This is a genomic window from Caldovatus aquaticus (assembly GCF_019458025.1).
Taxonomy (GTDB): domain Bacteria; phylum Pseudomonadota; class Alphaproteobacteria; order Acetobacterales; family Acetobacteraceae; genus Caldovatus; species Caldovatus aquaticus.
Genome location: NZ_JAHZUY010000002.1, coordinates 53,836 through 108,010, shown reverse-complemented (window position 1 = coordinate 108,010; position 54,175 = coordinate 53,836). Strand labels below are relative to the sequence as shown.

General features: G+C 75.3%; 52 protein-coding genes, 2 tRNA genes and 2 riboswitches (1 of these 56 cut by a window edge). Of the genes, 29 read left to right on the top strand and 25 right to left on the bottom strand.

Annotated elements, in window-relative coordinates; translation table 11 throughout:
• The 7 genes from secY to K1J50_RS01430 form a co-directional block, all read left to right on the top strand.
• Positions 1 to 389: the 3' end of a preprotein translocase subunit SecY gene (gene secY / locus K1J50_RS01460; RefSeq protein ID WP_220115650.1), read on the top strand. 982 nt of this gene lie to the left of the window's left edge; 389 of the gene's 1,371 nt are visible here — the last part of the coding sequence; its start codon lies off the left edge, out of view; its stop codon occupies positions 387 to 389.
• Positions 386 to 1,066: an adenylate kinase gene (locus K1J50_RS01455; RefSeq protein WP_220115649.1), complete on the top strand. Its 681-nt coding sequence runs from the start codon at positions 386 to 388 to the stop codon at positions 1,064 to 1,066. The genes secY and K1J50_RS01455 overlap by 4 nt, the downstream gene beginning before the upstream one ends.
• A 145-nt stretch (positions 1,067 to 1,211) precedes the next feature.
• Positions 1,212 to 1,589: a 30S ribosomal protein S13 gene (gene rpsM / locus K1J50_RS01450; protein ID WP_220115648.1), complete on the top strand. Its 378-nt coding sequence runs from the start codon at positions 1,212 to 1,214 to the stop codon at positions 1,587 to 1,589.
• Between the two features lies 1 nt (position 1,590).
• Positions 1,591 to 2,001 (top strand): 30S ribosomal protein S11, encoded by a 411-nt coding sequence (rpsK, locus tag K1J50_RS01445; protein ID WP_220115647.1) that lies wholly within the window; start codon positions 1,591 to 1,593, stop codon positions 1,999 to 2,001.
• A 40-nt stretch (positions 2,002 to 2,041) separates the two neighbouring features.
• Complete coding sequence (locus K1J50_RS01440; RefSeq protein WP_220115646.1) at positions 2,042 to 3,058, top strand: DNA-directed RNA polymerase subunit alpha; 1,017 nt, start codon at positions 2,042 to 2,044, stop codon at positions 3,056 to 3,058.
• A 32-nt stretch (positions 3,059 to 3,090) separates the two neighbouring features.
• On the top strand, positions 3,091 to 3,528 hold the full coding sequence (gene rplQ / locus K1J50_RS01435; protein WP_220115645.1) for a 50S ribosomal protein L17: 438 nt from the start codon (positions 3,091 to 3,093) through the stop codon (positions 3,526 to 3,528).
• A gap of 194 nt (positions 3,529 to 3,722) precedes the next feature.
• A tRNA-Ser gene (locus K1J50_RS01430) sits at positions 3,723 to 3,814 on the top strand.
• Between the two features lie 564 nt (positions 3,815 to 4,378).
• Here the strand turns inward: K1J50_RS01430 and K1J50_RS01425 are convergent.
• Positions 4,379 to 6,070: a DUF6311 domain-containing protein gene (locus K1J50_RS01425; protein ID WP_220115644.1), complete on the bottom strand. Its 1,692-nt coding sequence runs from the start codon at positions 6,068 to 6,070 to the stop codon at positions 4,379 to 4,381.
• 451 nt (positions 6,071 to 6,521) lie between these two features.
• Between K1J50_RS01425 and K1J50_RS01420 the strand changes: the two genes are divergently transcribed.
• Positions 6,522 to 7,319 (top strand): SDR family NAD(P)-dependent oxidoreductase, encoded by a 798-nt coding sequence (locus K1J50_RS01420; protein WP_220115643.1) that lies wholly within the window; start codon positions 6,522 to 6,524, stop codon positions 7,317 to 7,319.
• A gap of 18 nt (positions 7,320 to 7,337) precedes the next feature.
• Here the strand turns inward: K1J50_RS01420 and K1J50_RS01415 are convergent, their stop codons facing one another.
• Both K1J50_RS01415 and K1J50_RS01410 read right to left on the bottom strand, forming a co-directional pair.
• The gene (locus K1J50_RS01415; RefSeq protein WP_220115642.1) at positions 7,338 to 8,063 is read right to left on the bottom strand and encodes an ABC transporter substrate-binding protein; all 726 of its coding nucleotides are present in this window, start codon (positions 8,061 to 8,063) and stop codon (positions 7,338 to 7,340) included.
• A gap of 242 nt (positions 8,064 to 8,305) precedes the next feature.
• Entirely contained in the window at positions 8,306 to 9,715 is a 1,410-nt protein-coding gene (locus K1J50_RS01410) for an amidase (RefSeq protein WP_220115641.1), read from the bottom strand.
• 238 nt (positions 9,716 to 9,953) lie between these two features.
• Between K1J50_RS01410 and rplU the strand changes: the two genes are divergently transcribed.
• From rplU to K1J50_RS01390, 4 genes are all read left to right on the top strand, one after another.
• Positions 9,954 to 10,292: a 50S ribosomal protein L21 gene (rplU, locus tag K1J50_RS01405; RefSeq protein ID WP_220115640.1), complete on the top strand. Its 339-nt coding sequence runs from the start codon at positions 9,954 to 9,956 to the stop codon at positions 10,290 to 10,292.
• A 19-nt stretch (positions 10,293 to 10,311) separates the two neighbouring features.
• Complete coding sequence (gene rpmA, locus K1J50_RS01400) at positions 10,312 to 10,590, top strand: 50S ribosomal protein L27 (protein WP_220115639.1); 279 nt, start codon at positions 10,312 to 10,314, stop codon at positions 10,588 to 10,590.
• 76 nt (positions 10,591 to 10,666) lie between these two features.
• Complete coding sequence (gene obgE, locus K1J50_RS01395; RefSeq protein ID WP_220115638.1) at positions 10,667 to 11,695, top strand: GTPase ObgE; 1,029 nt, start codon at positions 10,667 to 10,669, stop codon at positions 11,693 to 11,695.
• 235 nt (positions 11,696 to 11,930) lie between these two features.
• Positions 11,931 to 12,692: an SDR family NAD(P)-dependent oxidoreductase gene (locus K1J50_RS01390; protein ID WP_220115637.1), complete on the top strand. Its 762-nt coding sequence runs from the start codon at positions 11,931 to 11,933 to the stop codon at positions 12,690 to 12,692.
• Between the two features lie 16 nt (positions 12,693 to 12,708).
• Here the strand turns inward: K1J50_RS01390 and K1J50_RS01385 are convergent, their stop codons facing one another.
• Positions 12,709 to 13,593: an LLM class F420-dependent oxidoreductase gene (locus tag K1J50_RS01385; RefSeq protein ID WP_220115636.1), complete on the bottom strand. Its 885-nt coding sequence runs from the start codon at positions 13,591 to 13,593 to the stop codon at positions 12,709 to 12,711.
• A gap of 78 nt (positions 13,594 to 13,671) precedes the next feature.
• Positions 13,672 to 14,328, bottom strand: coding sequence for a glutathione S-transferase family protein (locus K1J50_RS01380; protein WP_220115635.1), 657 nt, complete (start codon positions 14,326 to 14,328; stop codon positions 13,672 to 13,674).
• A gap of 185 nt (positions 14,329 to 14,513) precedes the next feature.
• On the opposite strand from K1J50_RS01380, the gene K1J50_RS01375 reads away from it, so the two are divergent.
• Both K1J50_RS01375 and K1J50_RS01370 read left to right on the top strand, forming a co-directional pair.
• Positions 14,514 to 15,806, top strand: coding sequence for an MFS transporter (locus K1J50_RS01375; RefSeq protein ID WP_255574803.1), 1,293 nt, complete (start codon positions 14,514 to 14,516; stop codon positions 15,804 to 15,806).
• Positions 15,807 to 16,019: 213 nt separating this feature from the next.
• Complete coding sequence (locus tag K1J50_RS01370) at positions 16,020 to 17,252, top strand: MFS transporter (protein WP_220115633.1); 1,233 nt, start codon at positions 16,020 to 16,022, stop codon at positions 17,250 to 17,252.
• 24 nt (positions 17,253 to 17,276) lie between these two features.
• Here the strand turns inward: K1J50_RS01370 and K1J50_RS01365 are convergent, their stop codons facing one another.
• From K1J50_RS01365 to K1J50_RS01345, 5 genes are all read right to left on the bottom strand, one after another.
• The gene (locus tag K1J50_RS01365; RefSeq protein ID WP_220115632.1) at positions 17,277 to 17,603 is read right to left on the bottom strand and encodes a hypothetical protein; all 327 of its coding nucleotides are present in this window, start codon (positions 17,601 to 17,603) and stop codon (positions 17,277 to 17,279) included.
• Positions 17,604 to 17,775: 172 nt separating this feature from the next.
• Entirely contained in the window at positions 17,776 to 18,528 is a 753-nt protein-coding gene (locus K1J50_RS01360; protein WP_220115631.1) for an SDR family NAD(P)-dependent oxidoreductase, read from the bottom strand.
• 104 nt (positions 18,529 to 18,632) lie between these two features.
• Positions 18,633 to 19,385: a hypothetical protein gene (locus K1J50_RS01355; protein WP_220115630.1), complete on the bottom strand. Its 753-nt coding sequence runs from the start codon at positions 19,383 to 19,385 to the stop codon at positions 18,633 to 18,635.
• Between the two features lie 84 nt (positions 19,386 to 19,469).
• Positions 19,470 to 20,054, bottom strand: coding sequence for a DUF924 family protein (locus tag K1J50_RS01350; RefSeq protein WP_369413496.1), 585 nt, complete (start codon positions 20,052 to 20,054; stop codon positions 19,470 to 19,472).
• Entirely contained in the window at positions 20,051 to 22,957 is a 2,907-nt protein-coding gene (locus K1J50_RS01345) for an FAD-binding and (Fe-S)-binding domain-containing protein (RefSeq protein WP_220115629.1), read from the bottom strand. The genes K1J50_RS01350 and K1J50_RS01345 overlap by 4 nt, the downstream gene beginning before the upstream one ends.
• 89 nt (positions 22,958 to 23,046) lie before the next feature.
• Between K1J50_RS01345 and K1J50_RS01340 the strand changes: the two genes are divergently transcribed.
• The 3 genes from K1J50_RS01340 (at position 23,047) to K1J50_RS01330 (ending at position 25,694) form a co-directional block, all read left to right on the top strand.
• Positions 23,047 to 24,231 (top strand): pyridoxal-phosphate-dependent aminotransferase family protein, encoded by a 1,185-nt coding sequence (locus K1J50_RS01340; RefSeq protein ID WP_220115628.1) that lies wholly within the window; start codon positions 23,047 to 23,049, stop codon positions 24,229 to 24,231.
• 109 nt (positions 24,232 to 24,340) lie between these two features.
• Positions 24,341 to 25,042: a glutathione S-transferase family protein gene (locus K1J50_RS01335; RefSeq protein ID WP_220115627.1), complete on the top strand. Its 702-nt coding sequence runs from the start codon at positions 24,341 to 24,343 to the stop codon at positions 25,040 to 25,042.
• Positions 25,043 to 25,052: 10 nt separating this feature from the next.
• Positions 25,053 to 25,694, top strand: a complete 642-nt coding sequence (locus K1J50_RS01330; RefSeq protein ID WP_220115626.1) for a VOC family protein — start codon at positions 25,053 to 25,055, stop codon at positions 25,692 to 25,694.
• A gap of 115 nt (positions 25,695 to 25,809) precedes the next feature.
• Here K1J50_RS01330 and K1J50_RS01325 read toward each other — a convergent pair whose 3' ends face one another.
• Entirely contained in the window at positions 25,810 to 26,484 is a 675-nt protein-coding gene (locus tag K1J50_RS01325) for a class I SAM-dependent methyltransferase (RefSeq protein ID WP_220115625.1), read from the bottom strand.
• Positions 26,485 to 26,609: 125 nt separating this feature from the next.
• On the opposite strand from K1J50_RS01325, the gene K1J50_RS01320 reads away from it, so the two are divergent.
• Positions 26,610 to 28,046, top strand: a complete 1,437-nt coding sequence (locus K1J50_RS01320) for a PleD family two-component system response regulator (RefSeq protein WP_220115624.1) — start codon at positions 26,610 to 26,612, stop codon at positions 28,044 to 28,046.
• Here K1J50_RS01320 and rpmG read toward each other — a convergent pair.
• The 9 genes from rpmG to ruvX form a co-directional block, all read right to left on the bottom strand.
• The gene (rpmG, locus tag K1J50_RS01315; RefSeq protein WP_220115623.1) at positions 28,039 to 28,206 is read right to left on the bottom strand and encodes a 50S ribosomal protein L33; all 168 of its coding nucleotides are present in this window, start codon (positions 28,204 to 28,206) and stop codon (positions 28,039 to 28,041) included. The two genes, K1J50_RS01320 and rpmG, sit on opposite strands and share 8 nt — an antisense overlap.
• Positions 28,207 to 28,313: 107 nt before the next feature.
• Positions 28,314 to 29,867, bottom strand: coding sequence for a S41 family peptidase (locus K1J50_RS01310; protein WP_220115622.1), 1,554 nt, complete (start codon positions 29,865 to 29,867; stop codon positions 28,314 to 28,316).
• Between the two features lie 116 nt (positions 29,868 to 29,983).
• Positions 29,984 to 32,356, bottom strand: coding sequence for a ribonuclease R (rnr, locus tag K1J50_RS01305; protein ID WP_220115621.1), 2,373 nt, complete (start codon positions 32,354 to 32,356; stop codon positions 29,984 to 29,986).
• 1 nt (position 32,357) lies between these two features.
• Positions 32,358 to 35,177 (bottom strand): type I DNA topoisomerase, encoded by a 2,820-nt coding sequence (topA, locus tag K1J50_RS01300; RefSeq protein ID WP_220115620.1) that lies wholly within the window; start codon positions 35,175 to 35,177, stop codon positions 32,358 to 32,360.
• Positions 35,178 to 35,187: 10 nt separating this feature from the next.
• Entirely contained in the window at positions 35,188 to 36,378 is a 1,191-nt protein-coding gene (dprA, locus tag K1J50_RS01295) for a DNA-processing protein DprA (protein WP_220115619.1), read from the bottom strand.
• 3 nt (positions 36,379 to 36,381) lie between these two features.
• The gene (plsY, locus tag K1J50_RS01290; protein WP_220115618.1) at positions 36,382 to 36,972 is read right to left on the bottom strand and encodes a glycerol-3-phosphate 1-O-acyltransferase PlsY; all 591 of its coding nucleotides are present in this window, start codon (positions 36,970 to 36,972) and stop codon (positions 36,382 to 36,384) included.
• Complete coding sequence (gene pyrC / locus K1J50_RS01285) at positions 36,969 to 38,246, bottom strand: dihydroorotase (RefSeq protein WP_220115617.1); 1,278 nt, start codon at positions 38,244 to 38,246, stop codon at positions 36,969 to 36,971. Before pyrC ends, plsY begins: the two co-directional genes overlap by 4 nt.
• A gap of 12 nt (positions 38,247 to 38,258) precedes the next feature.
• Positions 38,259 to 39,200: an aspartate carbamoyltransferase catalytic subunit gene (locus tag K1J50_RS01280; RefSeq protein ID WP_220115616.1), complete on the bottom strand. Its 942-nt coding sequence runs from the start codon at positions 39,198 to 39,200 to the stop codon at positions 38,259 to 38,261.
• On the bottom strand, positions 39,197 to 39,703 hold the full coding sequence (gene ruvX, locus K1J50_RS01275) for a Holliday junction resolvase RuvX (protein ID WP_220115615.1): 507 nt from the start codon (positions 39,701 to 39,703) through the stop codon (positions 39,197 to 39,199). The genes K1J50_RS01280 and ruvX overlap by 4 nt, the downstream gene beginning before the upstream one ends.
• 60 nt (positions 39,704 to 39,763) lie before the next feature.
• Here ruvX and gatC point away from each other — a divergent pair, with 60 nt between their 5' ends.
• From gatC to K1J50_RS01255, 4 genes are all read left to right on the top strand, one after another.
• A complete protein-coding gene (gatC, locus tag K1J50_RS01270) occupies positions 39,764 to 40,063 on the top strand; it encodes an Asp-tRNA(Asn)/Glu-tRNA(Gln) amidotransferase subunit GatC (RefSeq protein ID WP_220115614.1) in 300 nt (99 codons plus the stop codon).
• An 8-nt stretch (positions 40,064 to 40,071) separates the two neighbouring features.
• The gene (gatA, locus tag K1J50_RS01265) at positions 40,072 to 41,559 is read left to right on the top strand and encodes an Asp-tRNA(Asn)/Glu-tRNA(Gln) amidotransferase subunit GatA (protein ID WP_220115736.1); all 1,488 of its coding nucleotides are present in this window, start codon (positions 40,072 to 40,074) and stop codon (positions 41,557 to 41,559) included.
• Positions 41,556 to 43,016, top strand: a complete 1,461-nt coding sequence (gatB, locus tag K1J50_RS01260) for an Asp-tRNA(Asn)/Glu-tRNA(Gln) amidotransferase subunit GatB (RefSeq protein ID WP_220115613.1) — start codon at positions 41,556 to 41,558, stop codon at positions 43,014 to 43,016. Before gatA ends, gatB begins: the two co-directional genes overlap by 4 nt.
• 178 nt (positions 43,017 to 43,194) lie before the next feature.
• Entirely contained in the window at positions 43,195 to 43,503 is a 309-nt protein-coding gene (locus tag K1J50_RS01255; RefSeq protein ID WP_220115612.1) for a glycine zipper domain-containing protein, read from the top strand.
• A gap of 49 nt (positions 43,504 to 43,552) precedes the next feature.
• On the opposite strand, the gene K1J50_RS01250 is transcribed toward K1J50_RS01255, so the two are convergent.
• Entirely contained in the window at positions 43,553 to 43,786 is a 234-nt protein-coding gene (locus K1J50_RS01250; protein WP_220115611.1) for a hypothetical protein, read from the bottom strand.
• 228 nt (positions 43,787 to 44,014) lie between these two features.
• Here K1J50_RS01250 and K1J50_RS01245 point away from each other — a divergent pair, with 228 nt between their 5' ends.
• Both K1J50_RS01245 and K1J50_RS01240 read left to right on the top strand, forming a co-directional pair.
• Positions 44,015 to 44,653 carry a glutathione S-transferase family protein gene (locus K1J50_RS01245; RefSeq protein WP_255574799.1) on the top strand — a complete coding sequence of 213 codons (639 nt, stop codon included), beginning with the start codon at positions 44,015 to 44,017 and terminating at the stop codon, positions 44,651 to 44,653.
• An 82-nt stretch (positions 44,654 to 44,735) separates the two neighbouring features.
• Positions 44,736 to 44,829: transfer RNA gene (locus tag K1J50_RS01240), tRNA-Ser, on the top strand.
• Positions 44,830 to 44,871: 42 nt separating this feature from the next.
• Here the strand turns inward: K1J50_RS01240 and rnhA are convergent.
• The 3 genes from rnhA to ispH are packed head-to-tail and all read right to left on the bottom strand — an operon-like array spanning position 44,872 to position 47,409.
• Positions 44,872 to 45,420 carry a ribonuclease HI gene (rnhA, locus tag K1J50_RS01235; protein WP_220115610.1) on the bottom strand — a complete coding sequence of 183 codons (549 nt, stop codon included), beginning with the start codon at positions 45,418 to 45,420 and terminating at the stop codon, positions 44,872 to 44,874.
• A complete protein-coding gene (locus K1J50_RS01230; RefSeq protein WP_220115609.1) occupies positions 45,410 to 46,390 on the bottom strand; it encodes a homoserine kinase in 981 nt (326 codons plus the stop codon). Before K1J50_RS01230 ends, rnhA begins: the two co-directional genes overlap by 11 nt.
• Positions 46,390 to 47,409 (bottom strand): 4-hydroxy-3-methylbut-2-enyl diphosphate reductase, encoded by a 1,020-nt coding sequence (gene ispH, locus K1J50_RS01225; RefSeq protein ID WP_220115608.1) that lies wholly within the window; start codon positions 47,407 to 47,409, stop codon positions 46,390 to 46,392. Before ispH ends, K1J50_RS01230 begins: the two co-directional genes overlap by 1 nt.
• A 111-nt stretch (positions 47,410 to 47,520) precedes the next feature.
• Between ispH and K1J50_RS01220 the strand changes: the two genes are divergently transcribed.
• Positions 47,521 to 48,090, top strand: a complete 570-nt coding sequence (locus K1J50_RS01220) for a hypothetical protein (RefSeq protein ID WP_220115607.1) — start codon at positions 47,521 to 47,523, stop codon at positions 48,088 to 48,090.
• Positions 48,091 to 48,110: 20 nt separating this feature from the next.
• On the opposite strand, the gene K1J50_RS01215 is transcribed toward K1J50_RS01220, so the two are convergent.
• A complete protein-coding gene (locus K1J50_RS01215) occupies positions 48,111 to 48,833 on the bottom strand; it encodes an SDR family oxidoreductase (RefSeq protein WP_220115606.1) in 723 nt (240 codons plus the stop codon).
• 157 nt (positions 48,834 to 48,990) lie between these two features.
• Positions 48,991 to 49,096: riboswitch (glycine riboswitch) on the top strand.
• A gap of 3 nt (positions 49,097 to 49,099) precedes the next feature.
• Positions 49,100 to 49,198: riboswitch (glycine riboswitch) on the top strand.
• Between the two features lie 48 nt (positions 49,199 to 49,246).
• Between K1J50_RS01215 and gcvT the strand changes: the two genes are divergently transcribed.
• The 4 genes from gcvT to K1J50_RS01195 are packed head-to-tail and all read left to right on the top strand — an operon-like array spanning position 49,247 to position 54,148.
• Positions 49,247 to 50,362, top strand: a complete 1,116-nt coding sequence (gene gcvT, locus K1J50_RS01210) for a glycine cleavage system aminomethyltransferase GcvT (protein WP_220115605.1) — start codon at positions 49,247 to 49,249, stop codon at positions 50,360 to 50,362.
• 11 nt (positions 50,363 to 50,373) lie between these two features.
• Positions 50,374 to 50,751 carry a glycine cleavage system protein GcvH gene (gene gcvH, locus K1J50_RS01205; protein WP_220115604.1) on the top strand — a complete coding sequence of 126 codons (378 nt, stop codon included), beginning with the start codon at positions 50,374 to 50,376 and terminating at the stop codon, positions 50,749 to 50,751.
• Entirely contained in the window at positions 50,748 to 53,669 is a 2,922-nt protein-coding gene (gcvP, locus tag K1J50_RS01200) for an aminomethyl-transferring glycine dehydrogenase (RefSeq protein ID WP_220115603.1), read from the top strand. Before gcvH ends, gcvP begins: the two co-directional genes overlap by 4 nt.
• The gene (locus tag K1J50_RS01195; protein ID WP_220115602.1) at positions 53,666 to 54,148 is read left to right on the top strand and encodes a GNAT family N-acetyltransferase; all 483 of its coding nucleotides are present in this window, start codon (positions 53,666 to 53,668) and stop codon (positions 54,146 to 54,148) included. The genes gcvP and K1J50_RS01195 overlap by 4 nt, the downstream gene beginning before the upstream one ends.
• The last annotated feature ends 27 nt before the right edge of the window (positions 54,149 to 54,175 follow it).

The window sequence follows — 54,175 nt, the reverse complement described above, 5'->3', positions numbered from 1 at the left end:
CGGGGCTGATCGTCTTCTTCGCCTTCTTCTACACGGCGGTGGTGTTCAATCCGGTGGAGACGGCGGACAACCTCAAGAAGTACGGCGGCTTCATCCCGGGCATCCGCCCCGGGCAGAACACGGCCGAGTACCTGGACCGGGTGCTCACCCGGCTGACGGCGGTGGGCGCCCTCTACCTGGTCCTGGTCTGCCTGCTGCCGGAGATCCTGATCAGCAACTACGGCGTGCCCTTCTATTTCGGCGGCACCTCGCTGCTGATCATCGTCTCGGTCACCATGGACACGGTGGCGCAGATCCAGTCCCACCTGTTCGCCCACCAGTACGAGGGCCTGATCCGCAAGGCGCGGCTCGGCGGGCGCGGGACGCAGCCGGGAGCACGCGGGCGATGAACCTCATCCTTCTGGGCCCTCCGGGGGCGGGCAAGGGCACCCAGGCGAAACGGCTGGCGGAGAAGTACGGCCTCGCCCAGATCTCCACCGGCGACATGCTGCGCGCCGAGGTGAATTCGGGCTCCGCGATCGGGCGCGAGGCGAAGGCGATCATGGAGCGGGGCGAGCTGGTCCCCGACGCCATCATCACCGCCATGCTCGCCCAGCGCGTCTCGCAGCCGGATTGCGCCCGGGGCTTCATCCTGGACGGCTTCCCCCGCACCGTGCCGCAGGCCGAGGCGCTGGACCGGATGCTGCGCGAGAAGGGCCTCGCGCTCGATCATGTGATCGAGCTGCGGGTGGACGACGCCGCGCTGGTCGAGCGCATCTCCGGCCGCTTCACCTGCGCGCGCTGCGGCGAGGGCTATCACGACCGCTTCAAGCGGCCCCGCACGCCGGGCGTCTGCGACGTCTGCGGCGGGACGGAGTTCACCCGCCGCGCCGACGACAAGGCCGAGACGGTCAAGGCCCGGCTCGAGGCCTATCATCGCCAGACCGCGCCCCTGCTGCCCTACTACGCGGCCCAGGGGAAGCTCCGCGTGGTGGACGGGATGGCGCCGATGGACGAGGTGGCGCGCCAGATCGAGGCGATCCTGGCCGGCGCCGGGCCGGAGGCGCCGCCCCCCACGCAGACTTGACGAGGCGGGGGCCAGGCGGTATGTCCCCGGCCTCCGCGGCCGGGGCGCGTTCCGGCCGCCCATTCCCATTGCCTGAAACCTTGCGGACACCCCTCGCCGGCGGCGGCCGGCGCGAGAAGGAGCGACGGGCTCCAGGAGAGACGACGTGGCGCGCATCGCCGGCGTGAACATCCCCACCAACAAGCGGGTGGTGATCAGCCTCCGCTACATCTACGGGATCGGCCCGAAGAACGCGAAGGACATCTGCGAGAAGCTCGGGATCCCCGAGGACCGGCGGGTGAACCAGCTCACCGACGAGGAGGTCCTCCGCATCCGCGAGCTGATCGACCGCGAGTACCGCGTCGAGGGCGACCTGCGGCGCGAGGTGGCGATGAACATCAAGCGCCTGATGGACCTCGGCTGCTACCGCGGCCTGCGGCACCGGCGGAACCTCCCGGTGCGCGGCCAGCGCACCCACACCAACGCGCGCACGCGCAAGGGCAAGGCGGTGCCGATCGCCGGCAAGAAGAAGGTGACGAAGTAAGATGGCGCGTGAGCCCCGCGCCGGCGCCCGCGGCGCCGGCCCCGTCCGCAGGAAGGAGCGCAAGAACATCGCCACCGGCGTGGCGCACGTCCTCGCGACCTTCAACAACACCATCGTCACCATCACCGACGCGCAGGGCAACGCCATCGCCTGGTCCTCGGCCGGCAGCCAGGGCTTCAAGGGCAGCCGGAAGTCCACGCCCTACGCCGCGCAGGTCGCGGCCGAGGATGCCGGCCGCAAGGCGCGCGAGCACGGCATGGAGACGCTGGAGATCCTGGTCAGCGGCCCCGGCTCCGGCCGCGAGAGCGCGCTGCGCGCCCTGCAGGCCGTGGGCTTCAACATCACCGCCATTCGCGATGTGACCCCCATTCCGCACAACGGCTGCCGCCCGCGCAAGCGCCGCCGCGTCTGAGCGCGTGCCGCGCGGCGCGGGGGCAGAGGAGAGACGGACCGTGATCGAGAAGAATTGGCGCTCGCTGATCCGCCCCGAGAAGCTCGAGGTCGAGCCGGGCGCGGACCCGAGCCGCTTCGCCACCATCGTCGCCGAGCCGCTGGAGCGCGGCTTCGGCATGACGCTCGGCAACGCGCTGCGCCGCGTGCTGCTCTCCTCGCTGCAGGGGGCGGCGGTCACGGCGGTGCGCATTGACGGCGCGCTGCACGAGTTCAGCTCGCTCCCGGGCGTGCGCGAGGACGTGACCGACATCGTCCTCAACATCAAGCAGCTCGCCATCCGCTACCAGGGCGAGGGGCCGAAGCGCCTGCAGCTCACCGCGACCGGGCCCGGCGAGGTGACGGCGGGGCAGATCCAGACCACCGGCGACATCGAGATCGCCAACCCCGAGCTGGTGCTCTGCACCCTCGACGAGGGCGCCAAGCTCTCGATGGAGCTGACGGTCGCGACCGGCAAGGGCTACGTCCCGGCGGCGCAGAACCGGCCGGAGGACGCGCCGATCGGCCTGATCCCGGTGGATGCGATCTACTCGCCGGTGCGCCGCGTCGCCTACCGCGTGGAGCCGACCCGCGTCGGCCAGGTGACGGACTACGACAAGCTGGTGCTGACGGTCGAGACCAACGGCACCGTCACGCCCGAGGACGCGGTCGGCCTCGCCGCCCGCATCCTGCAGGACCAGCTCCAGCTCTTCATCACCTTCGAGGAGCCGCGCGAGCGCAAGGTGGAGGAGGTCCGCGAGGAGCTCCCCTTCAACCGCAACCTGCTGCGCAAGGTGGACGAGCTCGAGCTCTCCGTCCGTTCGGCGAACTGCCTGAAGAACGACAACATCGTCTATATCGGCGACCTGGTGCAGAAGACCGAGCAGGAGATGCTCCGCACGCCGAACTTCGGCCGCAAGTCGCTGAACGAGATCAAGGAGGTCCTCGCCTCCATGGGCCTGTCGCTCGGCATGACCGTGCCGGGCTGGCCGCCGGAGAACATCGAGGAGCTTGCGAAGAAGCTCGAAGAGCCGTTCTGAGCACGGCGAAGGTCTAGGGATCGGATAATATCATGCGCCACGGCGTCTCCGGCCGGAAGCTCGGCAGGCCGACGGATCATCGGCTCGCCATGCTCCGCAACCTCGCGACCTCGCTCCTCAGGCACGAGCAGATCACCACGACCCTGCCGCGCGCCAAGGAGCTCAGGCCCTATGTCGAGCGCATCATCACGCTCGGCAAGCGTGGCGGGCTGCACGCGCGCCGCCAGGCCTATGCCAAGCTGATGGACGAGGCGGTGGTCGCGAAGCTGTTCGGCGAGCTGGCGGAGCGCTACCGCACCCGCCCCGGCGGCTACTGCCGCGTGCTGCGGGCGGGCATCCGCCAGGGCGATTCCGCGACCATGGCGGTGATCGAGCTGGTGGACCGCAATCCCGCGGCGAAGGGGCTGGGCAGCGGCCCGAAGCGCGAGGCGGAGGACACCGGGCAGGCGGACGCCGCCGCTGCCGCCTGAGACCGGGCGGGCCGCGGCGGCGACGGCGCCGCGGTGCCGCGCGTCGGGTGGCAGGGCCGGGGAGGGCCGGTCTGCCGGCGCCTGGCAGTGGGAAGAGCGCGCCACCGTGCCGAGAGGGCGCGGGGCGCCGGAACGGCGGCGGCGCGCGGTTGCACCGCGAGGCGCCGGTATCTAATAGGACGGTCCCGGTTCGCGGAGAGGTGCCGGAGCGGTCGAACGGGGCGGTCTCGAAAACCGTTGTGCGGGGTGACCCGCACCGTGGGTTCGAATCCCACCCTCTCCGCCAGTTCCGCGCCGTGGCACCCCGAGGACCATGCCGGTCGTCGCCCTCGCCGGCCGCGACTGCGCCACCGTTTGCCCCACCCGGGTCGGAGAAGACGGCCAGGCCCGCGCCCGGTCCGCAGGATCTCCCGCCGGATGCCCGAGATGGCGCCCGCGGGGGATGACGATCGCCGCCGGCGCCAGGGACGCGGTGCTCGTCGAGGTGGCGCGCCCGCGGGAGGATGCCCCCGCCCTCCTGCAGCCGGCCCACCGCCACGGCGTGCCGGAGGTCGCGGCAGCGGAACGGCGTGAGGGCCGTGGCGCGGCCGATGGGCCGTCGCGGGTCCCGCCCCCCTGTCTCGCAGCGGTCCGCCGGACGGCCGGCGCGGGCGGCCGCGCGCAGGCATCGCGCGACGGTGGTCATGCCCCCTCCGGCCAGCGGGGCCGCCGCGTGGAAGGGCGATGGGCGCCCCGGGCCGGCGGAAGGCCGCAAAGCCGCAAGGGCACGGCCGCGGCGCATCCGGCCGTGCCCGGCGGCGCTCGCGTGTCCTCCCCGGCTGCCCCCGCGGAGCCAGCCCGGCAGGCCGGATCACGGCGCGTGCCAGCCCGGCGCGAAGACCGACACGCCGTCCACGATCGCGAGCAGGTCCCGCGTCGGATCGGCCCGCGCCGCGACCAGCGTCCACGTCGCAGCGTCGCGCAGGACGTAGAGCGTCCCGCCTTCCCATCGCCCCGCCGCCAGATCGCCCAGGACACGGGCGTTGAGGGCCGCGACCGCATCGGGATCCACCCGCGCGAGATAGACGGCGTCGGTCGGCAGCCCGTGTCGCGCCGCGAAGCGCGCGATCTCCTCCCAGTGCGGGCCGAAATTGCCGGCCGGCACCGCGCGCACCCGGAGGTAGCGCCGGGCCGCCTCCTCCCAGAACGGGTCCGCCAGCCGCTCCGCCGTGGCCGGCGGCGCCGCGGCGACCAGCGCACGGACCCGCGCCATGCCCGCCTCGATGTCGGCGATCTGCAGCGCGAGGACGGCGGCGAGGAGCAGGCGCGCCGACCGCCGGGGCAGCCGCCCGGCCACCAGCGCGATCGCCGCGAAGATCGCCGCATAGGCCAGCGGCCAGAAGAAGCGCTCCGACGCGCGCAGCAGGTCGGCCAGCGGGCGCGCCGGCTCCGGCAGCTCGAACAGCACGACCACGTGGCCCGCGACGGCCACGCGATGGGACACGGCGAAGGCGAGCATGGCGGCCAGCGCCGCGACCAGCACCGCATGGCGCCGCAGCGCCGCCCGTGGCCGGCCGCGGCCGAGCAGCCCCGCCGCGACCGCCAGCAGCAGCAGCGTCCCGGCCCCGAGATAGGACCCGCCATGCTCCCAGTGCCGGAGGCCGGGCAGCGCCGGCAGCAGCCGGCCCCACTCGACCGCGTCGAAGGGGGCGGTCAGGTCGAGCTGGGTCTCGGCATAGCCGGGCCCCACGGGCACGAGCCGGCCGGCGATGGTGAAGAAGCCCGCGGCCCAGAGCGCCGCCGCGGCGACCGCAGGCACCACCGCCGCCTGCACCGCGAGCCGCCCGGCGCCGATCCCGCCCTCGCCGCGCGCGCGCAGCAGCCGCGCCAGCCAGTCCGCCGCCCAGAGCCCGGCGCCCATCGCCAGGATGTACGCATTGAGCATCGCCACGGTGCCGAGGCAGGCGGCCCAGTGCAGCGTCTGGCGCCGCGGCGGATCGCGGAGGCAGAGCCAGAGCGCCCAGAGCAGCGCCCACTGCGCCGCCAGCGCGAAGTGCCCGCCCATCCGGTTCAGCAGCATCGGCTGCCAGGCGAAGAGCACCGCGCCGAGCGCCCGCGCCACCGGGTCGGCGACCGCGAGCCCCAGCAGCCGCCAGGCGAAGCCGGCCTGGAGAGCCGCGCTCAGCGCCAGCCAGGGGCCCCAGTACTGCGGGATGTCGAGCAGCGGCCGCAGCGCCTTGGCGGCGAAGGCGAGCAGCGGCAGCGCGTCGGCGTAGAAGAGCGCGCTCGACAGCTCGAGGCCGTAGCCGGGATTGAGGCCGGGCGGCCAGGACCAGGGCGAGGCGGCGAAATAGGTCCAGGCGAGCAGGTAGGAAACCGGATCGGGCCCCAGCGTCCCGTGCAGCAGCCAGCCGAGGTCGCGGATGTCCAGGACGCGCGGGCCGAGCGTGGCGATCGCCGCCAGCGCTCCCCCGGCGACCGCGAGCAGGGCCGCGATGCGGCGGGTCGCCGCCGCGGCCTGCCCGGCCTCCCTGTCGGGGGCGCGGCCCTGGGCCCTCAGCACGGACGCGTCCCGAGCCGCCCGGACGTGACGGCCGGACATGCCGCAGGCACGGCACGGATCGTCGCGGATGGCGGTCCCGGCCGGCGCGCCGGTCGCGCCTTGCCGGCGCCCGCCTCGGGCCGGCCAGGGCCCTCGCGCCGCGTGTTCGCCGCCTGTCGCATCCGGAAGGAACCCTGCTGCCCCTCGCCCCCTGTCGCGCAGCGGCCGCCGCGGTTCGCCTGCCGCCGAGGACCCCCGCCGGGCCGGCCGCTGCCGGATTCCGCCGCGGCGCGCCGGTCGCGCCCGCCCCTGCCGATCCGCAACCTACGGCGGACCGGCCTGCGTGCACAGGGAGGCCCCGCGCCGCCATCCCTCGCGACGCGCCGGGCGCGGGGGCGATTCGCCTCCCGGCTGCGACTCGCGTCGGGTCCGCGCTAAGGTCGCCCCCGCGGAGCAGCGGGAGGGACCCGGCATGGACTTCAGCGGCAAGGTGGCGGTGGTGACGGGCGGCGCCAACGGGATCGGGCGCGCCGTCGCGCTCGGCTTCGCCCGCGGCGGGGCGAAGGTGGTGGTCGTGGACCGCGACGCCGAGGCGGGCGCCGCGCTCGCCGCCGAGATCGGCAGGGGCCGGGCGATCTTCTGCGCCGCGGACGTGACCCGCGCGGCCGACGTGCAGGGCTACGTGCAGGCGGCGCTCGACGCCTTCGGCGCGATCGACTGCTTCCACAACAACGCCGGCATCGAGGGCCGCATCGCGCCGACCGCCGAGTACGACGAGGCGGTCTTCGACGCGGTGATGGCGGTCAACGTCAAGGGCGTGTTCCTCGGCCTCCGCCACGTGCTGCCGGTGATGATCCGCCAGGGGCGGGGGGCGGTGGTGAACACCGCCTCGATCGCCGGGCTGGTCGGCACCGCGGGGATGCCGGCCTATGTCGCCTCCAAGCATGCGGTGATCGGGCTGACCAAGGTGGCGGCGGGCGAGGTCGGGCCGCTCGGCATCCGCGTCAATGCGGTCTGCCCGGGGCCGATCGCGACGCGCATGGTGCAGGACATCGCCCGCCAGGTCTCGCCGAACAACCCGGAGAGCGTGGAGGAGCGCTACGCCGCCGCGATCCCGCTCCGGCGCTACGGCACGCCGGAGGAGGTGGCGAACGTCGTGCTGTTCCTCTGCTCCGACCTCGCGAGCAACGTCACCGGGGCGCAGTACGTCGTGGACGGCGGGCGGACGTCGGCGCCGGCGCTCGGCGTGTCGCAGGGAATGGGGCGGTAGCGGCGGCGCGCCGCCGCCTCAGGCCGGCGGCGCCACCGACAGGCCGCGCACCTTGTGGCGCGCGATCAGGCGCGCGACCAGGCCCGAGGCCTTCGCCTCCTCGACGAAGGCGCGCAGGAACGCGGCCCCGGCCGCATTCGCGCGCGCCGTGCCGATCGCCTGCTGCACGGCGGTGAACCTGCCCTCCAGGAGGCGCGAGCCCGGCAGCTTCTCCGCGTCGGCGAGCAGGCGCGGGCGCAGCCCGGCCAGCACCTCGAGCCCCTCGGCGACGAAGCGCTCGAAGGCGGCGTCGAGGGTCTCCGTGCGCACCAGCGTCGCATGGCGGATGTTGCGCGCGAGCCAGAGGTCGTAGGCCGAGCGCGCGGTGACCGCGATCCGCACCCCGGGGCGGTCCACCTGCGCGATCGAGGCGATCGGCGAGCCGGCAGGCACCAGGTAGGTCGCCTCGATCTCGCAGTAGGCGGGGCTGAAGGCGATCTTCTCGGCGCGCTGCGGCTCGGCGCCGATCAGCCCGACGTCCCAGGCGCCGGTCCCCACCGCGTCCGCGAGCTCGCCCGGCCGCGGGTAGGGCACGTAGCGCACCGGCACGCCGAGCCGCTCGGCGAGCGCGCGCGCCATGTCGGGCGCCACCCCCTCCGGCTCGCCCGCGGGGCTGCGGCCGGTGACGAGCAGGAAGTTGCTGAGGTTGATGCCGGCGCGCAGGACGCCGGTCGGGGCAAGCTCGCGGAGGATCTCGGGGGACATGCGTCGCGGCTCCGTTGCGGTGCGGGGAAGGCCGTCTCCGGAGCCGGTCGCGGACGGCCGGGGACGGCCGGGGGCGCGAATCGGCTCCGCCGACAGTAGGCGGCAGCCGTCGCCGCGCGCCAAGCCGGGCGGCACCGCCGCTAGGGCCGCTTTCGCTCGGCTGTGCCCGCGGCGGCGACCCTGGCGCGTCGTCCCCGGAGCCGGTCACGCCCCCGGCTGTCCCCGGCCGCCCGCGAACGGCTCTAGGCGGCGAGCGGCGGCACGCGCTCGTGCCAGTCGGTCGCGTTCTGGTACGCCCAGCCGATGCGCAGCGCCATCGCCTCCTCCCCGCCGCGGCAGACGATCTGCAGCGAGGTCGGCAGGCCCCCGGCGGTGAAGCCGTTGGGCAGGGCGAGGGCGCAGAGGTCGAGCAGGTTCACCCAGCGCGTCAGCACCGCCGGCGTCGTCTCCTGGTCCACCTCGGAGAGCCGGAGCGGCGGCGTGAGCGTGGTCGGCGTCAGCACCGCGTCCACGCCCTCCATCGCGGCGGCGAACCCGGCCTTCAGCCGCTCGCGCTCGGCCAGGGCGGCGAGGTAGTCGCGCGCGGAGAGGGCGGCGCCGGCGCGGATGCGCGGGCGCACCGCCTCGTCCATCGGCTGGGCGGGGTCGTCGGCGATGTCGCCGAGCAGCGCATAGGCCTCGGCGGACATGATCCGGCCGTTGAGCGCGCCGAGTTCGCGGAAGCCGCGCGGCAGGTCGAGCGCGACGATCTCCGCGCCGAGGCCGCCGAGCACCTCGAGGGAGCGGTCGTAGGCGGCGAGCACCTCCGGGTGGACGTCGCGGCGCTCGGCCTCCGGCATCCGGGCGAGGCGCAGCCCCGCGACGCCACGCCGCAGCGCGGGCATCGGCTCGGCGTCGCGCAGCCCGAGGGTCTTCGGATCGCGCGGGTCCGCCCCCTGCAGCACCGCGAGCAGGAGCGCCGCATCCTCGACGCTGCGGGTCATCGGCCCCGGCGTGTCGAGGGTGGGGCTGAGCGGCAGCACGCCATGGGTGCTGATGCGCCCGATCGTGGTCTTGAGCCCGGTGATGCCGCACCAGGCGGCGGGCAGCCGCACCGAGCCGCCGGTGTCGGTGCCGATCGCGCAGGGCACGAGGTGCGCCGCCACCGCCACGCCCGAGCCGCTGCTCGACCCCCCCGGCGTGCGCGCCTCCGCGGCGTCCCAGGGGTTGCGCGGCGTGCCGAGGTGCTGGTTGGTGCCGAAGCCGCCGAAGGCGAACTCCACCGTGTGGGTCTTGCCGAGGAGGATCATCCCGGCGCCGATCAGGCGGCGCGCCAGCGTGGCCGTCCGCCGCGCCACGCGGTTCCGCCAGACCGCGCTGCCGCCGGTCGCGACCTGGCCCTCGATCTCCACGAGATCCTTGAGCGCGACCGGGATGCCGTGCAGCGGCCCGACCGCGTGGCCGGCGCGGATCGCCTTGTCCGCCGCCTCGGCGGCGAGGCGGGCCTCCGCGGCGTGCACCGCGACGAAGGCGCCGAGCCGCGGCTCCAGCCGCGCGATGCGCGCGAGGCAGTCCTCGACCAGCTCGACCGGCGACAGCCGCCGGGCGGCGATCTCGCGGGCGATGACGTGGACCGGAAGCCCGGCCGGCGAGGGCGGTGCTGTCCCGCTCATCCCATGGTCCTCCGCGGAGTGGCGGAGGGAGGCTGGACCGCCGCCGCCGGCCGTGCAAGGCGATCGCGGACGGGTGCCGCTGCCGGCCCGGCGCCCCGCCCGGGGGACGCGGGCGCCGCCCGCCGCGTTGACGCCCGGGCGGCCAGCCGCTATAGCCCCGCTCTCTCCGGCGGCCCGCCTGGCGGGGCGTCGGCTGTCGCATGCATCCCCGGCACGGCCGGACCGACGCAGGACCCCCATGACCTACGCAGTGATCCGCACCGGCGGGAAGCAGTACCGCGTCGCGCCCGACGCGATTCTCACCGTCGAGAAGCTCGAGGCCGAACCCGGCGCCACCGTCACCTTCCACGAGGTGCTGATGGTCGGCGGCGAGGGCGGGCTCGCCATCGGCAACCCGACCGTGCCCGGCGCCACCGTCACCGCGACCGTGGTCGAGCAGAACCGCGGCGGCAAGATCATCGTGTTCAAGAAGAAGCGCCGCAAGAACTACCGGCGCAAGAAGGGCCACCGCCAGCACCAGACCGTGCTGCGCATCGCCGCCATCAACGGCGGCGCCGCGGCGCCGGCGGCGGCCTGAGACCCGGAGGGCAGCAGAGATGGCACACAAGAAGGCCGGCGGCTCGTCGCGCAACGGGCGCGATTCTGCGGGCAAGCGGCTCGGCGTGAAGCGCTCCGACGGGCAGTTCGTGCTGGCCGGCAACATCATCGTCACGCAGCGCGGCACCCGGGTGCGTCCCGGGCGCAACGTCCTGGTCGGGCGGACCCATTCGCTGCACGCGGCGATCGACGGCCATGTGCGCTTCGAGCGCAAGGCCGAAGGGCGCGTGTACGTCAGCGTGTACCCGCCGGCCGCCACCCCCGCGGCCGCCGAGTAGCGCCGCCAGGCAATACCGGGCCGATCCGACGGGGGCCGCGAGGCCCCCGTCGTCGTTCCAGGCGATCCTTCCTGCCATGAAGTTTCTCGACGAGGCCAAGGTCTGGGTGAAGGCGGGCGACGGCGGCGACGGCGTCGTCGCCTTCCGCCGCGAGAAGTTCCTCGAATTCGGCGGCCCCGACGGCGGCGACGGCGGCAAGGGCGGGGATGTGGTCGTCGAGGCGGTCGAGGGCCTCAACACGCTGATCGACTACCGCTACACGCAGCATTTCCGGGCCCGCAAGGGCGGCAACGGCGCGGGCTCCAACCGCACCGGCGCCGATGCCCCGGACGTGGTGCTCCGGGTTCCGGTCGGGACCCAGGTCCTGGCCGAGGACAAGCGGACGCTGATCGCCGACCTCACCGCCCCGGGCCAGCGCGTGGTGGTCGCGCGCGGCGGCGCCGGCGGCTTCGGCAACGCGCACTACAAGAGCGCGACCAACCGCGCCCCGCGCCGCGCCGACAAGGGCCAGCCCGGCGAGGAGCGCTGGATCTGGCTGCGGCTCAAGCTGATCGCGGACGCCGGGCTGGTCGGGCTGCCCAACGCGGGGAAGAGCACCTTCCTCGCCGCGGTCAGCGCGGCACGGCCGAAGATCGCCGACTACCCCTTCACCACGCTGCATCCGCAGCTCGGCGTCGTGCGCCTGGGCGCGACGGAGGAGTTCGTGCTCGCCGACATCCCCGGGCTGATCGAGGGCGCGCACGAGGGCGCGGGCCTCGGCGACCGCTTCCTCGGCCACATCGAGCGCTGCGCCGTGCTGCTGCACCTGGTGGACGGCACGCAGCCCGACGTCGCCAGGGCCTATCGCACCGTGCGCGCCGAGCTCGCCGGCTACGGCCACGGGCTCGCGGAGAAGCCGGAGATCGTCGCGCTGAACAAGGTGGACGCGATGACGCCGCAGGCGCGGGCGAGCCGGCGCAGGGCGCTGGAGCGCGCCGCCGGGCGGCCGGTGATGCTGGTCTCGGGCGCGACCGGGGAGGGCGTGCCGGAGGTGCTGCGCGCGCTGGCCGAGGCGGTGGCCGCAGAGCGCCGGCGGAGGAGCGCCGCAGCGCAGCCGGCGGCCTAGCGCCGTCTCCGATCGGTCGTGCCCGCCGCGACGGCTCCGGCTCGTCGCTTGTCGCGCCGATTCACGCTTCCGGCGGTTTCCGGCGGTCCGCGATCCGCTCCGCGGCCCCCCGCTCCGCCGGCGTGCCGCTCGGCCGGCCGGGCCTGCGCCCGACCGGCGCTCCCCGACGCCCGCCGTTGCGCGGGCGGGAGAGCTGTCCGATCCTGCCGCCGGGCGAAACCGGGAGGACGAGGCGATGCGGTTCCAGGACCGGGCAGTGCTGGTCACCGGCGGCGGCAGCGGGATCGGCCAGCAGGTGTGCCACGCGGCGGCAAGGGAGGGCGCGCGCGTCGCCGTCGGCGACCTCGACCTCGCGCGCGCGCAGGCCACCGCGGAGGAGATCCGCCGCAACGGGGGCGAGGCGCACGCGATCGAGGTGGACGTGGCCGACCCCGCTTCCGCGGCGCGGTTCGTCGAGGCGGCGGAGGCGGCGCTCGGCCGGCTCGACGTGCTGGTGAACTCCGCCGGCATCCGCGAGATCGTCAGCGTGCTCGACCTGCCCTTCGAGGAATGGCAGCGGGTGATCGGCGTCAACCTCACCGGCACCTTCCTGACCAGCCAGGCCTTCGCGCGCCGGCTGGTGGCGCAGGGCAGGCCGGGGCAGATCGTCAACCTCGCCTCCACCCTCGGGCTGATGGCGGCGCCGAAGCGCGCGGCCTACACCGCCTCCAAGCACGGCGTCGTCGGGCTGACGCGGCAGATGGCGCTCGAGCTCGGCGACAAGGGCATCCGCGTCAACGCGGTGGCGCCCGGGGTGGTGCGCACGCCGCTGACGGAGCGCTACTTCCAGGACCCCGCCTACGCGCAGATGATCCGCGACATCCACGCGCTCGGCCGCTGGGCGGAGCCGGACGAGATCGCCCGCGCGATCCTGTTCCTCGCCTCCGAGGAGAACGGCTTCATCACCGGCGCCGTCCTCACCGTGGACGGCGGCTGGACGGCCGGCAAGCGGATGTGACGCGCGGCCGGCCGGGTCAGGGGGGCGCGAAGTGGCGGATGACCCGCTCGCCGAAGCGCGGCAGGCTCTCCTCCAGATCCGGCAGGAAGGCGCCGACCGGCAGCGCGATCCGGCCGATGCCGCGCCGCCGCCGCTCCTCGACCGCCGCCAGCGGGTCCTTGCCGGAGCCGGGGAGGGCGTCGGGGCAGCCGGTGATCATCTCGACCGCGCGCGGGTCGCGTCCCGCCGCCTCCGCCGCGCGGCGCGCGGCCTCGAGCAGCGGCATCACGTCCACCTGAGCGCCGATCGAGGGGAAGAAGCCGTCGCCGAGGCGCCCGGCGCGCCGCGCCGCCGCCTCGGTATGGCCGCCGACGATGATCGGGATTCTGCCCGCGACCGGCTTCGGGTTGCAGCTCACGCCCTCGAACCGGACGAACTCGCCGGCGAAGCGCGCGCCGTCCTCGCGCCAGAGGGCGCGCATCGCGGCGACATACTCGTCGGCGCGCCTGCCGCGGCGCTCGAACGGCACGCCGAGCGCGGCGAACTCCTCGCGCAGCCAGCCGACGCCGATGCCGAGCTCGAAGCGCCCGCCGCTCAGCCGGTCGAGCGTCGCGGCCTGCTTCGCCAGCACCAGCGGATGGCGCTGCGGCAGGATGAGGACGGCGGTCATGAGGCGCAGGCGCGTCGTCGCCGCCGCCACATAGGCGAGCCAGATCAGCGGGTCCGGATAGGCGGTGGCGCGGCCGCCCGGCAGCCGGCGGCTCGCCGCGTAGGGATAGGGGCTCTGGTAGTCGTCGGGGATGACGACGTGATCCACGGCGAACAGCGAGTCGAACCCGGCCGCCTCCGCGAGGCGGGCGAGCCGCACCGCGCCGGCGGGGTCCGGGAAGGTGTTGTTGCCGAAATGCAGCGCGAATTTCACGGCGGCCTCCTTCTCCTGCGCGATGCCGGGGCGCCGAGGGAGCGCGCCGCCGCCGTCCCGGCCGTGCGGCGCCGCCGCTCAGGCGGGCTCGCGCTCCCGCTCCGCCATCATGCGCTTGAAGGCCGGCCGCGCATGGCACGCCGCAAGCCACGCGCGCACCGCCGGCGCGGCCTCGAACAGCTCCGGCGCGGGAAGCGCGTAGCGGAGCACCTCGGCGAGGTTCAGGTCCGCGACGGTGAAGCGTCCGCCGACGAGGAAGTCCTTGCCGGCCAGTTCCCGGTCGAGCACGGCCAGAGGCGCCCGCAGGGCCTCGACCGCCGCCCGGGCCGCCGCCGGATCGCGCTCGGCCGGCGGCTTCGCGGCGCGGTGCATCAGCACCTGGAGCGCGTGCGGCTCGACCTCCGTCGCCGCCCACAGCGCCCACATGGTCATGCGCCCGTCCTCGGCGAGGTCGGCGGGGCCGAGCGCGCCGCCATACTTCCTCGCGAGGTAGAGGTTGATCGCCAGCGATTCCCACAGCACCAGCCCGTCGTCATCCACGGCGGGGATGCGGCCGTTCGGATTGATCCTCAGGAATTCGGGGGAGCGGGTGTGCAGCGGCGCGCCGGGCGCGTCCGGATCGGCCAGGCGATAGGCCTGGATCACCGGCACCAGACGGAAGGGGAGGCCGATCTCGTAGGCCAGCCAGATGGCGCGCGACGCGCGCGAGCGATAGCAGCCGTAGATCGTCAGCATGGGGCGGGCCTCCTCCGCGCCGACCATCGGCGGGCGGCACGCGCGCCGTCAAGCGCCGCCTGCGGGCCGTCCGGACGCCTTCCCCGCGCGCGGGGCCGCCCCGTGCCGGCAGTCGGCCCCGGGAATCGCGGCCGCAGGCCGCCCGCCGGGGAATGCCGGACGAGGGCGCGGAGGGGCCGCGCCGGGTGAGCACGATCCGCCGCACCTCCCTCCTCGCGCCTTTCGGGCAGCGCAGCTTCCGGTTCCAGTGGCCGGCCGATCTGGCCACCTCCTGGGCCTTCGAGATGGAGACCCTGATCCTCGGCTGGTACGTGCTCGCCGAGACCGGCTCGGTCGTCTGGCTGACCGTCTTCGCCGCGCTGCAGTCCTTCGGCACGCTGATCTCGCCGCTGTACGGCGTGATGGGCGACCGGGCAGGCCACCGCACCGTGCTCTGCGCCATGCGCGCGGCCTACGCGCTGCTCGCCGCGGTCCTCGCCCTGCTCGCCTTCACCGGCCTGCTCGGGCCGGTGCCGGTGATCCTCGTCGCGGCGCTCTCCGGCCTGGTCCGTCCGTCCGACATCGGGATGCGCAACGCCCTGATCGGCGCCACCATGCCTCCGGGCCTCCTGATGGGCGCGATGAGCATCGCGCGCACCAGCGCCGACGCGGCGCGCGTCGCCGGCGCGCTGACCGGCGCCGGGCTGGGCGGTCTGCTCGGCATGGCCCACGCCTGCCTGGCGCTGACGGGCCTATATCTGCTGAGCCTCGCGCTCACGCTCCGCATCGGCGAGCCGCGGGGCGCCGGGGAGGCGGCGCGGGCGGCCGGCGCCGCCTCGGCCTGGCGCGATCTCGGCGAGGGGATCGTCCACGCCTGGACCACGCCGCCCCTGCTGGCGGCGCTCTGCCTCGCCTTCCTCGCCAACCTCGCGGCCTATCCGCTCTCCGGCGGGCTGCTGCCCCATGTCGCGCGGGACGTGTACGGGATCGACCGCGCCGGCCTCGGCTACCTGGCGGCGAGCTTCGCCGGCGGGGCGCTCGCCGGCTCGCTTGCGCTCGGCGTGTGGGGCGTGCGGCTGCGGCCGGGGCGGACGATGGTGGTGGCGTGCCTGCTCTGGTTCGCGCTGCTCCTCGTCTTCTCGCGCCAGGAGAGCGCGGCCGCAGGGATGGTCCTGCTCGCCCTCGCGGGCTTCGTGCAGAGCTTCTGCATGGTGCCGATGGCGGTCCTCCTGCTGCGGGTGTCGCGGGAGGCGTTCCGCGGGCGGGTGATGGGGCTGCGCATGCTGGCGGTGTACGGGCTGCCGATCGGGCTGCTGGCGGCGGGGCCGGCGGTCGAGCGGGCGGGGTTCGCGGCCGCGGCGTCGCTGTACGCCGGCCTCGGCCTGCTGCTCGCGCTGGCGGTCGCGCTGCGCTGGCGGGCGCATCTCTGGCCGGCGGGCGCGCCGGCGAACAGGCTCGCCGCGGCCGAGGCGCCCGGGGCCGGCGGCGCGCGGCGATAGGCTGCCGATGCTGGGCGGTGCGACAGCGGGAGTCCCGCGGCCCTTGGCGGTCCCGGAGGCGCGGAAGGAGATGGCGGTGCGCGATCCCGAACCCACCCATGTCCCGACCCGCGCCGGCGTGCCGGCCGCGGCCCCGCGGCGCAACCGGCGCCGGTGCCGTGCGCCGTCGCCGGGCGGCGCCGGCGCGCCGCGGCGCGCGCCCGGGATCGTCCCGTGACGACGGCGCGGAGGACACCGCCGGACCGGCGCCGGCGCCTGGCGATGGCGCTTGCCGCGGTGGTCGCGCTGAACCTGCCGCTCGGCACGGTCTATGCGTTCAGCGTGTTCGTCCGCCCGCTCGAGGCGGCGCTCGCGGCACGCCGCGCCGAGCTGTCCTTCGTCTTCGGCCTCTCGATCGTCGCCTTCACGGCCGGCATGAATCTGGCACCGGCGCTCTATCGCCTGGCGCGGCTCTGGCTGCTGGTCGCCGGCTGCGGGGCGGTGTCCGCGCTGGGAATGGCGCTCGCGGCCGGCGCGGCGAGCGTCGCGCAGCTCGCGCTGGGCTATGGCGTGCTGTTCGGGCTCGGCGGCGGCGCCGCCTACGTCCTGCTGCTGCAGGGCGTGAACCTGATGCTGGGCGGCGGGCGCCGCCAGGGACTTGTGAACGGCTTCATCGTCAGCCTGTTCCCGGCCGGCGCGATGATCGGCGCGCCGCTGTTCGGCTGGGCGCTGGGCGCGTGGGGGCTGCGCGCGACGCTGGGCGCCCTCGCGGCGACGCTCGCCGCGGCCGGCCTCCTCGCGGCGCTGCTTGCCGCCGCCGCGGGCATGACGGTGACCGCCCCGCCGGCGCCCGCCGGCGGCGGCGCGGCGGCCGGGCAGGCCGCGGGCGGGGGCCGGATCTTCCGGCGGCTCTGGGCCGTGTTCTTCCTCGCCGCCGCGGCGGGCCTCACCGTGCTCGGCCAGGCCGCCGCGATGGTGGAGGCCTACGGGGGAAGCAAGGCGCTGGCCCTGTTCGCCGCGACGGCGATCACCGGCGGCATCGCGGCGGCGCGGATCGGCGGCGGCTGGTTCGCCGACCGCTTCTCCGCGCCGCGGGTGATGGCCGGCGCGCACGCGCTGGCGCTGGCCGGGGACGCGCTGCTGCTCGCCTTTCCCGGGCCGGCGGCCGCGGTGGCGGCCCTCGCCATGATCGGCATGGGCTACGGCCTCGTCAGCGGCAGCACGGCGGCCGCCGTCGCGGTGTACTGGGGCGCCGCGCAGTACGGCCGCATCGCCGGGCGCATCTACATCGCCTGGTGCGCCGCGGCGGTGACGCTCCCGGTGGTGGCCGGACGCCTGTTCGACCTGACCGGAGGCTATGCCGGGGCGATCGCGATCGCGGCGGCGGGGAACGGGCTCGGCCTCGCCCTCGCCTCCCGCCTGCCGCGGCGCGGCTCGGCCGGGCCGCTCGCGGGCGGCAGCGCCTGAGCGGGGCCGCGGCGGCGGGGCGGATCAGGAGAAGGGCCGCGCGGTCTCGCTCGCCGTCTCGAGGATGTCGCGCGTGCGCGTCACCCGCGCGCCCCAGACGCGGTCGAACTCGGCGATCAGCGCCTTGAGCGCCGGCGAGGCGAGGACCGCCTCCGCGTCCGCGGCGTCGGGGAACTCGTAGAAGGCGAAGTGGACGGAGGGATCGGTGCGGCTCCAGGCCCGCCAGGCGCGCCGGGCGCCGAAGGCCGCGGCGGCATCCGGCAGATGCTCCGTCTCGTACCACTGGTCGAAGCGCGGGCGGTCGGCGGGATCGGCCACCACCGCGCGCACCGTGAAATAGGTCGTCGCCATCGCGTCCTCCTCCCTGCGGTCCGCCCACGGCCGGCGCCGATGGCGCGGACGGCCGCTGCGGCGCAGCCTAATGCCGGCCGCGGCGCGCCGGAACCGTCGCGGCAGGCCCGGCCGGGCGAAAGCGGGTCCGGCCCAGTCGCGCACGGAGCGGCCGGGGCGCCCCGGCGCCGCCTCAGGTCAGGAAGAGGCCGCCGTTCACATGGATCGTCTGGCCGGTGACGTAGCCGCCCTCCGGGCCGACCAGCATGCGCACCACGGCGGCGATCTCCTCCACCGTCCCGCGGCGGCGAAGCGGCACCGCGGCCTCGCCGAGCGTGCTCGGTTGCGCCCCGGCGGAGGCGCCGCGCACCGTCTCGACGGTGCCGGGCGCGACGCAGTTGCAGCGGATGCCGTGCGGCGCGAGCTCCACCGCGAGCGCGCGCATCAGCCCCTCGAGACCCGCCTTGGAGGCCGAGACGTGGCAGCGGTTCGGCGTGCCGATATGCGTCGAGACGCCCGACAGCCCCACGATGGCGCCGCCGCCGCGGCGGATCATGTGCGGCACGACGGCCCGCGCCAGGATGAACGCGCCGTCGAGCGCCACCGACATGATCTCCCGCCACTCGGCGAGCGACATGGCGAGGAACGGTGTCTGCCGCCGCAGCCCGGCGTTGGACACGGCGATGTCGATGCCGCCCAGCTCAGCCGCCGCGCGCTCGACCATCCGCGCCACCGCGTCCGGGTCCGAGACGTCGGCGAGGTGGGCGACGGCCCGGCCGCCCATGGCCGCGATCTCGCCCGCGACCGCCTCGACGGCGGCGCGGTCGGAGCGCCCGTTGACGACCACGGCGGCGCCGTCGCGCGCCAATTGCAGCGCGATCGCGCGGCCGATGTTCTTCCCCGCGCCGGTGACCAGCGCGACCTTTCCCTCCAGAGCCCCTGCCATCGCCGACTCCCCTCGATGCGCGCCGATGATGCCTCTCCCGCCGCCGTCCGGCGAGGGGCGGCGGACGCGGCGCCGCCGCGGCCGGCGCGCCGGCCGGCCCGCGCTCAGGGAGCGAAGGGGTCGCGCGCGCCGAGGGTGCTGAACGGTCCCTGCGGGCTGAGCTCGGCGCGGGTCCCGGCGATCGAGTGCGCGGCGAGGCCGGTGCGCGGGCTGGGCAGGAGGAAACAGCGCCCGAGCCAGCCGCCGAGGTGCACGGTCTGGTTGATCGGGTCGTTGCGCACCTGCAGGCAGGCGATCGGCGCCTTGCTGCGCGTCCACGCCGCCGCCACGCCTTCGACCGCGGTCACCGCCGGGGCGGAGATGGCGACCGCCGGCACGCCGCGCCGCGCCGCGACGATCTGCGCGATGCCGCCGCCCAGCGAGTGGCCGGTGAGGAGGATGCGGTCGTTCGGTCCGGCGGTGGCGCTTGCGATGTCGAGCAGCTCCTCGGCGCTGGCGCACTGCTGGGACAGCAGCGCTTGCCCGGCGGCGGAGAGCAGGGACGCGAGGAGGCCCGGCCCGCCGAGCGGGCCGAGCGCGGGGCCCACCGATCCGGCCAGCGTCCCGACCAGCGAGCCGCCGAAGCCGACATCGGCGAGGACGTCCGCCGCATCTCCCTTGTCGAGCTGCGTCCCGGCGAAGGCCACGACGTGCAGCAGGCCCTTTCCGGTGGGCTTGCGGTAGATCGCCCCCTGGAAGCCCGACCATCGCCGCGTGTCGTTGAAGCGCGTGAAACCGGCGACGGTGGAGACGGAAGCATCGTAAACGGCTTCGCAGAGCGCGGCGAAGTCGAGGAAGGTCGGCGACGGTGGCGGCATGGCGGAACCGGTCCCGGGCGGGAACGGTCCCGAGGGTGCCATCGCTTGGCGCGGATGTCACGAGGCGCGATGCAACCCGCCCGCTCAGAACCCGGCGCCGGGCCGCGCCAGGTAGGCCCGTCCCGCCGCGGTGCTCGCGCGCCCCAGGACGGCGTTGCGGTGGGGGAAGCGGCCGAACCGCCGGATGACGTGCCAGTGGCGCCAGGCATACGCGATCGTTCCGGCGGGGCCGCGATGCGCGGGGTCGTCGCGCAGCCCCTCGAACAGCGCGACCGAGAGGTCCTGGTCGGCCATGTCCTCCGCATGCTCGAAGGGGAGGTAGAGGAAGACGTGCTCGGTGGCGGTCAGGCGTGGGTCGTGGCGATCGCGCAGCACGGCGGCGCGGGCGATCGCGCGCGCCTCGGGGTCGCAGGCGAAGGCCTGCGGGGTGCCGCGGTGGAGGTTGCGCGGGAACTGGTCGAGCAGGAGGCAGAGGGCGAGCGCGCCCTCGGGCGTCGCCGCCCAGGGGTCGAGGGCGCCGACGGCGGCGGGGGCGACCAGCGCGCCGAAGCGCGCGCGGATCGCGGCATCGAGAGCGGGGTCGGGCCGGAACCAGTGCTCGCGGAAGGTCGCGCGGTCGCCCTCGAACCAGAAGGCGAGGATGGCGTCGGGGGCGGGGGCGCCGCTCACGCCAGGGCGCGCTCCAGCACGCGGGCGGAATGCAGCGCCTCGCGCCCCGCGAGGTCGCGGATCTGGTGCCGGCAGGAGGTGCCGTCGGCGACGATCAGGTGCCCGGGCGGCGCGGCGCGCACGGCGGGCAGCAGCGCGAGCTCGGCCATCGCCCTGGAGACGGCAAGGGTCTCGGCCTGGTAGCCGAAGGCGCCCGCCATGCCGCAGCAGGAGGAGGCGATCGGCGTCACCTTGAGACCGGGGACGCGCTGCAGCGCCGCGACCGCGGCGGGGAAGGCGCCGAAGCTCTTCTGGTGGCAGTGGCCGTGTATGTGCGCGGCCGGCGCGACCGGCTTCAGGGCCAGCGCCGGGTTCTCGCGCGCGAGCCATTCGGAGAGCAGGAAGGCGCGCGCGGCGAGCCGCTCCGTCTCCGCGCCGGGGAGCAGGGCGGGGAACTCGTCGCGCAGGGTGAGCAGGCAGGAGGGTTCGAGGCCGATCACCGGCGCGTCGGAGGCGGCGAGCGCCGCGACCATGCGCCGCGCCTCGGCGCGCGCCTGCTCGACGAGGCCGGCGGCGAGGAAGGTGCGGCCGCAGCACAGCGGGCGCGCGCCGCGCGGCGGCCGCGCCACGGCGACGCGCCGGCCCGCGGCGCCGAGCACGCGCAGCGCGGCGCGCAGGTTCTCCGGCTCGAAGTAGCGGTTGAAGGTGTCGGCGAACAGCAGCAGGTCCGGCGCGTGGACCTGCGCCTCGTCGTCGTGGAAGGCGTCGCGGCGGAAGCGGGGCAGGCGGCGTCCGCGCGCGAGGCCGAGCCAGCGCTCGGTGAGCGCCGGGAGGCCGGGGATGGCGTCGCGCGCATTGGCGAGGAAGGGGGCGACGCTGGCGAACGGCGCCCAGCGCGGCAGGGTGGCGATCAGGCGGTCCCGCGCGCCGATCCCGCGGCTGCGGGCGCGCGCCGCCAGCGCCTCGATCTTCATCCTCGCCATGTCCACGCCGGTCGGGCATTCGCGCCGGCAGCCCTTGCAGGAGACGCAGAGCGCCAGCGCCTCGTGGACCGCGTCGGAGGCGAGGGCTCCCGGCCCGAGCTGGCCGGTCAGGGCGAGGCGCAGCGTGTTGGCGCGGCCGCGCGTGACGTGCCGCTCGTCGCGCGTCGCGCGGTAGGAGGGGCACATCACGCCGGCGTCGAATTTCCGGCAGGTGCCGTTGTTGTTGCACATCTCCACCGCGCCGAGCAGCCCGCCCTGCGGCCCCGGCCAGGCCGACCAGTCGAGCGCGGGCGTCACGGCGGGGTCGGCGCGGTAGTGGGGCGGGTAGCGGAACAGGCTGCGGTCGTCCATGCGCGGGGCGCGGACGACCCGTCCCGGGTTGAGCAGGCCGCGCGGGTCGAAGGCGTCCTTCACCTCCTCGAAGGCGCGCACGATGCGGGGGCCGAACATCGGCTCGTGGAACTCGGAGCGCACGATGCCGTCGCCGTGCTCGCCGGAATGGCTGCCCTTGTATTCGCGCACCAGGGCGAAGCACTCCTCGGCGATCGCGCGCATGCGCGCGACGTCGGCGGGGTCCTTCATGTTCAGCACCGGCCGCACGTGCAGGCAGCCGACCGAGGCGTGGGCGTACCAGGTGCCCTTGACGCCGTGGCGGGCGAAGACCTCGTTCAGCCGCTCGGTGTAGTCGGCGAGGTCCGCGAGCGCGACCGCGCAGTCCTCGATGAAGGAGACCGGCTTCCCGTCGCCCTTCATGGACATCATGATGTTGAGCCCGGCCTCGCGCACCTCGGCGATCGCGGCCTGGAAGGCGGGATCGGTCGCGCGCACCACCGCGCCGGGATGGCCGAGATCGGCCATCATCTCCTCGAGCCGGCCGAGCGCGGCGGCGAGCGGCGCGTCCTCGTGCCCGTGGAACTCGACGATCAGCAGGCTGTCCGGCTCGCCGATCAGCATCCGCTCGATCGTCGCGCGGTAGATCGGGATCGAGCGGCCGAGCTCGATCATGGTGCGGTCCACCAGCTCCACCGCCTCCGGGTCGAGCGTGACGAGGTGCTGCGCCGCCTCCATCGCCGCGCGGAAGGTCGGGAACTGGCAGATGCCGAGGACCTTGCGCGGCTTGATCGGCCACAGCTTCAGCTCCAGCGCGCAGGAGAAGGCGAGCGTCCCCTCGCTCCCCACCAGCAGCCGCGCCAGGTTGGCGCGGCCGGCGGCGCGCGCCTCGGGCGTCAGCGCATCGATGTTGTAGCCGCCGACGCGGCGGAGCAGCTTCGGGAAGCGGGCCGCGATCTCCTCCGCCTCCCGCGCCCCGAGCGCGCGCAGGCGCTGGATCAGGTCGGCGACGCCGGCGGGAACCTCGGCGCCGAGATTGTCGGGCAGCTCGGCGAAGCGGAAGCGCGTGCCGTCGGCGAGCAGGGCGTCGATGGCGGTGACGTTGTCCGCCATCAGCCCGTAGCGGATGGACTTCGCCCCGCAGGAATTGTTCCCGGCCATGCCGCCGATGGTGCAGCGCGCCCAGGTGGAGGGGTCCACCGGGAAGAACAGCCCGTGCGGCTTCAGCGCCTCGTTCAGCGCGCCGAGGGTGATGCCGGGCTGCACCGTCGCGCGGCGCGCCGCGGGGTCCACCGCGAGGACGCCGCGCAGGTGCTTGCTGCAGTCCACCACCAGGGCGCGGTTGACGGTCTGGCCGCACTGGCTGGTGCCGCCGCCGCGCGGCAGGAGGGGGACGCCCTCCTCGCGGCAGATCGCCATCGCCGCCTCGACGTCCTCCAGCCGCCGCGGCACCAGCACCCCGACCGGCTCGACCTGGTAGATGCTGGCGTCGGTCGCGTAGCGCCCGCGGTCGCCGGGCGAGAACAGGACCTCGCCCGCGGTCTCGCGCCGCAGGCGCTCGGCAAGGCGGGCATCGCCGATGCGGGAGGCGGGGATGGCGAAGGCGTTCATGCCGCGGCTCTCGTCGCTCCGGTGCGCCGCACCCCTTGGCAGTCGGCGCGGCGCTGCGGCATACCGCCGGGCGACGAGGAGCGCCACCCATGACCTACTACCGATCGAAGCCCACCCCCGGCCGGCACTTCCTGCAGATCCCGGGCCCGACCAACGTGCCCGACCGCGTGCTGCGGGCGATCGACAACCCGACCATGGACCACCGCGGTCCCGACTTCGGGAAGATGGCCAAGGCGCTGCTCGAGAAGCTCCGCCTCGTCTTCCAGACGAAGGGGCCGGTGGTGATCTACCCCGCCTCCGGCACCGGCGCCTGGGAGGCGGCGCTGACCAACACCCTCTCCCCCGGCGACCGGGTGCTGATGTGCGAGACCGGCTGGTTCGCCACGCTGTGGAAGGAGATGGCCGAGCGGCTCGGCCTCGTCCCCGAGTTCATCGGCACCGACTGGCGCCGCGGCGCCGACGTCGCCGCGATCGAGGCGCGCCTGCGCGAGGACAAGGGCCACCTGATCAAGGCCGTCTGCGTGGTCCACAACGAGACCTCGACCGGCTGCACCTCGCGCATCGACGAGGTGCGCCGCGCCATGGACGCGGCGCGCCACCCGGCGCTGCTGATGGTGGACACCATCTCCTCGCTCGCCTCCATCGACTACCGCCACGACGAGTGGGGCGTGGACGTCACCGTGGCCGGCAGCCAGAAGGGGCTGATGCTGCCGCCCGGCCTCTCCTTCAACGCGATCAGCGAGAAGGCGCTGAAGGCGAGCGAGACCGCGCGGCTGCCGCGCAGCTTCTGGGACTGGAAGGCGATGCTCGCGGCCAACGCCACCGGCTACTTCCCCTACACGCCGGCCACCAACCTGCTCTACGGCCTGAACGAGGCGGTGGACATGCTGCTCGAGGAGGGGCTCGCCAACGTCTTCGCCCGCCACGACCGCCACGCCGAGGCGACGCGCCGCGCGGTGCGCGCCTGGGGGCTCGAGATCCAGTGCGCCGAGCCGCGGCACTACTCCTCCTCCCTCACCGCGGTCCGGCTGCCGGAGGGGCATTCGGCGGACGCGCTGCGCGCGGTGATCCTCGAGCGGTTCAACATGTCGCTCGGCAACGGCCTCGGCCAGCTGCGCGACCGCGTGTTCCGCATCGGCCATCTCGGCGATCTCGGCGACCTCCAGCTCGTCGGCACGCTGGGCGGGGTGGAGATGGGGCTGCGCCTCGCCGGCGTGCCGCACCGGCCGGGCGGGGTGCAGGCGGCGATGGAGTATCTCGCCGGCAACGCCTGATCCGCCGGCGGCCGCCGCGCCGCGGCGGGGCGGCGCGGCGACCCGGCCCCGCCGGGGTTGCCGCTGCCCTCGCCGCGGGACAAGGTGTCGCGGACGGCTGGAGGACACCATGGCGATCCAAGTATGGACCTGGCCCACCCCGAACGGCCACAAGGTCCACATCATGCTGGAAGAGCTCGGCCTTCCCTATGAGGTGATCCCGGTCAACATCGGCGCCGGCGAGCAGTTCCGTCCGGAATTCCTCGCCATCACCCCGAACCACCGCATCCCCGCCATCGTGGACCCGGCAGGACCGGAGGGACGCCCGTTCTCCCTGTTCGAATCGGGCGCGATCCTGGTCTACCTCGCCGAGAAGACCGGCAGCCCGCTGCTGCCGAAGGCGCCCGAGGCCCGCTACCGCTGCCTGCAGTGGCTGATGTTCCAGATGGGCGGCGTCGGGCCGATGTTCGGCCAGTACAACCACTTCGCCAACTACGCGAAGGAGAGGATCCCCTACGCGATCGAGCGCTACCGCAACGAGGTCGCGCGGCTGCACCGCGTCCTCGACAAGCGCCTCTCCGAGAGCGAGTACCTCGCCGGCCCGGACTACTCGATCGCCGACATCGCCACCTTCCCCTGGGTGCGCAATCCGCAGCGGCGCGGCATAGACCTCGCCCAGTACCCGGCGGTGAAGCGCTGGCACGATGCGATCGCCGCGCGCCCGGCGGTGCAGCGCGGCGTCCAGGTCCTCGCCGACCGCCAGCGCCAGGGGCCGATCAGCGACGCCGAGCGCGAGGTGCTGTTCGGCGGGATCCAGTTCGCGCCGCGCTAGGACACATCCCATGGCCGAGATTGATCACATCGTCGTCGGCGCCCGCACCCTCGAGGAGGGCGCCGCCTGGGTCGAGCAGCATCTCGGCGTCCGGCCCGAACCGGGCGGCGCGCACGAGGGGGTGGGCACGCACAACATGCTGCTGGGCATGGGGCCGGAGTGCTACCTGGAGGTGATCGCGCCCGATCCCGGCCAGCCGCCGCCGGCGCATCCGCGCCCCTTCGACCTCGACGATCCCTCCGTGCGCACCCGCCTCGAGTCCGGCCCGGCGCTGCTCGCCTATGTCGCGCGCACCACGGCGCTGGATGCGGTGGTGGCCCGGCTCGGCCCCTCCCGCATCGGCGAGATCCGCGCCATGCGCCGCGGCGACCTCTCCTGGCGCATCGCCTTCCCGCCGCAGCGCCAGGATCTCGACAACCTGATCCCGCCGCTGATCCAGTGGGACGGCCCGCGCGCCAGCGAGCGGCTGCGCGATTCGGGCTGCCGCCTGCTCGCCGTCGAGGCCGAGCATCCGGAGGCCGACGCCCTGCGCGCCGCGCTCGCCGCGCTGGGCCTCGAGGAGGCGGTGCGGGTGCGCCGCAGCCCGCATGCCCGGCTGCTGGTCCACATCCGGCGGCCCGACGGCCAGGAGGTGACGCTCAGTTCCGGCTGAACGCAGGCGGGCGCGCCACCGCCACCGGCGGCTGCCCCGCCGCCCCGTCGCGAATCCGGCGGGTTTCCGCCAGCGCATGCTACCATGTATTCAGAATTCCGCAGGAGTGTTCAACCTAGGATCTGCGAGAGACAGGCGCATGCGGCGGGAGAGAGGGGGGGGAGGAGGCGCGGATCGGCCGGTAGCGCCAGACGCTGGCCGGCGGGAAGTTCAGGGGCGTCCACGCCTCGCGCCGGGCGGTGAGGCCAAGCCGGCGATAGGGCAGGGGCGAGGTGATGCAGTAGGTGTAGAGGAGGAAGCCCCGGCCCGGCGCCACCGCCTCCACCGCCTCGACGAAGCGGCGCTGCTGGGCGAGCGGCAGCATGACCAGCGGGATGCCGCAGATCACCGTGCCGACCTTGCCGTGCCAGCACCGCGGCAGCGTCTCCGCCAGCGCGAAGGCGTCGCCGCACAGCACCTGGGCCCCGCTCGGCAGCACCGCGCGCAGGTGCTCGGCCATCTCCCGCACGATCTCGACCACCACGAGGCGGTCGGGGGGGACGCCGGCGGCGAGCAGGGCGCGCGAGACCACGCCGGTGCCGGCGCCGAGCTCGACCACCACCTCGTCCTCCGCCCGCGCGACCAGGGCGGCGATCTTGCGGCACAAACTCGGCGAGGAGGGGATGACCGAGCCCATCTGCAGCGGGTTGGCCAGCCAGCGGCGGAAGAACAGCAGGGCGTTGGCGTGCCGGCGGCCGCGCCGTTCCGCATCCTTTTCCCCGCCTCCCCCGCGCAGAGCCACTCCGGACATGCCCATCTCCTTGACCAAACCGTGACGGATTCGGGGAGCGGCGCCCTCCCAACTCTAGGCTGCGGGGGGCTCCGGCGCCAAACGACCTCCCCCCCGTGCCCGATCCCTGCCGGGGCCCGGCCCGAATGACCGCCCGCATCCTGGTCGTGGACGACATCCCCGCCAACCGGCGGCTGCTGGAGGCCAAGCTCAGCGCGGAATACTACGAGGTCGCGCAGGCCGGCGGCGGGCCCGAGGCGCTGGTCCTGGCCGAGAGCTGGTCGCCCGACGTCATCCTGCTGGACGTGATGATGCCGGGGATGGACGGCTTCGAGGTCTGCCGCCGGCTCAAGGCCCTGCCCGCCACCGCGCACATCCCGGTGGTCATGGTCACCGCCCTGACCGAGCCGGAGGCGCGCGTGCGCGGCCTCGAGGCGGGGGCGGACGACTTCCTCTCCAAGCCGGTGGACGACGCGACGCTGTTCGCCCGGCTGCGCACGCTCCTGCGGATGAAGCAGGTGCTGGACGCCTGGCGCCAGCGCGTGGAGACGGCGCGCGCCCTCGGCCTTGAGCCGCCCGCGGCGCCGGATGTCTCGCCCTCTGCCGCCCGCGTGCTGCTGGTCGAGGAGGATGCGGAGGAGGCGGCGGCGCTCGCCGCGACGCTGGCCGCCGGCGGGCTGACCGTGGAGCAGGCCCGCGGCGCGGCGGACGCCTGGCCGCGCCTGGTCGCGGCCGGGCCGTCCGGTCCCGAGGGCGGCACCGGCTACGACCTGGTGGTCCTCGGGCTGCGCAGCGCCGGGCCGGACGGCCTGCGTCTCGTCTCGCGCATCCGCGCCCATGCCGGGACGCGCGAGGTGCCGGTGCTGCTGGTCGCCGGGCCGGAGCAGCGCGAGCTGGTGCTGCGCGGCTTCGACCTCGGCGCCAACGACCACGTGCTGCGCCCGGTGGATCCGCACGAGCTGGGCGCCCGGGCGCGCAACCAGATCCGCCGCCACCGCTACCAGCAGCGGCTGCGGGCCGACCTCGACCGCTCGATCGAGATGGCAGTGACCGACCCGCTCACCGGGCTGCGCAACCGGCTCTACCTGTACGGCTACCTGCGGACGGCGCTGCGGACCCAGCCGGCCGCGGTGCTGCTGGCGGACGTGGACCACTTCAAGGCGGTGAACGACACCCACGGCCACGCGGCCGGGGATGTCGCGCTGCGCGCGGTGGCCGAGCGGCTGCGCGCCCACATCCGGGCCGCCGATGTCGTGGCGCGCTGGGGTGGCGAGGAGTTCGTGGTCGCCATGGCGGGGGCCACGGCGGAGGACGCGATGGCGGCGGCGGAGCGCCTGCGCGCCGCGGTGGCGGCCAGTCCGCTCGCGGCGGATGCCGGCGGCGCCCCGATCGGCACCACCATCAGCATCGGCGTCGCCCTCGCGCCACGCGGCGGCGCGGTGGATCCCCTGATCAGGGCGGCGGACGCTGCGCTCTACCGTGCCAAGCGTGCGGGCCGCAACCGCGTGGAGTTCGCCACGCCGGAGGACTGGGACGCCGCCGCGGCGGCGGCCGACAGCCGGACGGGCCTCGGGGTTACTTGATCTTCGCCTCGCGGAAGATGACGTGCTTGCGGACGACCGGATCGTACTTCCGCAGCTCGAGCTTCGCGGTCGTGTTCTTGGTGTTCTTCTTGGTCACGTAGAAATAGCCGGTGTCGGCGCTGCTGACGAGCCGGATCAGGATGGTGTTCGACTTGGCCATGGCGGAACTCCGTCTGCCGCGGTTCGCCCGCCGGGCGCGCGGCGCGCGCGGCGGACAGTAGCCCCCCCGCCCCCGGCGTCAAGCGCCGCGCGCCGCGCCCGCGCCGGTCACGGCGCGCCCGCCGCCGCCACCGCGCGCCACGCCCGCGGGTGATCGAGGAGCAGCCGGGCAACGGCGCGGTCGGCCTCGCGCCCCTCCGCAGGCGGGCAGGCGTTGCGCAGCGCCGCGACCTCCTCGGCCGGAACCGGCACGCGCGCCCGCGCATGCCGCGCCAGCACCGCGGCCATCGGTGCCGCGCCGTCGGGGGCCATCAGGCGCGCCAGCGCGCGCTCCGTCGCTTCCGCCCCGAGGCTGGTGCAGACCCCGGGCATCACGCCGAGGCCCTGGATCGGCCAGCCGCGCGGCGCGATCAGGCGCGACCAGCTCAGCAGCAGCTCCCCGCCGTCCGGCAGCGGCACGAGGAGCTGCACCAGCCCCTTGCCCATGGTCGTGCTGCCCACCACCGCGGCGCGCCCGTGGTCCGCGAGCGCGGCCGCCACCACCTCCGAGGCGGAGGCCGAGCGGCCGTCCACCAGCACCACGACCGGGCGCCCGGCCGCGAGTTCCTGCCCGTGGGCGAGGTAGATCCGCCGCGCCTCCGGGTGCCGTCCGTCGGTGCGCAGGATCGTGCCGCCGGCGAGGAACAGGTCCGCCACCGCCACCGCCTGGGTGAGCAGCCCGCCCCGGTTGCCGCGCAGGTCGAGCACGACGCCCCGCGGCGGGTTGCGCGCGTGCGGCCCGAAGGCATCGGCGAGCGCCGTCGCGAGCCGCTCGGCGGTGGCGTGCAGGAAGCCCGAGAGGCGGAGCCAGAGGATGTCGTCGCGCCGTTCGACGAAGACCGTCTCCGGCGGCACGGGGCTGCGCACCAGCAGCACCTCGCGCCGCCGGTTGCCGCGCGCGACCAGCAGCGTCACCAGGCTGTTCTCCGGCCCTTCGAGCCGCGCCGCCGCGTCCCCGAGGTCGCCGCCGGAAACCGGCTCGCCCTCGATCGCGAGCAGGCGGTCGCCGGCGCGGAGCCCGGCGCGCGCCGCCGGCCCGCCGGGCGCAACCGCCGCAATCCGCACCGTCCCGTCGCGTCCGGCAGCCAGGCGCAGTCCGAGTCCGGCATGGCCGATCCGCCGCTCCCGCGCCGCCTGCGCCTCGGCCGCGGTGACGTAGCGGCTGTAGGGATCGAGGTAGTTGAACAGCTCCTCGAACATCGCCCGCAGCACGCCCTCGGCGCCGGCGTGGCGGAGGGCGGGCGAGGCGGCCCACGCGGCCTCGAGCAGCGGAACCGCCGTGGCGACGAGGGCGGCCGCGGTCGTCGCCGGCGGCGCCGCGGCGGGCGGATGGAGGACGGCAGGCGGGAGGCGCTGCGCGGCGAGCGGCGGGCCGGCGCGCGCGGCCGCCGGCAGCAGGCGGAACGCGCCGTCGCCCAGCTCGACCAGCAGCGCGGGTTCGAGCGCGCTCAGGCCACGCAGGCTCCAGAGGCCGAGATCGGACGGCGCCACCGGCTCGAGGTGCCGTTCCAGCACCGCCTCGAAGGCGGCGGCGAGGACGGCCTCGATGGCGGAGCGGGGGAATTCCTGCGCGCGGGCGGGCGTGCCGGCGGGCGGCGCGGCGAGCACGGCCAGGGCCAGCACCAGTGCGAGAAGGACGGAGCCGGCGCCGCCGCGCCGCCGGTCGTGCGGGGGAGCGGACGCGCCGCACGCGCCGCGGCCGTCCGGCGCGGCGGCGGCGTGTCCGCCGGTGCCCCGGATCAGCCGTGGCGCCGGCTGCGCTCCCGCCGGCCGCCGCCCCGGCGCCGCGCCGCGGTCGCGTCGGCGCGCGGCTCGCCCTGCAGCAGGTGGAACACCATGCCCCCGGTGCGCGGCGTCGCTTCCGCCAGCAGCACCTCCACCGGCTGCGCCAGGGCGAAGGTCAGACCGGTCCTGCGCCCGGTCAGCACATGCCGGGACTCGTCGTGGAACCATCGGTCGTCCGGAAGGGAGGCGAGGGGGACGAATCCGCTCGCGCCGTTCTCCTCCACCGTGACGAAGAGGCCGAACCGTGTCACCCCCGAAATCCGCGCGGCGAACGTCGCGCCGACGCGATCCGCCATGTAGGCGGCGAGGTAACGGTCCACCGCGTCCCGCTCCGCGGCGGCGGCGCGGCGCTCGGTCTGGGAGATGTGCTCGGCGGTCTCGGGGAAGCGCGCGGCCTCGGTCTCCTCGAGCCCGCCGGCGCCGAGGCGCAGGCCGCGGATCAGGGCGCGATGCACCAGGAGGTCGGCGTAGCGCCGGATCGGGCTGGTGAAGTGGGCGTAGCGCGGCAGGGCGAGCCCGAAATGGCCGATGTTGTCGGGACTGTAGGCCGCCTGGGACTGGCCGCGCAGGATCGTCTCGTGGACCAGCCGCTCCTCCGGGCGGCCCCGGACCTTCTGCAGGATGGCGGAGAAGTCGCGCGGGTGGATGCGGCCGGAGGCCGGCAGCGAGAAGCCGAAGCCGCCGAGGAAGAGCCGCAGGCCCTCCAGCTTCTCGTCCGAGGGGCGGTCGTGGACGCGGTACATGCAGGGCTGGCGCAGCCGTTCCAGCTCCTCCGCGGCGCAGACATTGGCCGCGATCATGAACTCCTCGATCAGCCGGTGGGAATCGAGGCGCGGGCGGGGGACGACCGCCAGCACCTTGCCGCGCGGATCGAGCACCACCTTGCGCTCCGGCACGTCGAGCTCGAGCGTGCCGCGCCGCTCGCGCGCCGCGAGCAGGGCGCGGAAGGCGCCGTAGAGGTGGCGCAGCGTCCCGCCGGGCAGGCCGAGGTCGTCGCCCGCATCGGCGGCGCGCTGCACCTGCTCGTAGGTCAGCCGGGCGGCGGAGCGCATGAGGCCGCGGCCGAAGCGGTGGGCCGTCTTCCGCCCCTCGGCGTCGAAGCGCATCTCGGCGAACAGGCAGCCGCGGTCCTCGCCGGGGCGGAGGCTGCACCATCCGTTGGACAGCGCCTCGGGCAGCATCGGCACGACGCGGTCGGGGAAATAGACCGAGTTGCCGCGCGCCCAGGCCTCGCGGTCGAGGTGGCTGCCGGGGCGGACGTAGTGCGCGACGTCGGCGATCGCGACCAGGAGGCGCCAGCCGCCGTCGCGGTCGGGCTCCGCCCAGACGGCGTCGTCGAAGTCGCGCGCGTCCTCGCCGTCTATGGTCACCAGCGGGACGTGCCGCAGATCCTCGCGTCCGCGCGCCGAGACGCCGCGCGCCTTCTCCGCCTCGCGCAGCGCCTCGGCGGGGAAGAGGTCGGGGATGCCGTGGGCGTGGATGCAGATCAGCGAGACCGAGCGCGGCTCGTGCACCGCCCCCAGCACCTCCACGACCCGCGCCGGACGGGGGCCGAAGCCGTGGCCGGGAAGCGGCTCGGCGAGGACGATGTCGCCGGGCGTCGCGCCGCCCTCCTCGCCGCGCGGGACGATCCATTCGGCCTTCTGGCGGCGGTCGGTCGGGACGATCCGCCCCTCCTCGAACACGCCGAGCAGGCGCGCCGGCGCGGCGCCGCCGATGCGCTTGAAGGTGCGGCCCTCGTACCGGTCGCCGCCGAGCCGGCGCAGCCGCGCGAGCACGCGCTCGCCGGGCGCGAGCGCGGGCTGGCCGGGGCGTTCGGGGCGCAGGAACACGACCGGCGGGCGGCCCGGTCCCTGCCATCCGACCGGGCGGGCGAGCGGCTCGCCGTCCGCATCGGTGCCGAAGACCTCGACCACGGCCATCTCCGGGAGGCGGGCCGCCCGGCCTCCGCCTGCCGGGCGGTCCGCTGCGGGGCGGCCGGCGCCGGCGCGCCGGCCGGCGTCCGCGACGGCCTCCGGCACCGCGACACCGCGCCGGCCGGCCGGGGCCACGGCCCCCTCCCGCTCCAGCGCGCGGACCAGGTCGCGCAGCGCGGCGCGCTGGTGCGGGCCGAGGCCGAAGGCGCGCGCGATCTCGCCGGGCCTGACCGGGCGCCCCTGGGCGGCGAGGAAGCGCCGGAGCTCCTCCTTCGTCGGCAGGGCGGCCGCCGCGCGCGGCGTCCGGCGGCGCGCCGGGGCGCCGGCGCGTCCCCTCCCGGCACCCGGCGCGGGGGCGGCGCTCCCCGCGCCCCGCTCCTTGCCGGAAGGCGGGCCGCGGCGCCGGGACATCTCAGGGCGCCGCCTTCGTCGCCGCGCGCGCCTTCCTGGCGGCGGGCTTCGCGGCGGCCTTCTTCGCCGTTCCCGCCGCGCCCCGGCGCGCCGTCGCGCCCGCCGCCGCCTGGCGTTTTGCCGGCTTGGCGGCCGGCGGGGCGGAGGGGGCGGGGGCGGCGGCACCCTTGCGCGCGCCGGCGGCCGTCGCCGCCTTCCGCCGCGCGGCCGCCGGTGCGGGCGCCGCCTCGCCGTTGCCGCCCGCGGCGGCAGCACGGGCCGCGCCGCCCCGCGCTCCGGCGCGCGCGGCCGCGCCCTTCGGCTTCAGCTCCTTGCCCTTCTCGGCGAGCAGCGCGACGGCCTGCTCGAGCGTCACCGCGTCGAAGTCCACGCCGCGCGGCAGGGAGGCCACCATCCGCCCGTGCTGGACGAAGGGGCCGAAGCGGCCGCGCCGGACCTCGACCGGCTGGCCGTCCCGCGGATGGGGACCGAGCGCGCGGCCGCGCGGCTTCGCCTCGGCGAGCAGCGCCACGGCGCGGTTGAGGCCGATCGTGAGCACGTCGTCGTCCGCGTCGAGCGACTTGTAGGTGTGGCCCATCTTCACGTAGGGGCCGAAGCGCCCGATGCCGGCCTGGATCTCCTCGCGCGTGTCCGGATGGACGCCCACCACCCGGGGGAGGGAGAGCAGCCCCAGCGCCCGCTCCAGGGTCAGCGAGTCCGGGTCCATCCCGCGCGGCAGGCTGGCGCGGCGGGGCTTCACCTTCCTGCCCTTCGCGTCCTCGGTCTCCTCGCCGAGCTGGACGTAGAGGCCGTAGGGGCCGCGGCGCAGCGTCACCTTCTGCCCGCTGGCCGGGTCCACGCCGAGCTCGCGCTGGCCCTCGGCGAGGGCGGCGCCGCCCGCCTCGCCCTCGGCGCCGGGGACCGCGAGCGGACGGGTGTAGCGGCACTCCGGATAGTTCGAGCAGCCGATGAAGGCGCCGCTCCGCCCGAGCCGGAGGCCGAGGCGGCCGCTGCCGCAGGCCGGGCAGAGCCGCGGGTCGGTGCCGTCCTCGCGCGCCGGGAAGAAGTGCGGGCCGAGCTCCTCGTCCAGCGCCTCGATCACGTCGCTGATCTTGAGGTCGCGGGTGGCGTCCACCGCGCGCGAGAACTCCTCCCAGAAGGCGCGCATCACCTCCTTCCAGTGGGCGCGGCCGCCGGAGATGTCGTCGAGCTGCTCCTCCAGCGCGGCGGTGAAGCCGGTGTCCACGTAGCGCTCGAAGAAGCGCGTGAGGAAGGAGGTGACGAGCCGTCCGCGGTCCTCCGGGACGAAGCGCCGGCGCTCCAGCCGCACGTACTGCCGGTCCTGCAGCGTCTGCAGGATGGTCGCGTAGGTGGAGGGCCGGCCGATGCCGAGCTCCTCCAGCTTCTTCACCAGGCTCGCCTCCGAGTAGCGCGGCGGCGGCTGGGTGAAGTGCTGCAGCGCCGTGACCTCGCCGCGCCGCAGCGGGTCGCGCTCGGCCATCGGCGGCAGGGTGCGGCCCTCCTCGTCCTCGGCGGCGGCCGCGTCGTCCACGTCCTCGCGGTAGAGCCGGAGGAAGCCGTCGAAGGCGACGACGGAGCCGGTGGCGCGCAGCCGCGTGCGGCCCGATTCGTCGGCGATCTCGACCGTGGTCTGGTCGAGCTCGGCCGAGGCCATCTGGCTCGCCACGGCGCGCTTCCAGATCAGCTCGTAGAGCCGGCGCTGCTGGTCGCTGAGGTAGGGCGCGACATCCTCCGGCCGGCGCGCGACGTCGGTCGGGCGGATCGCCTCGTGCGCCTCCTGCGCGTTCTTGGCGCGGCTCGTGTACTCGCGCGGGGCGCCCGGGAGGTAGTCGGGGCCGAAGCTTTCGCGGATGTGGTCGCGGATGGCGAACACCGCCTCGCGCGCCATCTGCACGCCGTCGGTGCGCATGTAGGTGATGAGGCCGACCGCCTCGCCGCCGATGTCCACCCCCTCGTAGAGCTGCTGCGCGACGCGCATGGTCTGCTGGGCGTGGAAGCCGAGCTTGCGCGCCGCCTCCTGCTGCAGGGTCGAGGTGGTGAAGGGCGGCGGCGGGTTGCGCCGGACGCGCTTCCTCTCGATCGAGAGGACCGAGAACGCGCCGGCCTCGACCGCCGCCTTGGCGCGCATCGCCGCCGCCTCGTCCGGCAGGTCGAACTGCTCGAGCCGGCGGCCGTCGAGATGCGTCAGCCGCGCGGTGAAGGAGGCGCCGCGCGGGGTGGTGAAGCGCGCCTCCACCGTCCAGTACTCGCGCGGGCGGAAGGCCTCGATCTCGGCCTCGCGCTCGCAGATCAGCCGCAGCGCGACCGACTGCACGCGGCCCGCGCTGCGGCTGCCGGGCAGCTTGCGCCAGAGCACCGGCGAGAGGGTGAAGCCCACCAGGTAGTCGAGGGCGCGGCGCGCGAGGTAGGCGTCGATCAGCGGCCGGTCGAGGTCGCGCGGGTTCGCGAACGCCTGCTGCACGGCGCGCTTGGTGATCTCGTTGAAGGTGATGCGGCGGACCTCGACGTCCTTGAGCGCCCCCTTGCTCGCCAGCATCTCCTTGACGTGCCAGGAGATCGCCTCGCCCTCGCGGTCGGGGTCGGTGGCGAGGTAGAGCCGCCGCGCGCCGCGCAGCGCCCTGGCGATCTCGTTCACCTGGCGTTCGCCGCGCGCCTCCGCCTCCCAGTCCATGGCGAAGTCCTCCTCCGGGCGGACCGAGCCGTCCCGGGCGGGCAGGTCGCGGACATGGCCGAGGCTCGCCAGGACGGTGACGTCGCGGCCGAGATACTTGTTGATGGTCTTCGCCTTGGCGGGCGATTCGACGACGACGACGTCTGGCATGGAGGGGTTCTTACGCCGATCCCATCGGTTCGTTCCGGGCCGGTCCGGTGCGGGCGACCCGGGCGCCGGGGAGGGATTCGATCCGGCCCTGGAGCTCGAGCTCCAGCAGGATCGCCTGCAGCGCCGATGCCGAGAGGTGGCAGCGGCGGGCAAGCTCGTCAACCGCCACGGGTGAATGTCCAATGAGATCAAGGACCTGGTCGATCTCCCCCGGCCTGGGGGCGGGCGGCGGCGGGACCGCCCCGGGCTCCTCCGGCTTCTGCGGCGCCTCCGGCGGCGGGGCGGCGAGGCGGAAGAGCGGGCCGTCGCGGGGGGCGTCGGGCAGGTGGGGCAGGATGTCCTCGACGGTCTCGACGAGGTGCGCGCCCTGGCGGATCAGGTCGTTGGCGCCCCGGCAGCGCGGATCGAGCGGCGAGCCGGGCACGGCGAACAGCTCGCGCCCCGCCTCCAGCGCCAGGCGGGCGGTGATGAGGCTGCCGGAGCGCAGCGCCGCCTCCACCACCACCACGCCGAGCGCGAGGCCGGCGACGATGCGGTTGCGGCGCGGGAAATGGCGGGCCTGGGGGGCGGTGCCGAGCGGCGCCTCCGACACCACCGCGCCGGCCGCGGCGATGCGGGCCTGCAGGGCGGCGTGCTCGGGCGGGTAGGGCTGGTCGAGCCCGCCGGCGACGACGGCGACGGTGCGCCCGCCGCGCAGCGCCCCCTCGTGCGCCGCCGCGTCAATGCCGCGCGCGAGGCCGGAGGTGACGACCACGCCGGCACGGGCGAGACCCTCGGCCAGCTCCTCGGCGATGCGCCGCCCGGCGGCGGAGGCGTTGCGCGCGCCGACGACGGCGACCTGGGGGGCGGCGAGCGCCGCCGCGTCGCCGAGCACGGCGAGGACGGGCGGGGCGTCCTCGGCCAGCGCCAGCAGCGGCGGATAGCCGGGATCGCCGAGGAAGAGGAAGCGGCCGCCGAGCCGCGCCAGGGCCTCCCACTCGCGCGCGGCCTCGGCCTCGGGCGGCGGCCGCAGCGGCGGGCCGCCGCGCGGCGCCGGGTAGCGGGGCAGGGCGGCGAGCGCGGCCTCGGCGGAGCCGAAGCGGGCCAGGGCGCGGCGCCAGGTCTGCGGTCCGACGCCCTCGGTGCGCGCGAGGCGCAGCCGGGCGAGCGCTTCGGCGGGGGGGCGCCCGGCCGGGGGGAGGGCGGCGGCGCGGCCCCGCACGCCTCACGCCCCTTTCCCGATGCGCGGCTCGGTGCCGTCGAGCAGGCGGCGGATGTTGGCCGCGTGCCGGTAGGTGACGAACAGGGCGAGGGCGAGCGCCATCAGCGCCAGCCGGGCGTCGCCGAAGGCCAGCGCCACGGCCGGCGCGGCGGCGGCGGCGGCGAGCGCGCCGGCGGAGGAGATGCGGGTGACGAAGGCGACCGCCAGCCACACCGCGGCGGCGGCGAGGCCGAGCCACCACGCGGCGGTCAGCAGCACGCCGAAGGCGGTCGCCACCCCCTTGCCGCCCCTGAAGCGCAGCCAGACGGGAAAGGCGTGCCCGAGCATCGCGCCGGCGCCGGCGAGCAGCCCCGCATCCCGCCCCCACAGCCGCCAGGCGACCCACACCGCCGCCGCGCCCTTCAGCGCATCGAGCGCGAGCGTCGCGGCGGCGAGCCCCTTGCGCCCGGTGCGCAGCACGTTGGTCGCGCCGATGTTGCCGGAGCCGATGCGGCGGATGTCGCCGAGCCCGGCGGCGGCGGTCAGCACCAGGCCCCAGGGGATGGAGCCCAGCGCGTAGCCGAGGGCGAGGGCGAGGACCAGGGGCAGGGTCATCCGCCGAACACCCGCCGGCCGGCCTTCCAGGTGCCGAGCACGCGCCCCTCCAGCGCCCGGCCGTCGAAGGGCGAGTTCTGCGCCTTGCCCGGCAGCCGGCCGGCCTCGACCTTCCAGGCGCGGTCGGGGTGGAACAGCACCAGGTCGGCCGGCGCCCCCTTGGCGAGCCGCCCGGCGGGAAGGCCGAGCAGCCGCGCCGGGCGGGCGGTGAGCAGGTCGAGCGCCTGCAGCAGCGTCAGGTCCCCGGCGTGCACCCGCGCCAGCGTCACCGCGAGCAGCGTCGCGAGCCCCGCCCCGCCGGCGGCCGCCTGGGCGAAGGGCAGGCGCTTGTCGTCGGCGTCGCGCGGCTGGTGGTCGGAGGCGATGGCGTCGATGGTGCCGTCGGCGAGCGCCGCGACCACCGCCTGGCGGTCGGATTCGGCGCGCAGCGGCGGCGAGAGCTTGGCGTAGGTGCGGAAGTCGCCGATCGCCGTCTCGTTGAGGTCGAAATAGGGCGGCGCGGTGTCGCAGGTGACGGCGAGGCCCTCCGCCTTGGCGGCGCGGATGCGCGCGAGCGCGGCGGCGGTGGAGACGTGGGCGAAGTGGACATGGCCGCCGGTGAGGCGGGCGAGCGCGATGTCGCGCTCGACCAGGATCGCCTCGGCCTCCGCCGGGATGCCGGGCAGGCCGAGCCGGGTGGCGAGCTCGCCCTCGGTCGCCGCGCCGCCGGCGGCGAGGGAGGGCTCCTCCGGGTGCTGCACGACGAAGGTGCCGAAGCCGCGGGCGTAGGAGAGGGCGAGGCGCATGGTGCGCGCGTTGCCGATCGCCCGCGCCCCGTCGGTGAAGGCGATCGCCCCGGCCTCGCGCAGCAGGCCGAACTCGGCGATCTCCGCCCCGGCGCAGCCGCGCGTGGCGGCGCCGTAGGGCAGCAGGGCGACGGAGCCGGTGGCCTCGCCGCGGCGGATCACGAACTGCACCAGCGCGGGGTCGTCGATCGGGGGGTCGCTGTCGGGCAGCACGCAGAGCGTGGTGATGCCGCCCGCGGCCGCGGCCTGGGCGGCGGAGGCGATGGTCTCGCGGTGCTCGGCGCCGGGCTCGCCGAGCGCGGCGCGCAAATCAACGAGGCCGGGGGCGAGGCAGGCGCCGGCGGCGTCCACCGTCTCCGCCCCCTCCGGGGCCGCGAGGCCGGGGCCGAGGTCGGCGATCGCGCCGTCGCGGATCAGCAGCGCGCCCGGCGCATCGAGGCCGGTCGCGGGATCGAGCAGCCGGGCGTTGGCGATCAGGGTGTCGCGCATGGCCGGAAGGCGTCAGGCGTTGCGCAGGAGCTGGCGGGAGAGGACGTCGAGCACCGCCATGCGCACGGCGACCCCCATCTCCACCTGCTCGCCGATGACGCTGCGCGCGGGATCGTCGGCGATGGCGCTGTCGATCTCGACGCCGCGGTTCATCGGGCCGGGATGCATGACGATCGCATCGGGCTTCGCCGCGGCGAGCTTCTCGGCGTCGAGGCCCCAGAAGCGGAAGAATTCGCGGCTGCTCGGCACCAGCCCCGCCGCCATGCGCTCGCGCTGCAGGCGCAGCATCATCACCACGTCGGCGTCGCGCAGCCCGCTGCGCATGTCGTGGAACACCTCGACGCCGAGCCGCGCCGCCTCGGCCGGGATCAGCGTCGGCGGACCGACCACGCGCACCCGCGCGTTCATGGCGGTGAGCAGGTGGATGTTGGAGCGCGCGACCCGGCTGTGCAGGATGTCGCCGCAGATGGCGACCGTCAGGCCCTCGAGCCGCCCCTTGCGGCGGCGGATGGTGAGCGCGTCGAGCAGCGCCTGGGTCGGGTGCTCGTGCGTGCCGTCGCCGGCGTTGATCACCGCCGCCGAGACCTTCTGCGCGAGCAGGGCGGGCGCCCCGGACTGGCCGTGGCGCACCACCAGCAGGTCGCAGTTCATCGCGTTCAGCGTCGCGGCGGTGTCGAGCAGCGTCTCGCCCTTGCTGACGCTGGAGGTGGCGACCGACATGTTGATCACGTCGGCGCCGAGCCGCTTGCCGGCGAGCTCGAAGGAGGTGCGGGTGCGGGTCGAGTCCTCGAAGAACAGGTTGATGAGGGTGCGGCCGCGCAGCAGGTCGCGCTGCGTCTTGCCGGAGCGGTTGAGCAGCGCGTAGCTCTCCGCGAGGTCCAGCAGGCCGGCGATGTAGGGCGGCTCCAGGCCCTCGATGGCGAGCAGATGGCGGTGCGGGTAGGGGAGGCTCACGACTCGTCCGGCGGCTCGGCGGGGCGGGGAAGGGTAGCGGCGCCGCGCAGCGCGTCCAAGGCCGCCTGCAGCAGCCACGCCGCCGCCGCCCGGTCCACCACCTTCGCCCGCCTGGCCCGGCTGAGGTCGGCCTCGCCCGCCAGGAAGCGGTTGACCGCGGCGGAGGAGAGGCGCTCGTCCCACATCGCGGCGGGCAGGCCGGTCGCTTCCGAGAGCGCCCGCGCCCAGTCCTCCGCCGCCTGCGCCGCCGGGCCGCGGCGGCCGTCCAGGGAGAGCGGCAGGCCGACCACCAGGCCGCCCACCCCCTCGCGCGCGGCGATGGCGCGGATCGCCGCCGCCACCTCCCGCAGCTTGCCGCGCTTGAGGCTGCCATAGGGGCTCGCCAGCAGCAGCGTCACGTCGGAGAGGGCGAGGCCGATGGTTTTCGCCCCCGGGTCGATGCCGAGCAGGCGCTCGCCGCGCTTGAGGCCGGCGCGCAGGTCGCGCAGGTGGACGAGGGGCATGGGCGCCGTTATGGTCCGCCGCCCTTTCCCCGGGAAGTCCTGGCAGGGTATCCGTCCGCCATGTCGCTCGACACCGCAACCGTGAGGCGCGTCGCCGCGCTCGCCCGCATCCGGCTGGAGGAGGCGGAGGTCGCGCGCCTCCAGGCCGAGCTCAACGGCATCCTCGGCTGGATCGAGCAATTGCGGTCCGTGGACACGGAGGGCGTCGAGCCGATGGCGGGCGGCGCCCCGCGCGGCGGGCCGACCCGCATGCCGATGCGCGAGGACGTGGTGACCGAGGGGAACATCCGCGAACTGATCCTCGCCAACGCCCCCGACCGCGAGGGCGACTTCTTCGCCGTCCCCAAGGTGGTGGAGTGAACGCGCCGATGCGGCCGACCGACCTCACCATCGCCGGGGCGCTCGAGGCGCTCGGGCGCCGCGCCCTCAGCGCCGAGGAGCTGACGCGCGCGCATCTCGAGGCGATCGAGGCGCTGAACCCGCGGCTCAACGCGCTGATCACCGTGACCGCCGAGCAGGCGCTCGCGCAGGCGCGCGAGAGCGACGCGCGGCGCACGCGCGGCGAGGCGCGGCCGCTCGATGGCATCCCGCTCGCGATCAAGGACCTGTTCTGCACCGCCGGGGTCAGGACCACGGCGGCGAGCCGCATCCTGCACAACTTCGTGCCGCCCTACGAGAGCACGGTGACGGCGCAGCTCCGGCGCGACGGGGCGGTGTTCCTCGGCAAGGCGAATCTCGACGAGTTCGCCATGGGCTCCTCCAACCTCACCAGCGCCTTCGGGCCGGTGGAGAACCCATGGAGCCGGAGGAACGACCCGGAGACGAGGCTGGTGCCGGGCGGCTCCTCGGGCGGCTCGGCGGCGGCGGTGGCGGCGCGGATGGCGCTCGGCGCCACGGGGACGGACACCGGGGGCTCGATCCGCCAGCCGGCGGCGTTCTGCGGCATCGTCGGGATCAAGCCGACCTACGGCCGCTGCTCGCGCTACGGCATCGTCGCCTTCGCCTCCTCGCTCGACCAGGCCGGGCCGTTCGCGCGCACGGTCGAGGACTGCGCGATCCTGCTGCGCTCGATGAGCGGGCACGACCCGAAGGACTCGACCTCCGCCGAGGTGCCGGTGCCGGACTTCGCCGCCGCCTGCCGGCGCGGCGTCCGGGGCCTGCGGATCGGCGTGCCGAAGGAGTACCGGCTCGACGGCATGCCGGCGGAGATCGAGGCGCTGTGGCGGCAGGGCCTGGAGTGGCTGCGCGCCGAGGGGGCGGAGCCGGTGGAGATCAGCCTGCCCCACACGCAATACGCCCTGCCGACCTACTACATCGTCGCCCCGGCGGAGGCCTCCTCCAACCTCGCGCGCTACGACGGGGTGCGCTACGGGCTGCGGGTGGCGGCGCCGGACAGCGACCTGCGCGACATGTACGAGCGCACGCGCGCCGCGGGCTTCGGCCAGGAGGTCAAGCGGCGGATCATGATCGGCACCTACGTGCTCTCCGCCGGCTACTACGAGGCCTACTACCTCAAGGCGCAGAAGGTGCGCGCCCTGATCGCGCGCGACTTCGAGCGGGCGTGGGAGAGGGTGGACGCGATCCTCACCCCGGCCACGCCCTCGGCGGCCTTCGCCATGGGCGAGCGGACCGACGATCCGGTGACGATGTACCTCAACGACGTGTTCACCGTGACGGCCAACCTCGCCGGCCTTCCCGGCCTCGCGGTGCCGGCAGGGCTCGATGCCGAGGGGTTGCCGCTCGGGCTGCAGGTGATCGGGCGGCCGTTCGACGAGGAGACGGTGTTCGCCGTCGGCGCCGCGCTCGAGCGCGCGGCGGACTTCAAGGCGCTGCCGCGGGTGAGGGCGGGGGCATGAGCGCTGCGACCTACACGATCGAGGGCCGCACCGGCCCGTGGGAACTGGTAATCGGCCTCGAGGTGCACGCCCAGGTCATCAGCAAGGCGAAGCTGTTCTCGGGCGCCGCCACCGCGTTCGGCGCCGAGCCGAACACCCAGGTCTCCTTCGTCGACGCCGGCTTCCCCGGCATGCTGCCGGTGATCAACCGCGAATGCGTGGCGCAGGCGGTCCGCACCGGCCTCGGCCTCAACGCCGAGATCAACCTGTGGTCGCGCTTCGACCGCAAGAACTACTTCTACGCCGACCTGCCGCAGGGCTACCAGATCAGCCAGTACGCGCACCCGATCGTCGGCCGCGGCGCGGTCGAGATCGAGCTCGCCGACGGCACCACCCGGCGGATCGGCATCACCCGCCTGCACCTCGAGCAGGACGCCGGCAAGAGCCTGCACGACCAGCACCCGACCAAGACCTTCGTGGACCTCAACCGCGCCGGCATCGCGCTGATGGAGATCGTCTCCGAGCCCGACATGCGCTCGCCGGAGGAGGCCGGCGCCTTCCTCGCCAAGCTGCGCCAGATCATGCGCTACCTCGGCACCTGCGACGGCAACATGGAGGAGGGGTCGCTGCGCGCCGACGTCAACGTCTCCGTCCGCCGCCCGGGCGAGGGCTACCGCACGCGCTGCGAGGTGAAGAACATCAACTCCATCCGCTTCGTCATGCAGGCGATCGAGGCCGAGGCGCGGCGCCAGATCGCGGTCTGGGAGGAGGGCGGCGAGGTCGAGCAGGAGACGCGGCTGTTCGACACCGCGCGCGGGCTGACGCGCTCCATGCGCAGCAAGGAGGAGGCGCACGACTACCGCTACTTCCCCGACCCGGACCTTCCCCCGCTGGTGCTCGATCCGGCCTGGGTGGAGGAGCTGCGGCGGACCCTCCCCGAGCTGCCGGACCAGCGCAAGGCCCGCTACATGCGCGAATTCGGCCTGCCGGCCTACGACGCCTCGGTGCTGGTCGCGGAGAAGGAGACCGCGGCCTACTTCGAGGAGGTGGCGCGCGGGCGCGATCCCAAGCTCGCCGCCAACTGGGTGATGGGCGACCTGTTCGCGGCGCTGAACCGCACGAAGCGGACGATCGCCGACCCGCCGGTCTCGGCGCGCGACCTCGGCGCGCTGCTCGATCTGATCACCGACGGCACGCTCTCGGGCAAGCTCGCCAAGGAGGTGTTCGAGGCGATGGTGGAGACGGGCAGGCCGCCCGCCGCCATAGTCGAGGAGCGCGGGCTGCGCCAGGTGACGGATGCCGGCGCGATCGAGGCGGCGGTGGAGAAGGTGCTCGCCGCCCACGCCGACAAGGTGGCGGAGTACAAGGCCGGCAAGGAGAAGCTGTTCGGCTTCTTCGTCGGCCAGGTGATGAAGGCGATGGCGGGCAAGGGCAACCCGGCGCTGGTCAACGCGGCGCTGAAGCGCAAGCTCGGCTGAGGCGCCGCTCCCCGCGCGGGATGCGCCGGCCCGCGCCCCGCTCGGCGGGTCCGGGCGCCACCGGCGCGCCATGATCCCGGGCGAGACTGCCACCCGCGCCCGCGCGGCGCGTTCGGATCGCGGCGTGCCGGCAACGCGGCGCGCCCGCCCATCCCCCGAGGAGCACCGGAGCCCGGCCATGCGTCGATTCCCATCCGCGACCGCTGTCCTTGCCGGCGCCCTGGCCCTCGGCGGCTGCGTCTATGCCTATCCGGTGCCGGTGGTGGATCCGGTCTGGGGGAGCGTCGGGGCAGGCGCCGCGCTCGGGGCCGGGGCCGGCGCGCTGATCGGCTCGGCCGGCGGCAGCGCCGGGGAAGGGGCCGCGGTCGGTGCGCTGGTCGGGGCGCTGGGCGGCTATGCCATCGGGCGCGAGCAGCAGCGGCGCTGGGAAGAGGAACAGGCTTGGCGCCGCTACGGTTACGCGCCGCCGCGCTACGGCTGGTGGTGACGCGGCGGCGCCGGGACCGGGGCGGGAGCGGGAAGGAGGCCCCTGCCCGTCAGGCCACCACGGCGGCGGTCTGCGCCAGGGCCGCGTTGCACTCCCGGGCCATTTCCGGGATCAGCAGCAGATCGGCCAGCGCCCAGGCGCCGGTCGCGGCGAAGCCGAGGAGGCCGAGGCCGCTCTGCGCCAGCGCCAGGGAGATCAGGGTGATCCCCGCCATCACCGCCGCGCTCGTCCGGCGCCCGAGATAGAGCCGGTGCAGCCCGAACAGCCCGCAGCCGAGCCACATCAGATAGGCAAGGCCGACCGAGCGTGGCCGCGCCTCTGCGGCAAAACGACCCCAAGCCGGCCCGAACGGGCCGGCCGCGCCTGCAAGCTTCATCGGAAGAAACCCCCCTAAGTCCCCCGAGCAAGCACATATTTGCGCCGTTACGCGGCGGCTGTAAAGCATCCGCTGCCGCATCGGGCGGCGAAGCCCGCCCGACGCGCATCCCCATCCGCGGAGGAGCGCCCGCCCTTGCCAGAACCGATCGAGTTCTACACCTGGAACACGCCCAACGGCCGCAAGATCAGCGTCGCCCTCGAGGAGATGGGGCTGCCCTACCGGGTGCGGCCGGTGAACATCGCCAAGGGCGAGCAGTTCGCCCCGGAATTCCTGGCGATCTCGCCGAACAACAAGATCCCCGCCATCGTGGACCCCGAGGGGCCGGACGGCAGGCCGATCAGCGTCTTCGAATCGGGGGCGATCCTGCTCTACCTGGGCGAGAAGACCGGGCGCTTCCTGCCCCGTTCGCTGCGCGAGCGCGTTCCCGTGCTGGAATGGCTGATGTGGCAGATGGGCGGCTTCGGGCCGATGCCGGGCCAGGTGCATCACTTCCTCGACCTGCAGGACGAGGCCGACCGCCGCTACGGCCTGGCGCGCTTCGACAAGGAGACCCGGCGCCTCTACGGCGTGCTCGACCGGCGCCTGGCGGAGCGCGAGTTCGTCGCCACCGAGGGCGAGCCGAGTGTGGCCGACTTTGCCATCCTCGGCTGGGCCTGGCGGCATCCGCGCCACCGGGTGGACCTCGCCGACTACCCGGCGGTGAAGCGCTGGTACGAGCGGATGATGGCCCGCCCGGCGACGGCGCGCGGGTTCGAGGTGGCGCTCTCCTGAACGCCCCGCGGCGCGTTTGACGCCCCCGGGCGCGGGCGGTATCACCGCCCGCGCATACGCCGTGAGACTGAGCCACGCCTGCGGAGGGGTGGCCGAGTGGCTGAAGGCGGCGGTTTGCTAAACCGTTGTACGGGCTTAAACCCGTACCGTGGGTTCGAATCCCATCCCCTCCGCCAGATCAACCGCCGGAAGCGCGCACGCGCCGCCCGCGTCTCCCGTCAGCGGCGGCGCGAGGACGGCGCGGGGCGATCGGCGGCGGCCGCCATCAGCCGCTCCCGCGCCTCCGTCGCCAGGCGGTCCGCCCGCTCGTTCATCGGATCGCCTGCATGGCCGCGCACCCAGCGCCACGCGACCTCGTGCCGCGCGGCGGCGTCGAGCAGCCGCTGCCACAGCTCCCGGTTCGCCACCGGCTGCCTCGACGCGGTGCGCCAGCCGTTGCGCAGCCAGTCCTTCACCCAGCGCGTGATGCCGTTGCGGAGGTATTCGCTGTCGGTGTGCAGCACCACGCGACAGGGGCCCTTCAGCGCCTCCAGCGCCGCGATCGCCGCGGTCAGCTCCATGCGGTTGTTGGTGGAGTGCGGCTCGGCGCCCGACAGCTCCTTCCGGTGCGGCCCGGAGACCAGGATCGCCGCCCAGCCGCCCGGCCCGGGATTGGGGCTGCAGCCGCCGTCGGTCCACACCTCGACCACGCGCCGCGGCCGCGCCGGGGCCGGCCGCTCGGCGGCCGCGGCGGCCCCGCCACCCTCCGCCGCCGCGTCAGAGGCCATAGGCCGCGGGGCTCCGCGCTGCGGCGTGGAAGCGCAGCCGGCGCAGGTATTCGAGCGGGTCCTTGCGCGTCACCAGCGCCCCCGGCGGCGTGTGCGTCCAGTCGTAGAGGCGCGTCAGCAGGAAACGGATCGCGGCGCCGCGGCAGAGCACCGGCAGCGCCTCGCGTTCCGCCGCCGTCAGGGGGCGCGCGGCCTCGTAGGCGGAGAGCAGCGCCCGCGCCTTGGTCACGTTGAAGGAGAGGTCGGGCTCGAAGCACCAGGCGTTCAGGCAGACCGCGATGTCGTAGGCGAGAAGGTCGGTGCAGGCGAAGTAGAAGTCGATCAGCCCGGAGACGCGCGGCGTGCGGTCCGGCCCTTCGAGGAAAAAGACGTTGTCCGGGAACAGGTCGGCGTGGATGTGCCCGCAGGGCAGCGTTCCGGCCGTCGGCCAGTCGCGCAGGATGCCCGCGAGCGCCGCATCGAGCTCCGCGATCAGGCCCTCGCGCACCTCGTCGCCGCGTGCGCGGCAGGCCTCGAGCAGCGGCGGCCAGCCCTTCGGCCCCAGCGCGTTCTCGCGCACCGGCTCGAACCCCTCGCCCGCCGCGTGCAGGGCGGCGAGCGCGGCGCCGAGCGGCGCGCAGTGCTCCACCCGCACGCGCCGCGGCCAGACGCCGGGCAGGAAGGTGCAGATCGCCGCCGGCCGCCCGGCCAGCACGCGCAGCGCCCGGCCGTCGCGGCCGTGCACCGGCGTCGGGCAGGGGATGCCGCGCGCCGCCAGGTGGTCCATCAGCCCGAGGAACCAGGGCAGATCCGCCGGGTCCACGCGCCGCTCGTAGAGCGTCAGAATGAAGTCGCCCGCCGTGGTGCGCAGGGCGTAGTTGGAGTTCTCCACGCCCTCCGCGATCCCGCGATAGGCGACCAGCTCGCCGAGGTCGTACTCCGCGAGGAAGGCGCGCAGCGCCTCGTCCGCGACCTCCGTGTAGACCGCCATCAGGGGGTCGTCGGCGCGGCGGCGGCCACCGCGAGCGGCGCGGCCGCCGGCTCCGCCAGCGCCGCGGGCAGCTTGAAGGCGATGCGCTCCTCGGTCACCGCCACCTCCTCGATGCGGAGGGCGAAGCGCGTGCGCAGGCGCGCCAGCACCTCCTCGACCAGCGCCTCCGGCGCGCTGGCGCCGGCGGTGACGCCCACCGTGGCGCAGCCCTCCGCCACCGCCGGGTCGAGCTCGGCGCCGCGCTGCACCAGGACGGCGCGCGGGCAGCCGGCGCGTTCCGCCACCTCGCGCAGGCGCAGGCTGTTCGAGGAGTTCGGCGCGCCGACCACCAGCAGCAGGTCGCAGCGCGGCGCGATCGCCTTCACCGCGGCCTGGCGGTTGGTGGTGGCGTAGCAGATGTCCTCCTTCGCCGGTCCGGCGATCGCGGGGAAGCGCGCGCGCAGCGCGGCGACGATCTCCGCCGTGTCGTCCACGCTGAGCGTCGTCTGGGTGATGTAGGCGAGGGGGGTGCCCTCCGGCACGCGCAGCGCCCGCGCCTGGGCGGCGTCCTCGACCAGCGTCACCGCGCCCGGGGGGAGCTGGCCCATGGTGCCGATCACCTCCGGATGGCCGGCGTGGCCGATCAGCAGGATGTGGCGCCCGGCGGCGAAGTGCCGCTCGGCCTCGCGGTGCACCTTGCTCACCAGCGGGCAGGTGGCGTCGAGGTAGAACATGCGCCGCCGCGCCGCCTCGGCGGGGACGGCCTTCGGCACGCCGTGCGCGCTGAACACCACCGGGCGGCCGTCGTCCGGGATCTCTTCCAGCTCCTCGACGAACACGGCGCCCTGGCGCTCCAGCGATTCGACGACGTAGCGGTTGTGCACGATCTCGTGGCGCACGTAGACGGGGGCGCCGTAGCGCCGCAGCGCCTCCTCGACGATCCGGATCGCGCGGTCCACGCCGGCGCAGAAGCCGCGCGGGCCGGCGAGCAGGACGGTGAGGCGCGGCTTCGCCGCGGGGGAGGGCGGTGCTGGGGGCATGCGTCTCGCGGGCGTTGTCCGGCGGGCGGTCGTCCCGGGCGGGTTGCTGCCCCGGGGGCCGGGCGGCACACTAGCCGCCGGCCGCGAGGGCTCAAGGGGGATAGATCGGGGATGCGCGGAAAGTTTCAGCGGTGGCGGCGGGCGGCCGGGCTCGCCCTGGCCCTCGGGGGGGCCGTGCCGGCCGCGGGGTGCGGCGGCGAGGGCGCCTCGCAGCCCCCGCTGCCGGCGACCTGCCCGCGCATCGGCATCCTCGGCGAGGCGGCGGACCTGGTGCGCTATCGGCCCGGCGCCGGGCAGGATCTCTCCGCGCTCGAGCTCGAGGCGCGCGTGACCGGCTTCCAGGCGCGCTGCGACTACGTGAACCGCGGCCGGGCCATGGAAGTGCGGCTCACGGTCGGGCTGCAGGCCGAGCGCGGTCCCGCCGCGCGCGCCGCCAGCGCCGAACTGCCGTGGTTCGTCGCGGTGACGGACGCGGGCGAGGAGGCGATCCTCAACAAGCGCGAATTCGTCACCCGGGTCGGCTTCCCGCCCAATGTCGGGCGCGCGCGCGCGACGTCGGAGGAGATCAGCGTCACCCTGCCGCTGGGACAGGGGCGGGACTTCGGCGACTACGCGCTGCTCGTCGGCTTCCAGCTCACGCCGGAGGAGCTGGCGCTGAACCGGCGGCGCGGCCTGCGCTGAGGGGCGCCTGCGCCGGCCGCTCACGCGCGGGCGGAGACGGGGATCGCCGCGCCGTGCACCGCCCGGGCCGCGTCGGTGCAGAGGAAGAGGATGACGTCGGCGACCGCCTCGGGCGCGACCCAGTCGCGCGGGTCGGCCTCCGGCATGGCGGCGCGGTTCTGCGGCGTGTCCATCGTGGTCGGCAGGACGCAATTGACGTTGACGCCGGCGCCGCGGAGCTCGGCCGACAGGCTCTCGGTCAGGCGCACCGCGGCGGCCTTGGCGGCGCTGTAGGCGCCCATCCTGGCCGCGCCCCGCGCCGCCGCCGCGGCGGCGACGCTCACCACCTTGCCGCCCCGCCCGCCCGCCAGGATGCGCGGCACGAAGGCGCGCACGGCGTTGAGCAGCGAGCCGGCGTTGAGGTCGAGCATCAGCCGCCAGACCTCGGGCGGCGTCGCATGCACCGGATCGCCCATGCGGAAGCCGCCGATCAGGTGGCACAGCGCGTCCACGCGACCGAGCTCGCGCGCGACGCGCTCCGCCGCCCCCTCCATCGCCGCGGGGTCGAGCGCGTCCGCCGGCACCGCCAGCGCCCGCGGCGCCGTCGCGGCGAGGCGCGCCGCCGCGGCGAGCCCGGCCTCGTCCCGGTCGAGCAGCGCCAGCGCGGCGCCCGCCCGCGCGCAGGCGGCGGTGACCGCGCGCCCGAGATTGCCCGCCGCGCCGGTGATCACGACGACCTTCCCGGCCAGGTCCGCTGCCGTCATCGAGTCCCTCCCGCCGCGGCCATCCGTGCGTCCGCCGCGGGGCCTGTCCTGCCACCTTGAGGCCGCGCCGTCATCGCCCGCGACGCACCCGCGGCCGGATCTTCCGCCCGCGCCGTTGCGTCCGGCCCCGGCTTGGGTCATCTTCCGCCCATCCCGCTGATCCCGCGCGGGAGAGAGCGGTCCCTCGGCGCGCCCGGACGGACCGCCGCCGAAGGCGCAACCGGCCCCCGGAAACGCTCAGGCAGAAGGGCCGCGCGGGGGAGGGGCCTCTGGAAAGCCCGGCTCCGCAAGGGGCCGGCACCGAAGGAGTAAGGCCGGGCCGTGGCGAATCGGCCGGCCGAATCTCTCAGGTCCTCGGACAGAGGGGGGCCACGGAGCAACACCCAACGCCGCCCGCTGCGGCAGGAGGGCCCGTGGCCGAATCGTCCGCCGACACCCCGCTGCGCGAGACCCCGCTCGCCGCGCTGCATCGCGAGCTCGGGGCGCGCATGGTGCCCTTCGCCGGCTACGCCATGCCGCTGCACTATCCGGGCGGCATCGTCGCCGAGCACCTGCACTGCCGCGCCGCCGCGGCGCTGTTCGACGTCTCCCACATGGGCCAGGCCGAGCTGATCGGCGCCGGCGCCGCCGCGGCGCTGGAGCGGCTGACGCCCGCCGACGTGCAGGGCCTCGGGCCCGGCCGCCAGCGCTACGGCCTGTTCACCAACGAGGCGGGCGGCATCGAGGACGACTTCATGGTCGCCAATCTCGGCGACCGGCTGTTCCTGGTCGTCAACGCCTCCCGCAAGCAGGCGGACTTCGACCGCCTCGCCGCCGCGCTGCCTGCGGGGCTGCGCCTCGCGCGGCGCGAGGACCGGGCGCTGCTCGCGCTGCAGGGGCCGGGCGCGGCGGCGGCGCTCGCGGCGCTCGCGCCGGAGGCCGCGACGCTGCCCTTCCTGGGGATCGCGGAGATGGCGGTCGCCGGCGTGCCGGCGCTCGTCAGCCGCTCCGGCTACACCGGCGAGGACGGGTTCGAGATCGCGCTGCCGGACGAGCGGGCCGAGGCGGTGGCGCGCGCCCTGGTCGGCCTGCCCGGCGTGGCGCCGGCGGGGCTCGGGGCGCGCGATTCGCTGCGCCTCGAGGCCGGGCTCTGCCTCTACGGCAACGACATCGACGCGACGACGAGCCCGGTCGAGGCGCGGCTCGCCTGGACCATCGGCAAGCGCCGCCGCGAGGCCTGGGACTTCCCCGGCGCCGAGCGGGTGCGCGCGGAGCTCGCGGCGGGGCCGCGGCGCCTGCGCGTCGGCATCCGCCCCGAGGGGCGCCAGCCGGCGCGGGCGCATACGCCGATCCTCAGCCCCGACGGCGCGCCGATCGGCGAGGTCACCTCGGGCGGCTTCGGCCCGACGGTGAACGGCCCGATCGCCATGGGCTACGTCGCGCGCGCCCATGCCGCGGACGGCACCGCGCTCGCGCTGGTGGTGCGCGGCAAGGCGCTTCCCGCGCACGTCGTCCCGCTGCCCTTCGTCCCCCACCGCTACGCCCGATGAGGACCGCCCCGATGTCGGAACTGCGCTACACCAAGGACCACGAATGGCTGCGGACGGACGGCGACGCCGTCACCGTCGGCATCTCCGACCACGCGCAGAGCCAGCTCGGCGACGTGGTGTTCGTCGAGCTGCCGGAGGTGGGGCGCGAGGTCGAGGCCGGCGAGGCGGTCGCGGTGGTGGAGAGCGTCAAGGCCGCCTCCGACGTCTATGCCCCGGTCTCCGGCCGCATCGTCGAGGTGAACAGCGCGCTCGCCGAGGATCCCGGCCTGATCAACCGCGATCCCACCGGGGAGGGCTGGTTCTTCAAGATCGAGCCGCGCGACCCAGCGGAGATCGAGAAGCTGATGGACGAGGCCGCCTACGCCGCCTACCTGGAGAGCCAGGCATGAGCGCGGCGCTCGAGGAGCTGGCCGTGCTCGAGGAGCCCGGCGCCTTCGTCCGCCGCCACATCGGCCCCTCCGAGGCCGAGATCGCCGAGATGCTCGCGGTGGTGGGCGCGACGAGCCTCGAGGATCTCGTCGCGCGCACCGTGCCGGCGGCGATCCGCGGCGCCGACCTCTCCGCCCTGCCGCCGCCGGCGAGCGAGGCCGAGGTGATCGCGGAGCTGCGCGCGCTCTCCGAGCGGAACCGGCGCGTGAAGTCGCTGATCGGCATGGGCTACCACGGCACCCACACGCCGCCGGTGATCCTGCGCAACGTGCTGGAGAACCCCGGCTGGTACACGGCCTACACGCCCTACCAGGCGGAGATCGCGCAGGGGCGGCTCGAGGCGCTGGTCAACTTCCAGACCATGGTCGCGGACCTCACCGGCCTGCCGGTCGCCAACGCCTCGCTGCTCGACGAGGGGACGGCGGCGGCCGAGGCGATGCACCTCGCGCTCGGCGCGACGCGCGGGCGGATCCGCACGCTGGTGGCCGCCTCCGACCTGCATCCGCAGACCCTCGCCGTGCTGCGGGTGCGCGCCGAGCCGCTCGGGGTCGCGGTGAAGGTCGTGGCGCCGGGCGAGGTGGCGGCGGCCTGCGCGGCCGAGAAGCCCTTCGCCGTGCTGCTGCAGTACCCCGGCACCACCGGCGAGGTGCGCGACCTGCGCGCGGAGATCGCCGCGGCGCACGCGGCCGGGGGGCTCGCCATCGTCGCCGCCGACCCGCTCGCGCTCTGCCTGCTGACGCCGCCCGGGGAGATGGACGCGGACGTGGTGGTCGGCTCGACCCAGCGCTTCGGCGTGCCGATGGGCTACGGCGGGCCGCACGCCGCCTACATGGCGGTGAAGGACGCCTACAAGCGGCTGATGCCGGGGCGCCTGGTCGGCGTCTCGGTGGACGCGGCCGGGCAGCCGGCGCTGCGGCTCGCGCTGCAGACGCGCGAGCAGCACATCCGGCGCGAGAAGGCGACCTCCAACATCTGCACCGCGCAGGTGCTGCTCGCGGTGATGGCGAGCATGTACGCGGTCTGGCACGGTCCGGAGGGCCTCCGGCGCATCGCGCGCCGGGTGAACCTCCAGGCGCGCCTGCTGGCCGACGCCGCGCGCCGCGCCGGCTTCGCGCTGCGCCACGACGCCTTCTTCGACACCCTCGCCCTCGACTGCCCCCCGGCGCGGGCGGAGGCGCTGATGGCGGCGGCGCTCGCGCGCGGCTTCAACCTGCGCCGGGTGGAGGCGGGCTGCGTCGGCATCGCGCTCGACGAGACGGTGACGCGCGAGGACCTCGCCGCGCTCTCGGCCGCGCTCGCCGAGGCCGGCGGCACGGCGCCGGCGGCGCCCGACCGGCTCTCCCCGCAGGGCGGCATCCCGGAGGCGCTCGCCCGCACCTCGCCCTTCCTCACCGCGGAGGTGTTCAACAGCCACCACGCGGAGCACGCCATGCTCCGCTACCTCAAGCGGCTGGAGGACAAGGACATCGCGCTCAACCGCAGCATGATCCCGCTCGGGTCGTGCACGATGAAGCTGAACGCGACGGCGGAGATGATCCCGGTCACCTTCCCGGGCTTCACCGACATCCATCCCTTCGCCCCGCCCGACCAGGCGGAGGGCTACGCCGAGCTGATCGGGCGGCTGGAACGCTGGCTCGCCGCGATCACCGGCTTCGCCGCCGTCTCGCTGCAGCCCAACGCCGGCAGCCAGGGCGAGTACGCGGGCCTGCTCGCGATCCGCTCCTGGCACAAGGCGCGCGGGCAGGGGCACCGCGACGTCTGCCTGATCCCGGCCTCGGCGCACGGCACCAACCCGGCCTCGGCGGCGATGGCGGGGATGCGCGTCGTCGTCGTCGGCTGCGACCGCGACGGCAACGTGGACCTCGCCGACCTGCGCGCCAAGGCGGAGGAGCACGCGGACAAGCTGGCCGCGCTCATGGTCACCTATCCGAGCACGCATGGCGTGTTCGAGGAGGAGATCCGCGCCATCTGCGACCTGGTGCACGCGCATGGCGGCCAGGTGTACATGGACGGCGCCAACATGAACGCGCAGGTCGGCCTCACCTCGCCGGCCGCGATCGGCGCCGACGTGTGCCATCTCAACCTGCACAAGACCTTCTGCATCCCGCACGGCGGCGGCGGGCCCGGCGTGGGGCCGATCGCCGTCGCCGCGCATCTCGCCCCGCACCTGCCGAACCACCCGCTGCATCCGGGCGCCGGGCCCGAGACCGGCTACGGCCCGGTCAGCGCCGCGCCCTTCGGCAGCGCGATGATCCTGCCGATCAGCTACGCCTACATCCGGCTGATGGGCGCGGAAGGGCTCAGGCGCGCCTCGCAGGTCGCGATCCTCAGCGCCAACTACGTCGCGCGGCGGCTCTCCGGCCACTACCCGGTGCTCTACAAGGGGGCGCGCGGCATGGTCGCGCACGAGTGCATCCTCGACTGCCGCGGCTTCCAGCAGGGCGGCGGCGTGCTGGTCGAGGACATCGCCAAGCGCCTTCAGGACTACGGCTTCCACGCCCCCACCATGTCCTGGCCGGTGCCGGGGACGCTGATGGTGGAGCCGACCGAAAGCGAGCCGAAGGCCGAGCTCGACCGCTTCATCGCCGCCATGATCGCGATCCGCGAGGAGATCCGCGCCATCGAGCGGGGGGAGATGGACAAGGCCGACAACCCGCTGAAGAACGCCCCCCACACGGCGGAGGAGATCGCCGCCGCGGAGTGGCGCCACCCCTACACGCGCGAGCAGGCCGCCTTCCCGCTGCCCTTCGTGCGCGGCCACAAGTACTGGCCGCCGGTGAAGCGCGTGGACAACGTCTACGGCGACCGCCACCTGGTCTGCACCTGCGCCCCGCTCGAGGAATACGCGCACCGGCTGCAGCTCGAGGCGGCGGAATGAGCGGCCCGCCGGCCGCGTCCCCGCCGCCGGGCATCGCCATCCGCCCGCCGGAGGCGTGGCACCGCGCCGACTGGGAGCGCCTCTACGCCGGCTACGCCGCCTTCTACAAGACGGCGCAGACGCCGGAGATGCGCGCGCGCGTCTGGTCCTGGATCCGCGACCCGGCGCACGAGGTGAAGGCGCTGATCGCCGAGACCGCGGAGGGCCGGGCGGTCGGCCTCGCCCATTACCGTCCCTTCGCCCGCCCGCTGAGCGCGAGCGTCGGCGGCTTCCTCGACGACCTGTTCGTGGAGGAGGCCCATCGCGGCCGGGGCATCGCCGAGGCGCTGATCGCGGCGGTGGCGGAGATCGGCTGCGCCCGCGGCTGGTCGCTGATCCGCTGGATCACGGCGGACGACAACTACCGCGCCCGCAGCGTCTACGACCGGCTCGCCACCCGCACCTTCTGGATCACCTACGACCTGAAGCTGCCCGGCTGAGGCGGGGGCTACCGGCCGGCGCGCCGC

Coding starts and splice junctions, on each gene's coding strand:
- K1J50_RS01455 (WP_220115649.1), top strand. CDS start 386: ATGAACCTCATCCTTCTGGGCCCTCCGGGGGCGGGCAAGGGCACCCAG.
- rpsK (WP_220115647.1), top strand. CDS start 1,591: ATGGCGCGTGAGCCCCGCGCCGGCGCCCGCGGCGCCGGCCCCGTCCGC.
- rplQ (WP_220115645.1), top strand. CDS start 3,091: ATGCGCCACGGCGTCTCCGGCCGGAAGCTCGGCAGGCCGACGGATCAT.
- K1J50_RS01420 (WP_220115643.1), top strand. CDS start 6,522: ATGGACTTCAGCGGCAAGGTGGCGGTGGTGACGGGCGGCGCCAACGGG.
- K1J50_RS01415 (WP_220115642.1), bottom strand. CDS start 8,063: ATGTCCCCCGAGATCCTCCGCGAGCTTGCCCCGACCGGCGTCCTGCGC.
- K1J50_RS01410 (WP_220115641.1), bottom strand. CDS start 9,715: ATGAGCGGGACAGCACCGCCCTCGCCGGCCGGGCTTCCGGTCCACGTC.
- rplU (WP_220115640.1), top strand. CDS start 9,954: ATGACCTACGCAGTGATCCGCACCGGCGGGAAGCAGTACCGCGTCGCG.
- rpmA (WP_220115639.1), top strand. CDS start 10,312: ATGGCACACAAGAAGGCCGGCGGCTCGTCGCGCAACGGGCGCGATTCT.
- obgE (WP_220115638.1), top strand. CDS start 10,667: ATGAAGTTTCTCGACGAGGCCAAGGTCTGGGTGAAGGCGGGCGACGGC.
- K1J50_RS01390 (WP_220115637.1), top strand. CDS start 11,931: ATGCGGTTCCAGGACCGGGCAGTGCTGGTCACCGGCGGCGGCAGCGGG.
- K1J50_RS01380 (WP_220115635.1), bottom strand. CDS start 14,328: ATGCTGACGATCTACGGCTGCTATCGCTCGCGCGCGTCGCGCGCCATC.
- K1J50_RS01365 (WP_220115632.1), bottom strand. CDS start 17,603: ATGGCGACGACCTATTTCACGGTGCGCGCGGTGGTGGCCGATCCCGCC.
- K1J50_RS01360 (WP_220115631.1), bottom strand. CDS start 18,528: ATGGCAGGGGCTCTGGAGGGAAAGGTCGCGCTGGTCACCGGCGCGGGG.
- K1J50_RS01355 (WP_220115630.1), bottom strand. CDS start 19,385: ATGCCGCCACCGTCGCCGACCTTCCTCGACTTCGCCGCGCTCTGCGAA.
- K1J50_RS01345 (WP_220115629.1), bottom strand. CDS start 22,957: ATGAACGCCTTCGCCATCCCCGCCTCCCGCATCGGCGATGCCCGCCTT.
- K1J50_RS01340 (WP_220115628.1), top strand. CDS start 23,047: ATGACCTACTACCGATCGAAGCCCACCCCCGGCCGGCACTTCCTGCAG.
- K1J50_RS01335 (WP_220115627.1), top strand. CDS start 24,341: ATGGCGATCCAAGTATGGACCTGGCCCACCCCGAACGGCCACAAGGTC.
- K1J50_RS01330 (WP_220115626.1), top strand. CDS start 25,053: ATGGCCGAGATTGATCACATCGTCGTCGGCGCCCGCACCCTCGAGGAG.
- K1J50_RS01325 (WP_220115625.1), bottom strand. CDS start 26,484: ATGTCCGGAGTGGCTCTGCGCGGGGGAGGCGGGGAAAAGGATGCGGAA.
- K1J50_RS01320 (WP_220115624.1), top strand. CDS start 26,610: ATGACCGCCCGCATCCTGGTCGTGGACGACATCCCCGCCAACCGGCGG.
- rpmG (WP_220115623.1), bottom strand. CDS start 28,206: ATGGCCAAGTCGAACACCATCCTGATCCGGCTCGTCAGCAGCGCCGAC.
- rnr (WP_220115621.1), bottom strand. CDS start 32,356: ATGTCCCGGCGCCGCGGCCCGCCTTCCGGCAAGGAGCGGGGCGCGGGG.
- topA (WP_220115620.1), bottom strand. CDS start 35,177: ATGCCAGACGTCGTCGTCGTCGAATCGCCCGCCAAGGCGAAGACCATC.
- plsY (WP_220115618.1), bottom strand. CDS start 36,972: ATGACCCTGCCCCTGGTCCTCGCCCTCGCCCTCGGCTACGCGCTGGGC.
- pyrC (WP_220115617.1), bottom strand. CDS start 38,246: ATGCGCGACACCCTGATCGCCAACGCCCGGCTGCTCGATCCCGCGACC.
- ruvX (WP_220115615.1), bottom strand. CDS start 39,703: ATGCCCCTCGTCCACCTGCGCGACCTGCGCGCCGGCCTCAAGCGCGGC.
- gatC (WP_220115614.1), top strand. CDS start 39,764: ATGTCGCTCGACACCGCAACCGTGAGGCGCGTCGCCGCGCTCGCCCGC.
- gatA (WP_220115736.1), top strand. CDS start 40,072: ATGCGGCCGACCGACCTCACCATCGCCGGGGCGCTCGAGGCGCTCGGG.
- gatB (WP_220115613.1), top strand. CDS start 41,556: ATGAGCGCTGCGACCTACACGATCGAGGGCCGCACCGGCCCGTGGGAA.
- K1J50_RS01255 (WP_220115612.1), top strand. CDS start 43,195: ATGCGTCGATTCCCATCCGCGACCGCTGTCCTTGCCGGCGCCCTGGCC.
- K1J50_RS01250 (WP_220115611.1), bottom strand. CDS start 43,786: ATGTGGCTCGGCTGCGGGCTGTTCGGGCTGCACCGGCTCTATCTCGGG.
- rnhA (WP_220115610.1), bottom strand. CDS start 45,420: ATGGCCTCTGACGCGGCGGCGGAGGGTGGCGGGGCCGCCGCGGCCGCC.
- K1J50_RS01230 (WP_220115609.1), bottom strand. CDS start 46,390: ATGGCGGTCTACACGGAGGTCGCGGACGAGGCGCTGCGCGCCTTCCTC.
- ispH (WP_220115608.1), bottom strand. CDS start 47,409: ATGCCCCCAGCACCGCCCTCCCCCGCGGCGAAGCCGCGCCTCACCGTC.
- K1J50_RS01220 (WP_220115607.1), top strand. CDS start 47,521: ATGCGCGGAAAGTTTCAGCGGTGGCGGCGGGCGGCCGGGCTCGCCCTG.
- K1J50_RS01215 (WP_220115606.1), bottom strand. CDS start 48,833: ATGACGGCAGCGGACCTGGCCGGGAAGGTCGTCGTGATCACCGGCGCG.
- gcvH (WP_220115604.1), top strand. CDS start 50,374: ATGTCGGAACTGCGCTACACCAAGGACCACGAATGGCTGCGGACGGAC.
- gcvP (WP_220115603.1), top strand. CDS start 50,748: ATGAGCGCGGCGCTCGAGGAGCTGGCCGTGCTCGAGGAGCCCGGCGCC.
- K1J50_RS01195 (WP_220115602.1), top strand. CDS start 53,666: ATGAGCGGCCCGCCGGCCGCGTCCCCGCCGCCGGGCATCGCCATCCGC.